Annotated in this window: 52 protein-coding genes, 1 tRNA gene, 1 pseudogene and 1 riboswitch (1 of these 55 running past the window's edge); of the genes and pseudogenes, 31 read left to right on the forward strand and 23 right to left on the reverse strand. The window is 63.5% G+C overall.

The features are described 5' to 3' along the window. A pseudogene (locus tag PCJ21_RS15440) lies at positions 1-139 on the forward strand (IS630 family transposase); the annotation flags it as partial. 48 nt (positions 140-187) lie between these two features. Here PCJ21_RS15440 and PCJ21_RS15445 read toward each other — a convergent pair. The 5 genes from PCJ21_RS15445 to rpsU form a co-directional block, all read right to left on the reverse strand. Beyond that, positions 188-820: a LysE family translocator gene (locus PCJ21_RS15445; protein ID WP_269932313.1), complete on the reverse strand. Its 633-nt coding sequence runs from the start codon at positions 818-820 to the stop codon at positions 188-190. Between the two features lie 285 nt (positions 821-1105). Continuing rightward, positions 1106-1582: a DUF992 domain-containing protein gene (locus PCJ21_RS15450; protein WP_269932314.1), complete on the reverse strand. Its 477-nt coding sequence runs from the start codon at positions 1580-1582 to the stop codon at positions 1106-1108. A gap of 73 nt (positions 1583-1655) precedes the next feature. Continuing rightward, positions 1656-2258, reverse strand: coding sequence for an NAD(P)H-dependent oxidoreductase (locus PCJ21_RS15455; protein WP_442866023.1), 603 nt, complete (start codon positions 2256-2258; stop codon positions 1656-1658). Positions 2259-2360: 102 nt separating this feature from the next. After that, positions 2361-3212, reverse strand: coding sequence for a tetratricopeptide repeat protein (locus PCJ21_RS15460; protein ID WP_269932316.1), 852 nt, complete (start codon positions 3210-3212; stop codon positions 2361-2363). Between the two features lie 138 nt (positions 3213-3350). Next, positions 3351-3611 (reverse strand): 30S ribosomal protein S21, encoded by a 261-nt coding sequence (gene rpsU, locus PCJ21_RS15465; protein ID WP_055979876.1) that lies wholly within the window; start codon positions 3609-3611, stop codon positions 3351-3353. Between the two features lie 240 nt (positions 3612-3851). On the opposite strand from rpsU, the gene PCJ21_RS15470 reads away from it, so the two are divergent. After that, on the forward strand, positions 3852-5039 hold the full coding sequence (locus PCJ21_RS15470) for a glycoside hydrolase family 5 protein (RefSeq protein WP_269932317.1): 1188 nt from the start codon (positions 3852-3854) through the stop codon (positions 5037-5039). Positions 5040-5095: 56 nt separating this feature from the next. Here the strand turns inward: PCJ21_RS15470 and PCJ21_RS15475 are convergent, their stop codons facing one another. Further along, positions 5096-5506 (reverse strand): DUF2000 domain-containing protein, encoded by a 411-nt coding sequence (locus PCJ21_RS15475; RefSeq protein ID WP_269932318.1) that lies wholly within the window; start codon positions 5504-5506, stop codon positions 5096-5098. A gap of 90 nt (positions 5507-5596) precedes the next feature. Here PCJ21_RS15475 and PCJ21_RS15480 point away from each other — a divergent pair, with 90 nt between their 5' ends. Together PCJ21_RS15480 and PCJ21_RS15485 are read left to right on the forward strand one after the other, a co-directional pair. Beyond that, a complete protein-coding gene (locus PCJ21_RS15480) occupies positions 5597-6409 on the forward strand; it encodes an AraC family transcriptional regulator (protein ID WP_269932319.1) in 813 nt (270 codons plus the stop codon). 111 nt (positions 6410-6520) lie between these two features. After that, the gene (locus PCJ21_RS15485; RefSeq protein ID WP_269932536.1) at positions 6521-7720 is read left to right on the forward strand and encodes an MFS transporter; all 1200 of its coding nucleotides are present in this window, start codon (positions 6521-6523) and stop codon (positions 7718-7720) included. Between the two features lie 16 nt (positions 7721-7736). Here the strand turns inward: PCJ21_RS15485 and PCJ21_RS15490 are convergent, their stop codons facing one another. After that, a complete protein-coding gene (locus PCJ21_RS15490; RefSeq protein WP_269932320.1) occupies positions 7737-8495 on the reverse strand; it encodes an SDR family oxidoreductase in 759 nt (252 codons plus the stop codon). A gap of 221 nt (positions 8496-8716) precedes the next feature. On the opposite strand from PCJ21_RS15490, the gene PCJ21_RS15495 reads away from it, so the two are divergent. The 5 genes from PCJ21_RS15495 to PCJ21_RS15515 all read left to right on the forward strand — a co-directional run bounded on the left by PCJ21_RS15495 (position 8717) and on the right by PCJ21_RS15515 (position 14584). Next, positions 8717-9970, forward strand: coding sequence for a sarcosine oxidase subunit beta (locus tag PCJ21_RS15495; RefSeq protein WP_269932321.1), 1254 nt, complete (start codon positions 8717-8719; stop codon positions 9968-9970). 440 nt (positions 9971-10410) lie between these two features. Then, positions 10411-10791 carry a sarcosine oxidase subunit delta gene (locus PCJ21_RS15500; protein ID WP_269932322.1) on the forward strand — a complete coding sequence of 127 codons (381 nt, stop codon included), beginning with the start codon at positions 10411-10413 and terminating at the stop codon, positions 10789-10791. Next, positions 10791-13784 carry a sarcosine oxidase subunit alpha gene (locus PCJ21_RS15505; protein WP_269932323.1) on the forward strand — a complete coding sequence of 998 codons (2994 nt, stop codon included), beginning with the start codon at positions 10791-10793 and terminating at the stop codon, positions 13782-13784. Before PCJ21_RS15500 ends, PCJ21_RS15505 begins: the two co-directional genes overlap by 1 nt. Then, positions 13777-14322 (forward strand): sarcosine oxidase subunit gamma, encoded by a 546-nt coding sequence (locus tag PCJ21_RS15510; RefSeq protein ID WP_269932324.1) that lies wholly within the window; start codon positions 13777-13779, stop codon positions 14320-14322. Before PCJ21_RS15505 ends, PCJ21_RS15510 begins: the two co-directional genes overlap by 8 nt. Positions 14323-14383: 61 nt before the next feature. Further along, on the forward strand, positions 14384-14584 hold the full coding sequence (locus PCJ21_RS15515; protein WP_269932554.1) for a hypothetical protein: 201 nt from the start codon (positions 14384-14386) through the stop codon (positions 14582-14584). Positions 14585-14760: 176 nt separating this feature from the next. On the opposite strand, the gene PCJ21_RS15520 is transcribed toward PCJ21_RS15515, so the two are convergent. The 6 genes from PCJ21_RS15520 to PCJ21_RS15545 form a co-directional block, all read right to left on the reverse strand. Then, positions 14761-15009 (reverse strand): DUF680 domain-containing protein, encoded by a 249-nt coding sequence (locus PCJ21_RS15520; RefSeq protein WP_269932325.1) that lies wholly within the window; start codon positions 15007-15009, stop codon positions 14761-14763. A gap of 148 nt (positions 15010-15157) precedes the next feature. Beyond that, positions 15158-15802 carry a TetR/AcrR family transcriptional regulator gene (locus tag PCJ21_RS15525; protein ID WP_269932326.1) on the reverse strand — a complete coding sequence of 215 codons (645 nt, stop codon included), beginning with the start codon at positions 15800-15802 and terminating at the stop codon, positions 15158-15160. Between the two features lie 124 nt (positions 15803-15926). Next, positions 15927-16412 (reverse strand): MaoC family dehydratase, encoded by a 486-nt coding sequence (locus PCJ21_RS15530; RefSeq protein WP_269932327.1) that lies wholly within the window; start codon positions 16410-16412, stop codon positions 15927-15929. A gap of 119 nt (positions 16413-16531) precedes the next feature. After that, positions 16532-19660 (reverse strand): efflux RND transporter permease subunit, encoded by a 3129-nt coding sequence (locus PCJ21_RS15535; protein ID WP_269932328.1) that lies wholly within the window; start codon positions 19658-19660, stop codon positions 16532-16534. Positions 19661-19674: 14 nt separating this feature from the next. Continuing rightward, positions 19675-20838: an efflux RND transporter periplasmic adaptor subunit gene (locus PCJ21_RS15540; RefSeq protein WP_269932329.1), complete on the reverse strand. Its 1164-nt coding sequence runs from the start codon at positions 20836-20838 to the stop codon at positions 19675-19677. Positions 20839-21048: 210 nt separating this feature from the next. After that, a complete protein-coding gene (locus tag PCJ21_RS15545; RefSeq protein WP_269932330.1) occupies positions 21049-21876 on the reverse strand; it encodes a MurR/RpiR family transcriptional regulator in 828 nt (275 codons plus the stop codon). A 171-nt stretch (positions 21877-22047) separates the two neighbouring features. Between PCJ21_RS15545 and PCJ21_RS15550 the strand changes: the two genes are divergently transcribed. The 16 genes from PCJ21_RS15550 to PCJ21_RS15625 all read left to right on the forward strand — a co-directional run bounded on the left by PCJ21_RS15550 (position 22048) and on the right by PCJ21_RS15625 (position 40510). Next, complete coding sequence (locus PCJ21_RS15550) at positions 22048-22869, forward strand: N-formylglutamate amidohydrolase (RefSeq protein ID WP_442866024.1); 822 nt, start codon at positions 22048-22050, stop codon at positions 22867-22869. Positions 22870-22887: 18 nt separating this feature from the next. Beyond that, on the forward strand, positions 22888-24444 hold the full coding sequence (locus tag PCJ21_RS15555; protein WP_269932331.1) for an amino acid permease: 1557 nt from the start codon (positions 22888-22890) through the stop codon (positions 24442-24444). A 108-nt stretch (positions 24445-24552) separates the two neighbouring features. Continuing rightward, on the forward strand, positions 24553-25923 hold the full coding sequence (locus tag PCJ21_RS15560; RefSeq protein WP_269932332.1) for a glutamine synthetase family protein: 1371 nt from the start codon (positions 24553-24555) through the stop codon (positions 25921-25923). Between the two features lie 174 nt (positions 25924-26097). Then, complete coding sequence (locus PCJ21_RS15565) at positions 26098-27486, forward strand: aldehyde dehydrogenase family protein (RefSeq protein WP_269932333.1); 1389 nt, start codon at positions 26098-26100, stop codon at positions 27484-27486. 20 nt (positions 27487-27506) lie between these two features. After that, positions 27507-27992: a DUF2569 family protein gene (locus tag PCJ21_RS15570; protein WP_269932334.1), complete on the forward strand. Its 486-nt coding sequence runs from the start codon at positions 27507-27509 to the stop codon at positions 27990-27992. A 28-nt stretch (positions 27993-28020) separates the two neighbouring features. Next, entirely contained in the window at positions 28021-29193 is a 1173-nt protein-coding gene (locus tag PCJ21_RS15575) for an iron-containing alcohol dehydrogenase (RefSeq protein WP_269932335.1), read from the forward strand. A gap of 239 nt (positions 29194-29432) precedes the next feature. Then, positions 29433-30539 (forward strand): ABC transporter substrate-binding protein, encoded by a 1107-nt coding sequence (locus PCJ21_RS15580; protein WP_269932336.1) that lies wholly within the window; start codon positions 29433-29435, stop codon positions 30537-30539. 63 nt (positions 30540-30602) lie between these two features. Beyond that, on the forward strand, positions 30603-31520 hold the full coding sequence (locus PCJ21_RS15585) for an ABC transporter permease (RefSeq protein WP_442866025.1): 918 nt from the start codon (positions 30603-30605) through the stop codon (positions 31518-31520). Continuing rightward, on the forward strand, positions 31517-32308 hold the full coding sequence (locus tag PCJ21_RS15590; protein ID WP_269932337.1) for an ABC transporter permease: 792 nt from the start codon (positions 31517-31519) through the stop codon (positions 32306-32308). The genes PCJ21_RS15585 and PCJ21_RS15590 overlap by 4 nt, the downstream gene beginning before the upstream one ends. Before the next feature lie 16 nt (positions 32309-32324). Continuing rightward, positions 32325-33389, forward strand: a complete 1065-nt coding sequence (locus PCJ21_RS15595) for an ABC transporter ATP-binding protein (RefSeq protein WP_269932338.1) — start codon at positions 32325-32327, stop codon at positions 33387-33389. Positions 33390-33590: 201 nt separating this feature from the next. Then, on the forward strand, positions 33591-34502 hold the full coding sequence (locus PCJ21_RS15600) for a LysR substrate-binding domain-containing protein (RefSeq protein ID WP_269932339.1): 912 nt from the start codon (positions 33591-33593) through the stop codon (positions 34500-34502). A 134-nt stretch (positions 34503-34636) separates the two neighbouring features. Continuing rightward, on the forward strand, positions 34637-35791 hold the full coding sequence (locus PCJ21_RS15605) for an ABC transporter substrate-binding protein (protein ID WP_269932340.1): 1155 nt from the start codon (positions 34637-34639) through the stop codon (positions 35789-35791). Positions 35792-35994: 203 nt separating this feature from the next. Continuing rightward, positions 35995-36993, forward strand: coding sequence for an ABC transporter ATP-binding protein (locus tag PCJ21_RS15610; protein WP_269932341.1), 999 nt, complete (start codon positions 35995-35997; stop codon positions 36991-36993). Then, positions 36990-37961 (forward strand): ABC transporter permease, encoded by a 972-nt coding sequence (locus PCJ21_RS15615; protein WP_269932342.1) that lies wholly within the window; start codon positions 36990-36992, stop codon positions 37959-37961. Before PCJ21_RS15610 ends, PCJ21_RS15615 begins: the two co-directional genes overlap by 4 nt. 161 nt (positions 37962-38122) lie before the next feature. Beyond that, complete coding sequence (locus PCJ21_RS15620; protein ID WP_115730872.1) at positions 38123-38938, forward strand: ABC transporter permease; 816 nt, start codon at positions 38123-38125, stop codon at positions 38936-38938. Positions 38939-39082: 144 nt separating this feature from the next. Continuing rightward, on the forward strand, positions 39083-40510 hold the full coding sequence (locus PCJ21_RS15625) for a gamma-aminobutyraldehyde dehydrogenase (protein ID WP_269932343.1): 1428 nt from the start codon (positions 39083-39085) through the stop codon (positions 40508-40510). A 133-nt stretch (positions 40511-40643) separates the two neighbouring features. On the opposite strand, the gene PCJ21_RS15630 is transcribed toward PCJ21_RS15625, so the two are convergent. The 5 genes from PCJ21_RS15630 to PCJ21_RS15650 all read right to left on the reverse strand — a co-directional run bounded on the left by PCJ21_RS15630 (position 40644) and on the right by PCJ21_RS15650 (position 45059). Beyond that, positions 40644-40886, reverse strand: a complete 243-nt coding sequence (locus PCJ21_RS15630) for a DUF1344 domain-containing protein (protein ID WP_269932344.1) — start codon at positions 40884-40886, stop codon at positions 40644-40646. Between the two features lie 125 nt (positions 40887-41011). After that, complete coding sequence (locus PCJ21_RS15635) at positions 41012-41812, reverse strand: ABC transporter permease (RefSeq protein ID WP_269932345.1); 801 nt, start codon at positions 41810-41812, stop codon at positions 41012-41014. After that, the gene (locus PCJ21_RS15640) at positions 41809-42729 is read right to left on the reverse strand and encodes an ABC transporter permease (protein WP_269932346.1); all 921 of its coding nucleotides are present in this window, start codon (positions 42727-42729) and stop codon (positions 41809-41811) included. Before PCJ21_RS15640 ends, PCJ21_RS15635 begins: the two co-directional genes overlap by 4 nt. A gap of 9 nt (positions 42730-42738) precedes the next feature. Then, positions 42739-44232: an ABC transporter substrate-binding protein gene (locus PCJ21_RS15645; RefSeq protein WP_269932347.1), complete on the reverse strand. Its 1494-nt coding sequence runs from the start codon at positions 44230-44232 to the stop codon at positions 42739-42741. After that, positions 44232-45059 (reverse strand): (2Fe-2S) ferredoxin domain-containing protein, encoded by an 828-nt coding sequence (locus PCJ21_RS15650; RefSeq protein WP_269932348.1) that lies wholly within the window; start codon positions 45057-45059, stop codon positions 44232-44234. Before PCJ21_RS15650 ends, PCJ21_RS15645 begins: the two co-directional genes overlap by 1 nt. Before the next feature lie 109 nt (positions 45060-45168). After that, positions 45169-45366: riboswitch (cobalamin riboswitch) on the reverse strand. A gap of 126 nt (positions 45367-45492) precedes the next feature. On the opposite strand from PCJ21_RS15650, the gene metH reads away from it, so the two are divergent. The 3 genes from metH (at position 45493) to PCJ21_RS15665 (ending at position 51737) form a co-directional block, all read left to right on the forward strand. Further along, positions 45493-49287: a methionine synthase gene (gene metH / locus PCJ21_RS15655; RefSeq protein ID WP_269932349.1), complete on the forward strand. Its 3795-nt coding sequence runs from the start codon at positions 45493-45495 to the stop codon at positions 49285-49287. A 470-nt stretch (positions 49288-49757) separates the two neighbouring features. Further along, positions 49758-51452, forward strand: a complete 1695-nt coding sequence (locus tag PCJ21_RS15660) for a GNAT family N-acetyltransferase (protein ID WP_269932350.1) — start codon at positions 49758-49760, stop codon at positions 51450-51452. A gap of 51 nt (positions 51453-51503) precedes the next feature. After that, positions 51504-51737, forward strand: coding sequence for a hypothetical protein (locus PCJ21_RS15665; RefSeq protein WP_269932351.1), 234 nt, complete (start codon positions 51504-51506; stop codon positions 51735-51737). Positions 51738-51841: 104 nt separating this feature from the next. On the opposite strand, the gene PCJ21_RS15670 is transcribed toward PCJ21_RS15665, so the two are convergent. Beyond that, a tRNA-Val gene (locus PCJ21_RS15670) sits at positions 51842-51916 on the reverse strand. Positions 51917-52020: 104 nt separating this feature from the next. After that, on the reverse strand, positions 52021-52383 hold the full coding sequence (gene cpdR / locus PCJ21_RS15675) for a cell cycle two-component system response regulator CpdR (RefSeq protein ID WP_018429348.1): 363 nt from the start codon (positions 52381-52383) through the stop codon (positions 52021-52023). A gap of 204 nt (positions 52384-52587) precedes the next feature. On the opposite strand from cpdR, the gene PCJ21_RS15680 reads away from it, so the two are divergent. Together PCJ21_RS15680 and hisN are read left to right on the forward strand one after the other, a co-directional pair. After that, positions 52588-53478 (forward strand): N-formylglutamate amidohydrolase, encoded by an 891-nt coding sequence (locus PCJ21_RS15680; RefSeq protein ID WP_269932352.1) that lies wholly within the window; start codon positions 52588-52590, stop codon positions 53476-53478. Positions 53479-53702: 224 nt separating this feature from the next. Continuing rightward, the gene (hisN, locus tag PCJ21_RS15685) at positions 53703-54476 is read left to right on the forward strand and encodes a histidinol-phosphatase (protein WP_269932353.1); all 774 of its coding nucleotides are present in this window, start codon (positions 53703-53705) and stop codon (positions 54474-54476) included. A gap of 128 nt (positions 54477-54604) precedes the next feature. On the opposite strand, the gene PCJ21_RS15690 is transcribed toward hisN, so the two are convergent. Together PCJ21_RS15690 and PCJ21_RS15695 are read right to left on the reverse strand one after the other, a co-directional pair. Next, complete coding sequence (locus PCJ21_RS15690; protein WP_269932539.1) at positions 54605-55564, reverse strand: alpha/beta fold hydrolase; 960 nt, start codon at positions 55562-55564, stop codon at positions 54605-54607. Between the two features lie 290 nt (positions 55565-55854). Continuing rightward, positions 55855-56046 carry a hypothetical protein gene (locus tag PCJ21_RS15695; RefSeq protein ID WP_269932354.1) on the reverse strand — a complete coding sequence of 64 codons (192 nt, stop codon included), beginning with the start codon at positions 56044-56046 and terminating at the stop codon, positions 55855-55857. Here PCJ21_RS15695 and PCJ21_RS15700 point away from each other — a divergent pair. Continuing rightward, entirely contained in the window at positions 56045-56512 is a 468-nt protein-coding gene (locus tag PCJ21_RS15700) for an Hsp20 family protein (RefSeq protein WP_269932355.1), read from the forward strand. The genes PCJ21_RS15695 and PCJ21_RS15700 overlap by 2 nt on opposite strands. Before the next feature lie 66 nt (positions 56513-56578). Here PCJ21_RS15700 and PCJ21_RS15705 read toward each other — a convergent pair whose 3' ends face one another. Then, positions 56579-56960, reverse strand: the 3' end of a protein-coding gene (locus PCJ21_RS15705; RefSeq protein WP_269932540.1) for a threonine aldolase family protein. Its footprint extends 671 nt past the window's final position; the window shows 382 of its 1053 coding nt (coding positions 672-1053); its start codon lies beyond the right edge, outside the window — the gene reads right to left on this strand; the stop codon is at positions 56579-56581.

Genomic DNA, 56960 nt, shown 5'->3' on the forward strand with positions numbered 1-56960 from the left:
CTTCTCCAAGTTGAAGTCCCAGCTCAGGGCACGCGCCATTCGAACCATCGACGGCCTTTGGCAGGCGATCGGCGACATCTGCACACTCTACCCGCCAACCGAATGCCAGAACTACTTCAAAGCCGCCGGATATGTCTGAATGTCCACCGCTCTAGGCGCTACGCGCGCCCGAAGGGGGAGCGGACTGTTACCGTTGCGCTTCTGTCGCCATCTTCACGGCGAGCCCGGCCAAAACCGTTCCCATCAGCCAGCGTTGTACCGCTACCCAGCCAGGGTTGTCGGCGAGGAAGCTTGAGATCGAGCCCGCCGAGATGGCGATAATGGCGTTGACGGTGATGCTGATCGATATCTGGATCGTGCCGAGGATGAGAAGCTGGGTCAGCACGCTGCCGTCGGCCGGGTCGATGAATTGCGGCAGCAGCGACAGATAGAGCACGGCGACCTTCGGGTTCAAAAGGTTGGTCAGGAAGCCCATGGCAAACAGCTTGCGCGGCGTGTCGCGCGGCAGCTGGCGCAGCTGGAACGGCGAGCGGCCGCCCGGGCGCAGCGCCTGCCAGGCGAGCCAGAGCAGGTAGGCGGCACCAGCGAAGCGGATCGCGTCATAGGCGTAGGGCACGGCGAGCACGAGTGCCGTGATGCCGAAGGCAGCGCAAAGCATGTAGACGATGAAGCCGAGCGCCACGCCGCCGAGAGAGATCAGTCCGGCCTTGGGCCCCTGGCTGAGCGAACGCGACACGAGGTAGATCATGTTCGGCCCCGGCGTCAGCACCATGCCGAGTGCGATGGCCGCAAATGCGATGAGGCTGGCGGTTTCTGGCATGCGCGTCCCTCCGAGTTGGCCATCCAGCCGGCGCAGGGATGCCCGGAATCTGGTCGTCGCGAAAGGTACAGCCGCCTGCTGTCGATTGCGGCAGCCGGCCTCGATGTTGTTGCCGTCAGGGTCAAGGACATACGCGCCGTAGCAGTTCATTGCAGAGCGCGAGGTCCCGGAGTGCCAACGCGAAAGCCGACGTGGTCGAACAAAGGCGCTGTCCCGCAATTCCAGAAATAGTGTTGTGGCGAAACCTCCGCTCCCGGGCGATGGCCGGGCGCGGAGGAGCGCTGGTTATTTCAGCGGCGCGGCCAGTTGCAGCGCGCCGATGGCAAGGGCGGCGTTGAGGCCGGTCTGGGTCTGCAGGCTGACCGGCTGAAGGGCGATGGATCGCTGGGATCCTCCGACCAGGACATTGGCGCCAAGGCCGACCGCAACGGTCGCTTCCGCGCTCGCACCAAGATAGTTGCCGGCGAGCGCGCCGGTATCGTAGACGTCGCGGGTCGGGGCGAATACCAGCCACTCAAGCGCGCCGCCTGTGGTGGTGCCGATGTCGACGCCGTACTTGTTGATCCGGCCGGAATAGACTTCCTGCGAGCGTTTGCCGAAGGCCGGCGTAAAGGTGCACTGCATGTCCTTGGTCGAGCCGATGACGAAGCCGGTTCCGCCATTGACTGTGCAACTGAGCATGCCGAGCTTGGCGCCGAACTGGGCATATGCGGGAGCCGAAATCGGCAGGATCGCAAGAGCCGCGACGAGGAGCTTTTTCATGGGAGGTTCCTTTCAGTCATGAAGCGATATCAACCGGATAGCCGCTGAAAGGTTCCGCTGGAGACGGGCGCGGCTACGCGGAGTTGCGCAAAATCCGGCGAATCTCGCCGACGAAGCGCATAACGCGCACGGGCTGCGGCTTTTCTGCGGCATAAAAGGACAGCATGGCGAAGCGCGCCTTGGGCGCGCAGGCGCCGAACACGCCCCATTTGAGGATGCGGCGCACGGGACGGCGCATCACCAGCCGGTCGACCCACCAGGGGCTGCCCAGTGTGGTGATGGCGACGACATGGTGAAGCTTGTAGAGCAGCGGCCTGATCGGGCCGTAATCCTTGCCGTGGTCGAAGGCGATGCCGGGCGAAAAGACGCGGTCGATCCACCCCTTCAGCATCGCCGGCAAGCCAAACCACCAGGTTGGGAAAACCAGCACCAGAACTTCCGCCTCGCGCAGCGCCGCGGCCTGGGCGTTGAGCGCGGCGGCGTCGAATCGTTCGCTGTAGTAGGAGTTGCGTTCGGCTGACGTCAGGCGGGGATCGAATTCGCTCTGGTAGAGATCAAGCAACGTCACCTTGTGACCCGCTGCCGTCAATTCGGCGGCCGCGACCTCGGCAAAATGCCGGTTCAGCGATTCAGCCAGCGGGTGGGCCAGGACAACCAGGCAGTTCAAGGCTCGCATTGCCTGCGCTTGCACGCAGCCTCTCCGGATAGCTTCCCGGGGAGGGGCCTGCGCGGGTTCAAGGTCAAGCTGCGTTGCCGGCGGCGGCGCGGCGAAGAGGTGTCACGCGCCGGCTCTCGTGCGGGCAAGTCCGTCGACCGCGGGCTTGTAGTTGGGGTCGAGGCGCACCGCCTCCGAATACGACTTTGCTGCCTTTGCCTTATCACCGCGGCGCTCATAGATCAGCGCCTGGTTGGCCCAGCTTTCGGCGATCTTGCCGTCGAGCTTGATCGCCATGTTGAAGTCGGCGAAGGCGTTTTCCTCGTCATTGGTGGCGAGGTACGACAGGCCGCGGCCGTTGTAGGGTTCGGCGGCGTCGGGCGAGAGCGAGATCGACTTCGAGAAGTCCTCGATGGCGAAGGCATGCTGGCCCTGCTGCTGGTAGATCAGGCCGCGATTGTGGTAGGCGCGGGGATCGGTGGTGTCGAGCTCGATCGCCTTCTGGAAATCGTTGAAGGCGTCCTGCGTGCGGCCTGCCTTGCGGTAGAGATTGCCGCGACCGATGTAGGCGGCGTCATAGGAGGCGTTGAGCTGGATGGCCTTGTTGTAGTCGGCCAGCGCCGCCGGCTGGTTGCCCATGAAGCGGTGGATCAGCGCACGGTTGGAATAGGCCTGGTAGTAGCTCGGGTTGAGCTGCAGGGCGCGGTCGAAATCCTCCAGCGCCTCGCGATACTTGCCGCCCCGGCCATAGGCCGAGCCGCGCACATTGTAGGCTTCGGGGTCGTTCGGGTTGCTCGAGATGACGGCGCTAAGCGAGGAGATGTTCTCGCTCGAACCCTGCATGGTGTCGATGCGGGTCAGCTCGCCGGCCGGGCCGCCGGACTGGCAGCCGGCTGCGGCCAGGGCGATCAGCATGAGAGCCGTCACGGCGCCTCCGCGGACCGATGGCTTGCGGGTGCTCATGACTGCGTTCATCGCTGCTTGTCCCTCGCTTGCGCCCCGGGCAGGTGGCGCGACGTCCGGCTGGCGCCCGGACCAAAACAAAAAGGTGGTGGCGATAAAGAATCGCCCCACCTCGTCGTTATCCTTCGAAAAGGACCAAAGATTGGCAGATCAACGTGCCGGACGCGCACCAGCGCCAGCAGCAGCAGCCGGACGCGGCGTGCTGGGCAGCAGGCCTTCGCGCTGGGCACGCTTGCGAGCCAGCTTGCGAGCGCGGCGAACGGCTTCAGCCTTTTCGCGGGCGCGCTTCTCGGAAGGCTTCTCGTAGTGACCGCGCATCTTCATTTCACGGAAGATGCCTTCGCGCTGCATTTTCTTCTTCAGCGCGCGAAGCGCCTGGTCAACATTGTTATCGCGGACGAGTACCTGCACGTGTGATCCTGTCTTTCGGGTTCGAAATCCTAAGGCTAATGGCAATAGCCACGATGCCTCCGCGATGGTTTCCACCGCGAATTGTGGGCGGCTGATAGCAGAATCATGCCTGCTTGTCCACTGCCAAGGCCTTATTTCATGGGCTGTGGAGAAAGCCGGGTCGGCGCGACGCGCCTACTTCCGCCGCATTCATCGCCGAGCAAGCGTTTCCCACCTTCTCGCCAGACATGCAAGGCCTTCATGATGCGCACCATTTTCCTAGCCCTCGCGCTTGCCGCCGCGGCGCCTGCAGCGCATGCCGCTGATCTGATCGACTTCTGGGACACCGCCCAGCATGGCGGCAACAGCTTCAACCGGCTGCCGCCTGACCAAGCCTATTTCGACGCGCTGCGCGGTTATGGCGCCACCTGGGTGCGGCTGTCCTACGACAAGTGGAAGCCTGGCAAGCGCGACTTCCTCATCGGCACCGCCGACAAATATGAAGGCCTGGTCGCTTCGGACGTGAAGACGCTGAGGGACGTGCTCGACCGCGCCGACAAGGCCGGGCTCAAGGTGGTGATCGCGCCGCTGTCGCTGCCCGGCATGCGCTGGGCCCAGAACAACGACAACAAGTTCGACGGCCGTATCTGGCAGGACAAGGCCTGGTGGGAGCAGGCGGCCGCCTTCTGGCGCGACCTGGCGAGCGAACTCAAGGACCATCCGGCGGTCGCCGCCTACAACATCGTCAACGAGCCCGCGCCGGAAAAGAAGGGCGGTCTCGCCGAGCATGCCACTATCGCCGAGATGCGGTCATGGTACACGCAGAATGCCGGCAGCGCGCGCGACCTGAGGGCGTTCTACGAGACGGTCATTGCCGCCATTCGCGAGGTCGATCCCTTGACGCCGGTCATGGCCGATGCGGGCTGGTATGCGGCGGCGGATGCGTTTTCCTATTGGCCGGCGGGACTTGCCGACAAGCGCGTGCTCTACTCCTTCCATATGTACGAGCCCTACGCCGCCACCAGCGCGCCGAACATGAAGCGCGACAAGCCCTATGCCTATCCGGGCAATGTGCCCTTTGGCGAAGGCGAGGAAAAATGGGATGCCGAGCGCGTCAAGGCCTATCTCGACCAGCCGGTCGACTGGGCCGACAGCCGCGGCATCGCCCGCAACCGCGTCGTTGCCGGCGAGTTCGGCTGCATGCGCCGCCTGCCGTTCTGCACGCAATATCTCGAGGACGTGCTGACCAGGCTCGACGAGGACAAGCTGCACTGGGCCTTCTACAGCTTCCGCGAGGACGCCTGGGACGGCATGGACTACGAGCTCGGCGCCGGCAAGGTGAACTGGAAATACTGGGAGGCCATGGACAACAACGAGCCGGACCCGGTCAAGCGCAAGCCGACGCCGGAGTTCGCGCCGATCTCCAAGCGGCTGGCGGCCGGCAAATAACCGTCCTTTGGCGCAATCCGGACGGAAAACCGCGTCACACTTTTCCTGGAATTGCGCTAGGCCAAAAACTTCAGGCCGTTGACGATCTTGTCCAGAAGCTTGCGGTCGCCGTGCAGGCCGAGCCCGACTATGTCGAGCTCGGCGGCCGGCGTCGCTGCCACCGAGGCGCGGTTGTCGGCGTCGTTGCTGGTTGCAAACAGCGGCCGCGTGTAGATCGAAAACGCCAGCCCGCGCGAACGCGCCCGCTCGAAGGTCCGCCTTATCGTCTGGCTGTCCGCGCCATAGACGAAAACCGGTTCGCGGATCATCGCGAGATAGAAGTTGTCGTCATTGTCCTTGTAGGGTTCGCCGGCCATCTCGGGATAGCCATGCATCAGCCCGCCGGCCAGGAAGGCTGAGACGTTCACCTTCTGCCAGGCGGCAAGTTCGTCGAGGAGGATGAGGGCGGTCTTGGTCGGGTACATCATGGCCCAAGGCTAGCCGCGCCAGGCACCGGGATCTTGAACGTTTGTGCAAGGGCCACGACATTGCGGTCTCAGCCAGCACGGACCCGCCTGATGATCAGAGATTTCATCGCCACCGACGAACCGGTCCACGGGCTGCAGCGGCTGGTCGCGCGCTTCGGCGGCCACGCCTACGATCTTCACCGCCATGAGACCTATGCCGTCGGCCACACGCTGTCGGGCGCGCAGGCCTTCCGCTATCGCGGCAGCGACAGGATGAGCGTCCAGGACGAGTGCATGGTCATCCATCCCGACGAGGTGCATGACGGCCATGCCGGAGCGCCCGAAGGTTTTTCCTACCGCATGCTCTACATCGAACCCTGGCTCGTCTGCCGGGCGCTCGGCCGCGACAGGCTCTTGCCTTTCGTGCCTGGAGTGGTCGAGCGCGACACCGAGCTTGCCGCCCTGATCGACGATGCCTTCACCGATTTCCCCAATCCGATGGAGCCGCTGCAGGCCGACGCCTTCATATCAGATGTCGCCGCCCACCTCGCGCGCCGCAGCGACGATGCCAGGCCGCATCGCGCGAGTTCGCTCCCCGTCGACGAGGTCGCGGCAGCCCGCTCGTTCCTGGCCGAGGAGTTCGACCGACAGGCAACCTCAGGCGATCTCGAGCGCATCACTGGTCTCGACCGCTTCGAGCTTTCCCGTGCCTTCCGCCGGTTGATCGGTACCTCGCCGCACCGCTATCTCGTCGGGCGCCGGCTGGCTTATGCGCGCTCGCTCATGGCCGCGGGCGAGGGGTTGGCCGAGGCTGCGGCGGCTTCCGGCTTCGCCGACCAGAGCCATATGACGCGTCACTTCCGCGCCCGCTTCGGCATCACGCCAGGCCGCTTTGCTGCCCTTGCGGGTGCTGCCAGAGACTGACAGCTGGACCGTACAGTACCGCAGCGTGCACCATGAAAGGCGTGGCCTCCGGGTCTATGTCAGCCCTGTCCCTTGAAATGCGCCCGGAGTTACGCCGTGACCGATACAGCCATGCCCGCCCGCTCGTCGTCCGCCGATGGCACGGTGCTGGCGATCCTGCTTGCGGTCAGCTTCAGCCATTTCCTCAACGATGTCATGCAGTCGCTGATCTCGTCGCTCTATCCGATGCTGAAGAACGACTACAAACTCGACTTCTGGCAGATCGGCCTTTTGACCACGACCTTCCAGGTCACCGCGTCGCTGCTGCAGCCGGTCATCGGCATGTACACCGACAAGAAGCCGCTGCCGTTCTCGCTGCCCGTCGGCATGTGCTTGACGCTCATCGGCCTCCTGACGCTGGCCTTCGCGCACAGCTATGAGATGCTGTTGGTCGGATCGGCCTTCGTCGGCCTGGGCTCGGCGATCTTCCACCCCGAGTCGTCGCGTGTCGCACGCCTTGCTTCCGGCGGCCGCTTCGGGTTTGCCCAGTCGCTGTTTCAGGTCGGCGGCAATTTCGGCTCGGCGCTCGGGCCGCTGCTCGCCGCCTTCATCGTCGTGCCTTTGGGGCAGGGCGGCATCGCCTGGTTCTCGATAGCCGCGATGGTAGGCATCATCGTGCTCATCCGTGTCAGCATCTGGTACAGCCGCCACATCGTCAGTGCCGCCAAGCGCGCCGCGCCGACGCTGTTCAACCCGTTGCCGCGCCGCAAGGTGATGTCGGCGCTGGTGGTGCTTGCCATCCTGGTATGCTCCAAGCAGGCCTATACGGCGAGCCTGTCGAGCTTCTACACCTTCTATGTCATCGAGCGCTTCGGCGTATCGGTGCAGGAATCGCAGTATCTGCTGTTCCTGTTCCTCGGTGCGGCGGCGCTCGGCACCTTCCTCGGCGGTCCGATCGGCGACCGTTTCGGCGCCAAGACGGTGATCTGGTTTTCGATCCTCGGCGTGCTGCCGTTCACGCTCGTGCTGCCTTATGCCGACCTGTTCTGGACCAAGGTGCTGACGGTGCTGATCGGGCTGATCCTGGCGTCGGCCTTCTCGGCCATCGTCGTCTTCGCCCAGGAGCTGGTGCCGGGGCGCGTCGGCCTCATCGCCGGCATCTTCTTCGGCTTCGCCTTCGGCATCGGCGGCATAGCTGCCGCCGTGCTGGGCGTGGTGGCCGACGCACGCGGCATCGAGTTTGTCTTCAAGATCTGCTCGTTCCTGCCGCTGCTCGGCCTGCTGACCATCTTCCTGCCGAACATGAAGGCCGCGCGCTTGGGCGCGGCCTGATCGGAGGGCAAGCCGCTCAAAGCCGGTTGATCGACACCCCGCCATCGGCAAGCAGGGCAGCACCCGTGGTGAAGCTCGAGGCTTCCGAGGCGAGGTAGAGCGCCGATTGCGCGATCTCCTCGGGCCGGGCAATGCGCTTCAATGCGTGCAGTCCTTCGACGAAGACACGTTCTTCCGGGGTGTTGGCCGTCAGTGCCGGAGTGTCGGCAGCTCCTGGAAGCAAGGCGTTGACGCGAATGCCGCGCGGGCCGAACTCCGCTGCCAGTGCCTTGGTCAGGCCGATGACCCCTGCCTTTGACGCGGCATAGGCGGCCATGCCGGGCATGCCGACCGTGTAGCCGACGAAGGTCGAGGTGAAGATCAGCGAGCCTGCGCCGCGTTCCAGCATCGCAGGGATCTGGTATTTGGCACCGAGATAGGCGCTGGTCAGGTTGGTGTCGAGCGTGTCACGCCAGCCCTGTGTGGACAGGCCGGTCGTGTCGCCCATCTCGCCCACTGAACCAGCATTGTTGAAGGCGATGTCGAGGCCGCCGAACTCGGTCGTGGCAAGCTCGACGAGGGCGTGCGCAAAACCTTCATCCTTGACGTCGCCGGCCAGCGCCAGCGCTTCGCCACCTTCGGCCCGGATTTCCCTGGCCAGCGCTTCCAGACCCGCCGCCCCGCGCGCTGCGAGCACGACGCTCGCGCCTTGGTCGGCGAACAGTCTAGCCGTTGCCCGGCCTATGCCCGAGCTTGCTCCCGTCACGATTGCGACTTTTCCATTCAGTTCAAACATGTTTGCCTCCTGTGGCATTCCGGCCGGAAGCGTCCGGCTCTGATGGACAGGTCGCAATTCGGGGATCGAAGGGCCACCCGATACATGCGCCCTGATGGGCGGTATCGATGGCGGCGCAAAGCGGCAGACGCCGTCGCAAACAGGGCAAGGGTGACAGCGCCTTTTCGCTAGTGCTACACCTCGCGCTCACAAGCTTCCGGCACCTGCGAGGCCCTGAAAAAATGCGGAAATATTCGGTTTTTGCCATAGCCAGAGAGGCCATGCGCGGACACAAGGGCTGGGAGGAACAGTGGTCCTCGCCCGAGCCGAAGAGCGAATACGACGTCATCATCGTCGGCGCCGGCGGCCATGGCCTTGCCACCGCCTATTATCTGGCCAAGGAGCACGGCATCACCAATGTGGCGGTGCTCGAAAAGGGCTGGCTCGGCGGCGGCAACACCGGCCGCAACACCACCATCATCCGCTCCAACTACCTCTACGACGAATCGGCCGGGATCTACGATCACGCGCTCAAGCTTTGGGACGGGCTGTCGCAGGACCTGAACTACAACGTCATGTATTCGCCGCGCGGCGTCATGATGCTGGCCCACAACGTCCACGACGTGCAGGTGCTCAAGCGCCATATCCATGCCAACCGGCTGAACGGTATCGACAACGAGTGGCTGACGCCGGAAGAAGCCAAGGCGTACTGCCCGCCGCTGAATATTTCCGCCGACGCGCGCTACCCGGTCGTCGGGGCGTCGCTGCAGCGGCGCGGCGGCACCGCCCGCCATGATGCGGTTGCCTGGGGCTATGCCCGCGGCGCTTCCGATCGCGGCGTCCACATCATCCAGAACTGCGAAGTGACCGGCGTGCGCCGCACGGCGGACGGCCGCGTCTCGGGCGTCGAGACCTCGAAGGGCTTCATCGGCGCCAAGAAGGTCGGCGTCGTTGCCGCCGGCCACACCTCTGTGATCATGAACATGGCCGGCGTGCGCATGCCGCTCGAAAGCTATCCGCTGCAGGCGCTGGTGTCGGAGCCGGTCAAGCCGGTGTTCCCCTGCGTGGTCATGTCGAACACAGTGCACGCCTACATCTCGCAGTCCGACAAGGGCGAACTGGTGATAGGTGCGGGCACCGACCAGTACATTTCCTATTCGCAGACCGGCGGCCTGCACATCATCAACCACACGCTCGACGCCATCTGCGAGATGTTCCCGATGTTCACACGCATGAAGATGCTGCGCTCGTGGGGCGGCATCGTCGACGTCACGCCGGATCGCTCGCCGATCCTGGCCAAGACGCCGGTGCCGGGGCTCTACGTCAATTGCGGCTGGGGCACGGGCGGCTTCAAGGCGACGCCTGGATCGGGCAACGTCTTTGCCCACACCATCGCGCGCGACGAGCCGCACCCGATCAACGCGCCCTTCACCATCGAGCGCTTCCGCACCGGCCGCCTGATCGACGAAGCGGCAGCCGCCGCCGTGGCGCACTGAGGGTGTAGCGTTCGTGACCCGGAAGCAGAACATATCCTTTGCTAAAGTCGGATTCGCCGCTCTGGCTGGAATGGGTCTCGTTGCCGTCGTCGGTCCGCTTGCCTTGCACTTCGGCCTAGCAAGTTCAGAAGATCGGGCTGTTCTCAGCGGTCTATTTTCTTTGCTAGGGGTGTTTACATTTATTTTCCTCGGGTGGTTTGGGGTAATGCCTCGGGCGGGCACGACGATGTATCTCCGTGGATATTTTGACTCTCCGCGCTACGCGTACATGCACACTTGGCCATTTTACCGTTTTGTTTTCCTAATCACGGACGACCCAAGGGTTCTTTCAAGAAAGCAGGGCCGTAATTGATGTTGTCCGTCTTTACTCTTGCTGATGTTTTGCAACTGAGCTCGCAGTTTATGCCACGCCCTTTCTACAACGCTTCTTTGAGGTCGAGATGCTGCTGATCCATTGCCCCTATTGCGAGGAAGAGCGCCCCGAGCTCGAATTCCGCAACGCCGGCGAGGCGCATATCGCGCGCTCGACTAACATCGCCGCCGAGAGCGACGAGGATTTTGAAAAATTCTTCTTCATCCGCTCGAACCCGAAAGGCGTGATCTTCGAACGCTGGCGCCACATCCACGGCTGCGCGCGTTTCTTCAACGTTGCGCGCGACACCATCACCGACCGCTTCCTGTTGACCTACAAGGCCGGCGAGCCGAAGCCCGACATTGCGACCTTGTCGAGCGAGGCCGGACCCGCCGCCTGGGCCAACCGCCCACCGGACCAGCTCAACGAGAAGCCCAGGGCAAAACGCTCGACCAAGGGAGAGGCATGATGGCCGGTTCCTACCGCATTTCCGGCCAGGGCCGCCTGACGCCTGCCAAGACAGCGCGCTTCACCTTCGACGGCAAGGCGATGACTGGTCTTGCCGGCGACACCGTCGCCTCCGCGCTGCTCGCCAATGGCGTGCATCTCGTCGGCCGCTCGTTCAAGTATCATCGTCCGCGCGGCATCCTGTCCGCCGGGGCCGAGGAGCCGAACGCGTTGGTGACGGTCGAGCGCGACGCCGCCCGCAAGACGCCCAACGTCCGCGCCACCGTGCAGGAACTCTATGACGGACTGACGGTCAACTCGCAGAACCGCTGGCCCTCGCTCTCCTTCGATGTCGGCGCGGTCAACGACCTCGCCTCGCCGTTCTTCTCGGCCGGCTTCTACTACAAGACCTTCATGTGGCCGAAGGCGGCCTGGCACAAGTTCTACGAGCCCAACATCCGGGCGGCTGCCGGCCTCGGCGTTGCGCCCGATCAGCCCGATCCCGATCATTACGCGGCGCATTACGCGCATTGCGAGGTGCTGGTTCTCGGCGGCGGCGCTGCCGGTATCGCCGCGGCGCTGGCCGCCGCCGAGACCGGTGTGCGCGTCATCCTCTGCGACGAGCAGGCCGAATTCGGCGGTGCGCTGCGCTTCGAAAAGGGTGCCGTGATCGACGGCCAGGACGGCTGGAGCTGGGCGCAAGGTGCGGTGGCGACACTCGCGGCGATGGACAATGTGACGGTGCTGTCGCGCACCACCGCCTTCGGCTACTACGCCCAGAACTTCGTCGGTCTCGTCGAGCGCGTCACCGACCATCTGGCGCGTCCCGGCCGCGACGAGCCGCGCGAGCGGCTTTGGCAGGTCCGCGCCAAGCGCGTGGTCATCGCCACCGGCGCGATCGAGCGCCACATGGTGTTCGCCAACAACGACCGGCCGGGTGTCATGCTGGCCTCCGCCGCGCGCACCTTCCTCAATCACTACGGCGTCGTCGTCGGCAAGAACGTTGGCGTCTACACCGCCAACGACAGCGCTTATGCCGCCGCAATCGACCTCAAGAAGGCGGGCGTCGGCGTCGCCGCCATCGTCGACCTGCGCGATAACCCGGCCGGCCCACTCGTCGACGAGGCACGCGCGCTCGGCATCGAGGTCAATCATGGCCGCGCCGTCACCAGCGCCAATGGCAGCCAGCGCATCAAGTCGATGACCGTGCAGGCCAAGGGCGGCGGTGCCGAACGCACCATCGCCGTCGACGCGCTCCTGATGTCGGCAGGCTGGACGCCGTCGGTGCACATGTTCTCGCAGTCGCGCGGCAAGGTCGCCTTCGACGACGCCACCAAGCGCTTCCTGCCCGGCACCTACGCCCAGGATTGCGTCTCGATCGGTGCGTGCAACGGCTCCGACTCGCTTGAGGATACCGTCGCGCAGGCGCTCGAGGCGGGTGCCAATGCCGCCCGCGACGCTGGTGCCAAGTCGTCCAAGGGCGTGGCGCTGAAGGTCGAGGCCTCCGAAGGCTGGACCGGCGGCATGCTCGGCGCCGGGCCGGGTGCCGGTGCCGGCACCACGGTCAAGGCCTTCGTCGACTTCCAGAACGACGTCACCGCCAAGGACATCCGCCAGGCGGTTCATGAAGGCATGCGCTCGATCGAGCACATCAAGCGCTTCACCACCAATGGCATGGCCACCGACCAGGGCAAGACCTCCAACATGCACGGTCTCGCCATCGCGGCCGAAGCACTGGACAAGCAGATTCCGCAGGTCGGCCTCACCACGTTCCGCGCGCCCTACACGCCGGTCACCTTCGGTGCCATCGTCAATCACGCCCGCCACGGCCTGTTCGACCCGACGCGCAAGACCCCGACCCACAGCTGGGCCGAGAGCCATGGTGCGGTGTTCGAGGATGTCGGCCAGTGGAAGCGCGCCTGGTATTTTCCGCGCGCGGGCGAAGACATGCACGCCGCCGTCGACCGTGAATGCGTCACCGTGCGCAAATCGGCCGGCCTGTTCGATGCCTCCACCCTCGGCAAGATCGAGGTCGTCGGCCCGGACGCCGCGAAGTTCATGGAACTGCTCTACACCAATCCGTGGGAGAAGCTCGAAGTCGGCCGCTGCCGCTATGGCATCATGCTGCGCGAGGACGGTTTTATCTATGACGACGGTGTGGTCGGCCGGCTGGCGGCGGATCGCTTTCACGTCACCACCACGACCGGTGGTGCAGCCCGCGTGATGAACCACATGGAGGACTATCTCCAGACCGAGTTCCCCAATCTCGACGTCTGGCTGACCTCGATCTCCGAGCACTGGGCGGTCATCGCCGTCCAAGGCCCCAACTCGCGAAAAATCATCGAGCCGCTGGTCGAGGGCATCGACATGTCCGACGAGGCCATGCCGCATATGTCGGTGCGTGAGGGCAAAATCTGCGGCGTACCGACCCGGCTGTTCCGCATGTCGTTCACCGGCGACCGCGGCTTCGAGGTCAACGTGCCTGCCGACTACGGGCGCGCCGTCTGGGAAGCTTTGTGGGCCGAGGGCCAGAAGCATGGCGCCTGTGCCTATGGCACCGAGGCGATGCACGTGCTGCGCGCCGAGAAGGGCTACATCATCGTCGGCCAGGATACCGACGGCACAGTCACGCCCAATGACGCCGGCCTCGACTGGGCCGTCGGCAAGAAGAAGACCGACTTCGTCGGCATTCGCGGCATGATGCGCCCCGACCTACTGGCCAAGGGCCGCAAGCAGCTTGTCGGCCTCAAGACCAAGGATCCGCGCACTGTGCTCGAAGAGGGCGCGCAGATCGTCGAGAACCCCAAGCAGGCAATCCCGATGAAGATGATCGGCCATGTCACGTCGAGCTACTGGTCGGCCAATTGCGACCGTTCGATCGCCTTGGCGCTGGTGGCAGGCGGGCGCGACCGGCTCGGCGAGACGCTCTATGTGCCGATGCCGGATGGCGTCATCGAAGTGGAAGTCACCGGTGCCGTGTTCTTCGACGAAAAGGGAGACCGCCTCAATGGCTAAGCTTGCAACGGCCACCAGAAGCCCGGCCCTTGCCGGCAAGAGCATTGGCGGGCAGGGCGTTTCGCTGAAAGTTCTGGAGCCGGCTGGCCGCATGTCGCTGCGCGCCCGGCCAGCCGCTGTCGCTGCCCTGTCCAGGGCGCTCGGCGTGACCTTGCCGCAGAAGTCCAAGACTTCGGCTGCGAAGCACGGCCGTTTCGCGCTCTGGCTCGGCCCGGACGAATGGCTGGTGATAGACGAGGCCGGCGCCGACCTCCTTGCCGATTGCAGCTCGGTCAAGGGCCTGCACTCGGCGGTCGATGTCTCCCATCGCAACGTCGGCATAGCTGTCGCCGGTCCGAATGCCGCCCTGGTGATCAATGCCGGCTGCCCGCAGGACCTGTCGCTGCAGGCCTTCCCGGTCGGCGCATGTTCGCGCACGGTGCTCGGCAAGGTCGAGATCGTGCTGCTCAGGACCGGCGAGGATGCTTTCCGCGTCGAGTGCTGGCGCTCGTTCTCCGACTACGTCTACGGCTTCTTGTCGGAAGCGGCGCGCGGTTGAAGTTCGGAACTTCGGAGCAGGGTGGACGTTAGTTCCTCGACGATCAATCGAGGATCAAGACATGTCTCTGAATTCCGAGCCAGACAGCCGGATGCTGCCAAAGCGACAGAGGCGCGCCCGGCGCAGCGACGACCGCCCGAAGGACCAGCAGGTGTTGCAGCAGGAACTGGACGAAGGCCTTGAAGACAGCTTTCCAGCGAGTGACCCGGTTTCGGTGACGGTGTCTTCCATTCCCGGCTCGCCGGCCAGGCAGACGAGCTAGAGTAATTCCACGAAACGTGTGATGCGGTTTTCCGTTCGGACTGGCGTCAGGACAAGAAGATAGAGCGTTTTTGCGATTCGCAGGAAAGCGAAACCTCAGCTCGGGAAACAAGGCAGGCCGCCCCGAAAGGGCGGCCTGCCTTGTTTGAAGCGCGCGGCCGGGTGATCCGGTGCGGTTCAGTTGAATGTCGGCATGATCCAGGGATCGATGCCGATGCCCAGGCGCGGCTTCTGGTCGCCAATCGAGTTGGTGGTCGCAGGGGGCTTGTCCTGGCTGATCGATCCCGTTGGCGTGCAGTCGAGCTTCTGCTTCATTGTCTGCGTGCAGGCGGCAGGGGCGCGCGGCTTGGCCCCCTGAGCGTCTTTTGCCATTGCAAAACCGGTCGCGGCGATCACGGTCGCCAGTGCCAAAACTGTCCGTTTCATCATCATCTCCGTAAGGTTTTGCCGTACACGTACGGACCGCCTTACAAATACGGCCGCACCATGCGCTCTGCAAGATGATTTCGTACGCGTACGGAGTTTTCGTTTTTGTCAGGCACTGAGAGGCACTAAAGATGCCCGTGGGCAGTTGCTAGCAGCTGCCGGGTTGGTCGGTGAGCGGGGCGGTCTCGCCGTTGGCCAGTCCGGCCAGGGCAAGGTCGCCGACCCGCATCACATAGGCTTTCGGATCGCCGAACGGATAGAACGGGAAGGTGATGAGCAGCGAGATTGCGCCGTGCGCAACGGTCCAGAGCGCCGTCGCGATGGCGCGCGCGTCGCCCTTCAACCTGCCTGCCGCGATGCAGGCTTCCACACGTTCGACGATGATCCGGAACGCCGGGTTCTCGCGTTCCATCTGTGCAAAGGTTTCTTTTGCCGGGTGCTTCGGTTTTTCGGTCATGAACACCGTCCGGTATTCATTCGGGTTGCCGAGGCCGAATTCGGCATATTCCGACAGCGCCGCCCGGACCGCGTCGAGGGGATCGGCGGGCTGGTTCTGCCGCATGCGCCTGGCCAGATCGACAAAGGCGTCCTCGGCGAGCGCCATCAGGATCTCGTGCTTGTCGGCGAAGTAGGAGTAAACCGACATCGGCGCGTAGCCGACCCTGGTGGCGAGCTTGCGGATGGTCAGCCCGTCATAGCCTTCCTCGCGCACCAGCGCATGGGCTGCTGCCACCAGTTCGGCCCGGAGTTCGGCCTTCTGGAGTTCACGTCGGCTTGCAGCGCTGCTCGGCAATTTTTCCGCCTGCTTGACTTTCTCTCACTCGAAGCCGGCGACTTTATACGCGGCCCCAAGATGCGGCAAGGCGAGCGTCCTAGTCCATCAGGGCTAGGCCGCGGGATGGCTGTCGCCGAGTTGTTCAGGCAGTTTCGCGCTTGGGCTCTACGAAGGTCATCGTCAGCCAGCGTGCCGTCAGGGCCGGCTTCTTGGAGTTCTCGATCTCGATCGTCACCTCGTGCGTCGCCTGAATCCAGCCCGACGGGCGGATCTTGAGGCTGGACAGCACAAAGCGGGTGCGGATGCGCGAGCCGGTCTTCACCGGAGCCACGAATTTGAGCTCCTCGAAGCCTTGGTTGATGCCCATGCTGCCGCCGTCGACCGACGGCAAGGTGTCGAAGGTCATCGCCGACAGCAGCGACAGGGTGAGGAAACCGTGCGCGATGGTGCCGCCGAAAGGCGTTTCGGCAGCGGCGCGTTTGGGATCGCAATGGATGAACTGATGATCGTCGGTGGCGTCCGCAAACTGGTCGATCATCGTCTGCGTGACTGTACGCCACGGCGAAACGCCGATCTCCTTGCCGATGCTGGCCTGAAGTTCGTCGAGCGTGATCGAATTCACGGCCATGCTTGCCCGTCCTGAATTAGAAAAATTGCCAATCGGGACGACTGATACAGAAACCCGTTGCCGATGTCATCGTTTGCGGCGGCAAAACCGGCGCAGATCGACCACTAATAGACCGGAAGCTACTCGGCAGGTTCCACGCCAGCATAGGCGGCTTCTTCGAGCTCGCGCTTCAGGCGGCTTTCTTCCGCGATCTTGGGCGTGATGAAGCGACCGAGCAGCAGGTAGGCGACGGGCGTCAGGAACAGCGTCGAGACCGTCGCGAGGCCCAGGCCGCCGACGATCACCCAACCGAGAGCGATGCGCGCTTCGGCGCCGGCGCCCTGCGCCAGAACCAGGGGCACGCCGCCCAGCACCGTACAGATCATCGTCATCATCACGGGCCGAAGGCGGATCGTCGCCGCATCCTCGATCGCCTGGCGCACGCCGAGGCCGCGGTCACGCAACTGGTTGGCGAATTCGACGACCAGGATGCCGTTCTTGGCCATCACGCCGACCAGCAGCACCAGGCCGATCTGGCTGTAGGCGTTGAGCGAGGTGCCGGTCAGGATCAGCGCGAAGACGGCGCAGGCGAGGCCCAGCGGCACGGTCGCCATGATGATGATGGCGCTGACGAAGCTTTCGAACTGCGCGGCAAGGACAAGCAGGATGATGACGATGGCGAAGCCGAAGATGGTCAGCATGCTGCTGCCGGTTTCGTTGAGCGTCGCAGCTTCCGCCAGCGGCAACAGGCGGCTGCCGGCCGGCAGCACAGGGGCTGCGATCTCCTCGACCCTGGTCAGGGCGTCGCCCAGCGCGAAGTCGTCGGCAAGGTTTGCGGTGATCGCCACCGAGCGCTGCTGCTGCTCGCGCGACAGCGACGGCGGCACGGCGCGTTCGCTGAGCGATGCGATCGTCGAAACCGGCACGAAGCGGCCGTCGCCGGTGCGGATGAAGACGTTTTCGAGATCGGTGGAATCGTTGATCGGACTGGTGGTCGAGACGAGCTTCACGTCGTAGCTGCGGTCCTCGATGAAGACGCTGGCGATCTTGCGGCCGTCGAGCATCGCCTGCAGCGCCGGCGACAGGCCGGTGATGTCGATGCCGAGATCGGAGGCGCGGTCGCGGTCGACGGTCACGAAAAGCTGCGGCTGGTTGGCGTCGGTGCTGAGGCGCGGCTGCCGGAAGCGCGGGTCCTTCTCCATCTCGGCCAGCACCTTGGCGGCGGCGACGCCGAGATCGGCATAGCTGTTGCCCACGAGCGCGAACTGCAGGCCGTTGCCGGCGCCGCGAATGCCCAGGCTATTGGCCTGGCCGACGGTGGTGCGGACGCCGGGCACCTGGCTGGTGCGAGAGGTGATGTCGGCGGCGATCTGCTGCTGGGTGCGTGTGCGTTCGCTCCACGGCGCCAGCGACAGAACCATGAAGCCGCTGTTGTTGTTGTTGCCGATGCCGGCGCTGACGAAGGTGCTCTCGATTTCTCCCGACTTGCGCAGCGGTTCGATCAAGCCCTCGATCAGGCGTAACTGAGAGGCGGTGTAGTCGAGACTGACACCTTGCGGCGCCGAGACACGCAGCATCACCATCGCGCGGTCTTCGGTCGGCGTCAGTTCCTGGCGCACCGAACCGAAGGCGACATAAGCAGCGCCGGCAAACAGCACCGACACCAGGATCACGATCAGCGGGGCGTTGAGGCAGGCAATCAGGCAGCGCTTGTAGATTGCGGCGAGCCTGGTTCCGAGCTTGCCGAGAATGCCGGAATGCGAGTGCTCGATGGCCTTTTCGGTCAGCATGCGCGAGGCAAGCATCGGGCACAGCGACAAGGCGACGATCGACGACAGGAGCACCGCCATTGCCAGCACGAAACCGAACTCGCGGAACAGGCCGCCGGTTTGGCCGGGCAGGAAGGAAATCGGGATGAAGACCGCAGCAAGAGTGGCTGTCGTCGCGACCACCGCGAAGAATACTTCCTGCGTGCCAAGCACCGCTGCGGCGCGCGGCCCCATGCCCTCGTTGCGGCGGCGCACGATGTTTTCGAGCACGACGATGGCGTCGTCGACGACGAGGCCCGTCGCCAGCACCAGCGCCAGCAGGGTCAGGATGTTGATGGAGAAGCCGGCGAGATAAATGCCGGCGATGGTGCCGATCAGCGCCACAGGCATGGCGAAACCGGGAATCAGCGTGGCGCGCCAATCCTGCAGGAACACGTAGATGACCAGAAGCACGATCGTCACCGACAGGACGAGCGCGATTTCGACTTCGTGGATTGCACCCTGGACGAAGGTGGCGTCGTCGGAAGTCACGCGAATGGTCATGCCCTCGGGCAGCGTGGGCTGGATCTTCTCGACGGCGGCGCGAACGCCCTTGGAGATGTCGAGGGTGCTCGACTGCGCCTGGCGCACGATCCCGATGCCGATGCCGGTCTTGCCGTCGGAGCGCAGCGAGGTCGAGCCGGGGTCGCCGCCCAGCGTCACTTTGGCAACGTCGCCGAGCCGGGTCTTGCCGTTGATGATGATGCTCTCGAAGGCTTCGGGCGTTGTCACCGCCGCGCTGGCCCGGACGATCAGGTCCTGGCTGCCGGCTGTCAGCGAACCTGCCGGCGCGTCGAAGGAGACGCTCGCCAGCGCATTGGAAAGGTCGGCGAGGGTCAGGCCCAGACTGGCGACCCGTGCCTGGTCGATGTCGACGCGGAAGACCTTGGCGCGGTCGCCATAGGTCTGGACGTCGGCGACGCCATCGACTGCGGCCAGCGTATCCACGACCTGATCCTCGACCAGGATGGTCATGTCCTCGACCGGCATCGTGTCCGAGGTGACCGCCAGCCGCATCACCGCGTCGGCATTGGCGTCGGCCTTGACGATGCGCGGCGCATCGGCGTCGTCGGGCAGGGAGTTGGTCACGCGTCCGACGGCATCGCGCATGTCGGATGCGGCGACGTTGAGGTCGACGCCGTCGTTGAATTCGACGGTCACGCGGCTGTTGCCGTAGGACGAGCTCGACGAAATCGACTTGACGCCGGTGACGCGCGCGACGGCGCCCTCGACGACGGCCGTTACCTCGCGGTCGACGATTTCGGCGGCAGCGTCGGAATATCTGGTGGATACCGTGATGACCGGCCGGTCGACGTCAGGCAGTTCGCGCACCTCGACGCCGTACCATGCGGCAAGGCCGGCAACGACGATCAGCGTGTTGATGACCAAGGCGAGTACCGGACGGCGTACGAAGAGTGCCGTGATGCCTTTTTCGGCGTTGTCGTTCTGGACGGTGCTCATCGTCGGGTTCCCGCTCACGAACCGCTGGCGGCCGGCTCGCGGCCGGCAATCAGCAGGTCGGCGCCCTCGCGGACGGTGTGGATGCCTTCGGTGACGACCTCGTCGCCGGGGGTGAGGGCTGCCTGGACGAGAACCGAGTCGGTGTTGCGCTGGATGATGCGGACCGGCACGCGCTTGGCCTTGCCGTTGGCCAGCGCCCAGACGAAGGCGCCGTCGCCGCCCCACTGGATGGCCAGCGGGTCGACCGAGGGAAAGGTGTCGCCGGGGAAGTGCATCTCGACCTGGAATGACATGCCGGCGCGCAGCATGTCGTCTTCATTGTCGAGGCGAGCCTGAACGCGCAGCGTCCGGCTTTGCTCGTCGAGCCTGTTGTCGATGGCGCTGACTTCGCCGTCGAAGGCCTGGCCGGGGCGGGCCACCGAGCTTGCCGAAAGCGGCGCGCCGACCGCAATCATGCCGGTAAAGCGCTCCGGCACCCAGAAATCGACAATAATGCGCGAGCGGTCGTCGATGGTGGCCATGGTGCTCTGGCTGGTCACGTAGTTGCCGGCCTCGACCGGCATGATGCCGACGACGCCTGAAATCGGCGCGGTGATGGTGCGGCGCGCCAGCGCCAGCGCCGCATCGCGGACGGCGAGCCGCGCATTGTCGGCCGCGAGTTCGGCCTCCCGCTGCTGTACTGCGGTGGCCGTGTTCGATGTCCGCAACGCCTTAATGCGTTCAAGCGAGGCTTCTGCATCGCCCTGGGCGATGCGGGCGCGTTCGAGCGCAATCTCCTCGGAGTCGGAGTCGAGCTTGGCGATGACCGCGCCGGTCTCGACCTTGTCGCCCGAATTGACCGCGACTTCGGTCAAGCGCCCGGTCGAGTACGGGTTGACCGCCACCGATGTCAGGGCGCGTCCGGTGCCAATCGCAGCAAGCCGGTCGTTGATGGTGCCTGTGGTGACGGGCTGTGTGACAACAGGGGTCTGGGGCTGGCCAGGGCGGCCATCCTGTCGCCTGGCGCCGTTGCCGTTCGTGGCTTGCGCCTGGTCGGCTGCGGCGCCTGTCGATGCCTGTGCCCAATCGATGCCCCAGCGTGCCAGAACGTCACCCGAGCCGGGCACGAACAGCACCCAGCCGGTCGCTGCGGCGAGTACGATGACAAGTGCCAAGACAATCTGCTTCCAGGCGGTCATCCAAACTCCAGTCCTGCTCAAATTCCCCCGCCCGACCATTGTTTTGGGCGGCTGCACCATCAAAATTGGTGCGCGTCATCAGGCGATGACTTGCCGCGCCCAGGCCAGGCAGCAAGGTTCACTACATTGTAGCGCAATTTCGATGGTCGAGCCTTATGGCAATTCGCTGCCAGCCGCACATTAAATCTGTGTAATCTTCGGGCCGTTGGCTCAGCGAAGATCCTCGATTTCACGGATCCTGCTTGCGCCTTGCGCCTCGAGATTCCTGGTCAGCGCGGCGATGATCGCCTCGGCGGCGACGAACAGCGAGGCCGAGGAGTCCCAGGCCGAGGGAACCGCCGTTCGCCCGGCGATGACGTGGCGGGCGAAGCGGGCGATCGGCGACAGCCACTGGTCGGTGAACAGCACGATGGTGGTGCCGCGCTGGTGGGCTTTTTCGGCGAAGCGGATAAGGCTGTCCTGATAGCGCCTGATGTCGAAGATCAGCAGCGTGTCGCGCTTGCCCATGTCGATCAGCTTGTCGCGCCACAGGCTTTCCTGGCCGACGAGATGGCTGACTTTCGGACGGATCAGGTTGAGGTGGGCTGCCATGTAGCGCGCCAGCGGATCGGTGAAGCGGCCGCCGACGAGATAAACATGCGAGCGCTGGTTGGCCAACTGGTCGACAATGTCGGAGAGCTGGCGGTCGGATATGTGGCGGAACGTCTCGCGGATGTTTTCGAGCACGGCTTCGAGTATCGGCGAGGTCGAGGCGGGCAAGGGGGATCGGGTAGTGACGGTGCGCGAGGCCGGCGACTGAAGCTGCGCGGCGAGCTCGTCCTGCAATGCCGACTGGAATTCGGGATAGTTCTGGAAGCCGAGCCGCGACACGAAACGCAGGATCGTGGGCGAAGAGACTCCGGCCTGCTGGGAAAATTCGGCAACCGTCTTCAGGCCGATCAGCGGATAGGACGCGATCAGCGTTTGCGCGGCGCGGCGCTCGCCCGCCGGCATGGTGTCGATCTTTTCGGTAATCAGCTCGGCAACGCTCGAAACCATTTGGAATCCCTCTTGCGCCCCAGCTTAGCCGCCTTCGGCGCTGGCCCAGCGCCAAGTCGGTGCATGTCGCCAAATGACATTTGACAAACTCTCCTGATGTGTATGAAATCATCCGCAGAGGCGCAATGAACAAGAATACGTAACATACGATACGGCCTCGGGGATGAGTGAATGGGTATGGGCCAGGCTGCGACGCACGCCATGTCGAATGCCGTCCGGGTGACAAACCGGGACGGGCGCAGCCCTTATGTCATCCTTTGCGATCATGCCTCCAACCATCTGCCCGCCGGGTTTGGAACGCTCGGCCTCGAGGCTTCGGACATGCAGCGCCACATCGCCTGGGATCCGGGCGCGCTGCCGGTTGCGCAGCGCCTCGCCGAAGGGCTCGATGCGACGCTGGTCGAATCCTGCGTGTCGCGCCTGGCGATCGACTGCAATCGTCCGCTGGGCGTCCACGACCTGATCCCGGAAATCAGCGAAACCACCGTCATACCCGGAAATGCCGGACTTTCGGCAGCCCAGCGCGAGGCGCGTGTCGCCTTGTCCTGGAAGCCGTTCCACGACGCCATCGACGAAGTCGTCTCGGAGCGGCTCGGCGAAGGACGGCAAACACGACTGGTGTCGATCCATTCGTTCACGCCGGTCTACAAGGGCGTTTCGCGGCCATGGCATATCGGCATCATCCATGACGAGGATGCCCGGCTCGCCGCGCCGATGATTGCGGCGCTGCAGCGGTTGGGCGGTCCGACTGTCGGGGTCAACGAGCCCTATTCACCCGCCGATCGTGTCTATTTCACCTTGGAACACCACGGCAGGTCGCGCGGGCTGCCATGCGCGATGATCGAAATCCGCAACGACGAAATTTCGGCGCAGGCCGGGCAGCGGAAATGGGCGGATCTGCTCACGGGCATCTTTGCCGAACTCGAACCGGTAGCCGGCGAGGCCGCGGCCTTCCCGCCGGGCACCGGCCGCACAGCTCAATCGAAGGCATAACAACAAGGGGACACTCGCATGACATCGCCTGGTTATTCCGAACACGACAAGAGCGAGGACGTAAAAGTCCTCCACAGTATGGGCTACGCCCAGGAACTCGAACGGAGAATGAGCCAGTTCTCCAACTTCGCCGTTTCGTTCTCGATCATCTGCATCCTGTCGGGCGGCATCAACTCGCTGGCCCAGGCAACGTCGGGCGCCGGCGGTGCCGCCATCGGCATCGGCTGGCCGCTGGGCTGTTTCATAAGCCTCGTCTTTGCCGTCGCCATGGCGCAGATCAGCTCGGCCTATCCTACAGCCGGCGGCCTCTATCACTGGGGCTCGATCCTCGGCAACCGCTTCACGGGCTGGCTGACCGCATGGTTCAACCTGCTCGGCCTGGTCACGGTGCTCGGGGCAATCAATGTCGGCACCTACTACTTCTTCATGGGCGCCTTCGGCACGAGCTATCTCGGGCTCGAGGACACCACCACCACCCGCATCATCTTCCTGGCCATCATTACCGGCCTGCAGGCGCTGGTGAACCACATGGGTATCGGCCTGACAGCAAAGCTCACCGACTTCTCCGGCTACCTGATCTTTGCCACCGCAATTGCGCTGGCGGTCGTCTGCCTGGCTGCAGCCGATACCTACGAGATCAGCCGCCTGTTCACCTTCGCCAACTATTCGGGCGAGGCGGGCGGCAATGTCTGGCCAACCAATTCGGCGATGTGGGTGTTCCTGCTCGGCCTGCTGCTGCCGATCTACACCATCACCGGCTATGACGCTTCGGCGCACACGTCGGAAGAGACGCTGAAGGCTGCCCATTCGGTGCCGCGCGCGATGATCGGCTCGGTGCTGTGGTCGGCTCTGTTCGGCTACATCATGCTGTGCTCGTTCGTGCTGATGCTGCCGAGCATGGATGCGGCGGCGGCCCAGGGCTGGAACGTATTCTTCTGGGCGATGACCGAACAGGTCCATCCTGTCGTCAAGGACCTGCTCTACCTTGCCATCTTCGTGGCCCAATGGTTGTGCGGCCTGGCGACCGTGACGTCTGTCTCGCGCATGATCTTTGCGTTTTCGCGTGACGGCGGCCTGCCGGCCTCGAAGGCGCTGGCTAAGGTCAGCCCGACCTACCGCACGCCCGTGGCTGCGATCTGGACCGGCTCGATCCTGGCCGTCCTGTTCGTCTGGGGCTCGTCGCTGGTCTCCATCGGCGACACGCCGGTTTACACCATCGTCGTGGCCTGCACGGTCATCTTCCTGTTCTTCTCCTTCACCATCCCGATCGCTCTCGGCCTGTTTGCCTGGGGCACCTCGAAGTGGGACAAAATGGGTCCGTTCGATCTCGGTGAGGGCACCTTCAAGCTGTTTGCCGTGCTCTCGATCATCGCCATGGTGCTGATCTTCGTGCTCGGCATCCAGCCGCCGAACGACTGGGCGCTGTACATCACCGTCGGCTTCCTGGTCGTCACCGGCATCGTCTGGTTCGGCTTCGAGGCCCGGCGCTTCCAGGGACCGCCGATCGGCGACGACGTGGCCAAGCGTGCCGCCGAGATCGCGGCCGCCGAGCGCGCCGTCGGCGAGCGCCACTGACCTGTGCACAACCAAGGCAGTGGCCGGTCGAGCGCCGGCCACTGCCTCCCAACTCTCAAGCATCAATCCTGAAGACCTGAAGTGGCATTGCCCGGAGCGGAAAACAAAATGGCTGGAACTCTGACATTCGATCAGTTGAAAAAGACGGTGGCCTCGGGCGAGATCGACACGGTCCTCGCTTGCGCCGTCGACATGCAGGGGCGACTGGTCGGAAAGCGGTTTTTGGCCAAGTACTTCGTTGAATCCGCCTATGACGAGACGCATGGCTGCAACTATTTGCTGGCCAACGACATCGATATGGAACCGGTGCCCGGCTACAAGGCGGCGAGCTGGTCGAAGGGCTACGGCGACTTCGTCATGAAGCCGGACCTCGCGACCATCCGCACCGTGCCGTGGCTGGAAAAGACGGCCCTGCTCTTGTGCGACCTGCAGGACCACCACACCCATGAGGACCTGGCGCATTCGCCGCGCGGCATCCTGCGCAAGCAGGTCAAGCGGTTGCAAGAGCGCGGCTACCTGGCCTATTTCGCATCCGAGCTCGAATTCTACCTGTTTTCCGAGACCTACGATTCCGCCCGCGCCAAGCACTGGCAGAACCTCGATACCGCATCGCCCTATATCGGCGACTATCTGATCGGCATCACCACCAAGGAAGAAGGCGTCATGCGCCGGCTGCGCAACGAGATGGAAGCCGCCGGCATTCCGATCGAGAACTCGAAGGGCGAATGGGGGCCGGGCCAGGAAGAGATCAACGTTCGCTACGCCGAAGTGCTGGAGATGGCTGACCGCCATGTCATCCTGAAGAACGGGGCCAAGGAAATCGCTGCCTCCGAAGGCAAGGCGATCAGCTTCATGGCCAAGTACAACTATGGCCTGGCCGGCAATTCCAGCCACATCCACAACTCGCTGTGGAGCGCCGACGGCAAGACGCCGCTGTTTTTCGACAGGGGCGCGGAATGGACGCTGTCGAAGCTTGGCCAGCAATGGTCGGCCGGGCAGCTCAAATACGCCAAGGAATTCACCTGGTTCCTGGCGCCCTACATCAACTCCTACAAGCGTTTCCAGTCGGGCACCTTCGCCCCGACCAAGATCATGTGGAGCGAGGACAACCGCACCGCCGGCTTCCGCCTGTGCGGCGAGGGCACCAAGGGTATCCGCATGGAGTGCCGCATCGGCGGCGCTGACCTCAACCCATATCTCGCCTTCGCCGCGCTGATCGCCGCCGGCCTCGCGGGCATCGATGAAAAGTTGGAACTGCAAAAGCCGTTCTTCGGTGACGCCTATCAGGCCGCCAGCCTGCCCGAGATCCCGAAAACGCTACGCGATGCCACCGAAACGCTGGCCAATTCGACGATGTTGAAGGAAGCTTTCGGCGAGGAAGTCGTCGACCACTACGTCCACACCGCGCGCTGGGAGCAGTTCGAATACGACCGCCGTATCACCGACTGGGAGCTGCACAGAGGCTTCGAGCGGTACTAACCATGGCAGAGAGGCGTTGGAGCTTGCCCCTCATCCACCTGCCGGCACCTTCTCCCCGTGAACGGGGAGAAGAAGGACTGCCGCGACGCTGACGCCCCCCTCGCCCCGTTTACGGGGAGAGGGTAAGGGTGAGGGGCAGCGCGGCGCGCCCACTTTTCAGGAAGGACAAAAAACATGACCGAAACGGTCAAACTCAAATCCCCCGTCGATGGATCGATCTATGTCGAGCGCCCCATTGCCACCGACCAGGCCATCAATGCAGCGGTCGAGCGCGCCCGCGCGGCGCAGGCCGACTGGGCGCGCGTACCGGTGGCCGAGCGGGCCGCCTACATGCTCAAGATGCTCGAGGCCCTGGTCGCCATGAGCGACGAGATCGTGCCGGAACTGGCCTGGCAGATGGGCCGGCCGAGCCGCTATGGCGGCGAGTTCGGCGGTGTCAGGGAACGCACCCAGTACATGGTCGAGATCGCCGAGCGCGCGCTCGCGCCGGTGCCGGCGTCCAACCCCAAGGACGGGTTCCGCCGCTACGTGAAGAAGGACCCGCTCGGCGTGGTCATGGTCATCGCGCCGTGGAACTATCCCTATCTCACCGCGGTCAACACCATCGTTCCGGCGCTGATCGCCGGCTCGAGCGTCATCCTCAAGCATGCCGCGCAGACGCTGCTCGTCGGCGAGCGCTTCGCCAAGGCTTTCGAGGTTGCTGGCCTGCCGAAATACGTCTTCCAGAATCTGGTGCTGAACCACGCTCAGACCGAGAAGCTGCTCGGTTCTGGCAAGATCGACCACGTCAACTTCACCGGTTCGGTCGCCGGCGGCCGCGCCATCGAGAAGGCGGCGGCAGGCACCTTCATGACGCTCGGTCTCGAACTCGGCGGCAAGGATCCGGCCTATGTGCTGCCGGACGCCAAGCTCGACCATGCTGTCGCCAACCTCGTCGAGGGCGCGTTCTTCAATTCGGGCCAGTGCTGCTGCGGCATCGAGCGCGTCTACGTCCATGAGAAAATCTACGACCAGTTCGTCGAGGGCTTCATCGCCGAAACGAAGAGCTATGTGCTCGGCAATCCGCTCGAACAGGCAACGACAATGGGCCCGATGGCCCAGGCGCGCTTCGCCGACTTCATTCGCGAGCAGAAGGCCGAAGCCCTGCGCAAGGGTGCGGTCGCGCACATGAACACCAGGGACGCCCTGGACAAGGAAGGCTCGCCCTATTTGCCGGCCGAGGTGCTGACCAATGTCGACCACCAGATGTCGGTCATGCGCGATGAAAGCTTCGGCCCGATCGTCGGCATCATGAAGGTGCGCAACGACGAGGAAGCCATCGCGCTGATGAACGATAGCCCCTACGGCCTGACCGCCTCGATCTGGACCGCCGACACCGAGCACGCCATTTCGGTCGGCGACCGCGTCGAGACGGGCACCGTGTTCATGAACCGCTGCGACTATCTCGATCCGGCACTCGTCTGGACCGGCGTCAAGGACACCGGCAAGGGCGCGGCCCTGTCGCAGATCGGCTACGACAATTTGACCCGGCCGAAGAGCTATCACCTGCGCGAGAAGATCTAGGGAGCACGGCTGACAACAGGATGACCATCGCCGAGCCCCCTGTAGCCGAAGACGAACCCAAAGGTTTGGGGGGCTGGCTCTTGGTCATCATGGCCATTCTGGCAATTGCCCCGATCAACGGAGTGTTTGCCCTGGCTGAATATGGGCAGGTCTTTCAGAGTTTTCCGAATCTGACTTACCCGCAGATATTTCTCATGTTGCTAGAGGTGGTCTTCCTAGTCGTGCTGGATCTCGTTGCACCAGTCGTCCTCCTCTATCTTATGGTGAAGAAGCTCGATATTTTCCCTGGGGCATTTATGCTCTGGCTGCTGGCTGCAATTGCGTCGCTCTGCGTCGATGCCGCTCTGGGCTATCTCTTCTTTTCCGACTTCATTGAGGCGAATGGGACGCCGTTCTTTAGCAGCGATTTCAAGCGCAGGTTTATGAGGTCCGTTGCTTATGCCGTGGTCTGTATCCCTTACATGTACAACTCGAACCGGGTTCTAAACACCTTCGTTAACAAGTAGCCGGTCTGACGGCATAGAGAGCAGAATAATGACAAAACTCGTTTCCAAGTGGAACTACCCGACCACCGTCCGTTTCGGCGCCGGCCGCATTGCCGAGCTGCCTGAGGTGCTCGCCGTCACCGGCATCAAGCGTCCGCTGTTCGTCACCGATCCGGGCCTGGCGAAACTGCCGGTCGTCGCCAGCACGCTGAAGATCCTCGATGACGCGAAGGTGCCATATGGTGTGTTCTCCGATGTGAAGCCGAATCCGGTGGAATCGAACCTCGTTGCAGGTATCGAGGTGTTCAAGGCGGGCAAGCATGACGGCGTCATCGCTTTCGGCGGCGGCTCGGCGCTCGACCTTGGCAAGCTGATCGCCTTCCAGGCCGGCCAGACACTTCCGGTGTGGGACTTCGAGGACATCGGCGACTGGTGGACCCGTGCAGATTCCGACGCCATCGCGCCGATCATCGCCGTGCCGACCACCGCCGGCACCGGCTCCGAAGTCGGCCGCGCCGGCGTCATCACGCATGAGGCGTCGCACACCAAGAAGGTCATCTTCCACCCCAAGATGCTGCCGGCAATCGTCATCGCCGATCCGGAGCTGACCACCGGCATGCCGGCCTTCATCACCGCCGGCACCGGCATGGATGCACTGGCGCACTGCCTCGAAGCCTATTGCGCGCCGGGCTACCACCCGATGGCCGACGGCATCGCGGTCGAAGGCATCCGGCTGGTGTTCGAGAACCTGCCCAAGGCCTATGCCAACGGCAACGACCTGGTCGCGCGCGCGCACATGATGAGCGCCGCGGCCATGGGCGCCACCGCCTTCCAGAAGGGGCTAGGCGCAATCCACTCGCTGTCGCATCCGATCGGCGCGCTCTACGACACGCATCACGGCATGACCAACGCGGTGTTCATGCCCTATGTGCTCGCCTTCAACCGTGCGGCCATCGAGGAACGCATCGTCCGTCTGGCTGCCTATTGCGGCATCGCCGGCGGCTTCGACGGTTTTGCGGCGGCAATCATCAAGCTGCGCCAGGAGCTGAACGTTCCGCATGCGCTGCCGGGGCTGATCAAGGGCCTTGATATGGACCAGGCGCGCAAAGAACTCGTTGCGGACATGGCAATCGTCGATCCGACAGCCGGCGGCAACCCTGTCGAACTGACCAAGAAGGCGGCGCTCGACTTGCTTGAAAACGCCATGCAAGGGGCGGTCTGAGACAAGTGCGGTGAAGCAAACTGCCATCCTATCAACATCAAAAAATGGGGAGGAGTAGGGCTGGGGAACTCCTAATTAATTAGCCGGAAAACAACGGCAACGATTGCGACAACCGATTAAAAGTAGTTAACTTTTTTCCACTGCGGGTGGCGGCTTCATCGAACCTTCATGCGACTGTCACATGAAGCCGATACCGCATCGCAGGCGTCTTGTGGCGTCAGTTCAACAGAGAGGACAACATGTTCAAGTTTGCAGGGAAAGTGCTTTCCCTAAGCGCGGCGGCGCTGATGGTGACGACGGCTATCGCCTCGGCTCAGGATTTGGCCGCGCTTGAGGCCGCCGCGAAGGCGGAAGGCCAGCTGACCACCATCGCTCTGCCGCATGACTGGTGCGGTTACGGCGCCGTGATCGAGGGCTTCAAGAAGAAGTATCCGGAAATCACCGTCAACGAACTGAACCCCGACGCCGGTTCCAGCGACGAAGTCGAGGCGATCAAGGCCAACAAGGACAACAAGGGCCCGCAGGCTCCTGACGTCATCGACGTCGGCCTGTCCTATGGCCCGCAGGCAAAGGCCGACGGCCTGATTCAGCCCTACAAGGTGTCGACCTGGGATTCGATCCCCGACACCGCAAAGGACGCTGACGGCTTCTGGTACGGCGATTATTACGGCGTGCTGTCGTTCGAAGTGAACAAGGACCTCGTCAAGAACGTGCCGGCCGATTGGGCCGACCTGCTCAAGGACGAGTACAAGAACTCGGTTGCGCTCGCCGGCGATCCGCGCGCGTCCAACCAGGCAATCCAGGGCGTCTACGCTGCCGGTCTCGGCGCGGGTGCCACCGACGCGGCTTCGGCTGCCGAAAAGGGCCTCGCCTTCTTCAAGGAGCTGAACGCCAAGGGCAACTTCGTGCCGGTCATCGGCAAGGCAGCGACGCTTGCTCAGGGCCAGACGCCGATCCTGATCACCTGGGACTACAATGCCCTTTCGGGCCGCGATACGCTCAACGGCAACCCGCCGGTTGAAGTCGTCGTTCCGGCATCGGGCGTTGTCGCCGGCGTCTACGTTCAGGCGATCAGCGCTTATGCGCCGCATCCGAACGCAGCCAAGCTGTGGATGGAATACCTCTATTCCGACGAAGGTCAGCTCGGCTGGCTGAAGGGCTATTGCCACCCGATCCGCTTCAACGATCTCGCCAAGAACGGCAAGATCCCGCAGGAAATGCTCGACAAGCTGCCGCCGGCGGCCGCCTATGAAAAGGCCGTGTTCCCGACGCTGGAAGATCAGGCAACCTCCAAGGAAGCCATCACCAAGCAGTGGGACTCGGTGGTCGGCGCCAACGTCCAGTAATTCTGTTTCGGCTAGCGCGGGCGGCCCTGAGGCCGCCCGCATTTTCTCAAGCAACGGGGCCATATGACCCAAGCCAGCATTTCCGACCCGGCAGTCGCCGCGCATTCCGCTCCACCGGATGCGAACCGCGGTTTCCGATTGCCTACTCATTGGCTCGGCGTTGCGCCGTTCTTCATTTTCGCGCTGATGTTCCTGATCCTGCCGACGCTCTATCTCGTCGTCGGCGCCTTCCAGAACAATGAAGGCCAGTTCACGCTGGACAACATCACGCAGCTTTTCCGTGACGCGTCGATCCGCGACGCATACCGCGCATCGATCAAGATCAGTTTCTGGTCGGCGATCCTCGGCGCTCTTGCAGGCCTTGCCATCGCCATCGCAATCGTGCGCGGCGGGCTGCCAGGCTGGGTCCGTTCGGCAACGATGACCTTTTCGGGCGTTGCCTCCAATTTTGCCGGCGTCCCGCTGGCCTTCGCCTATCTGGCGACGCTCGGCCGGCTCGGGCTCGTCACCGTTCTCCTGCGTGACGTCTTTGACATCAACATCTACGCGATGGGGTTCAATTTCCTGACCACCTGGGGGCTGGTCGCGGTCTATCTGTTCTTCCAGATTCCGCTGATGGTCGTCATCATCACGCCGGCTATCGATGGACTGAAGCGTGAGTGGGGCGAGGCCGCCGCCACGCTCGGCGCCACCCAGGTGCAATACTGGCGCATGGTGGTGATCCCGGTGCTGTGGCCGAGCTTTCTCGGCACTGTCATCTTGTTGTTTGCCAATTCCTTCGGAGCCATCGCAACAGCCTATGCATTTGCCGGCCCATCGCTCAACATCGTGCCGATCAAGCTCTATGCGCAGATCCGCGGCGACGTGCTGCACAATCCGCATCTCGGCTACGCGCTGGCCTTCGGCATGATCTTCATCACCGGTCTCGCCAACATCTTCTACATCTGGTTTCGGACCCGCAGCGAGAGGTGGCTCAAATGAAGGGTTCCCGGTTCTGGGCCTGGCTCATTTTCGCAGTCGGCACGGCCTATTTCTTCATTCCGCTGATCGCGACGTTCGAATTCTCCCTGCGCATGCGGCGCGGCGAATATTCCTTCGACGCCTATCGCGTGGTGTTTGGCGATCCGCGTTTCCAGGAGACATTTGCCTATTCGGTGACGGTGGCGATCTTCACCATCATCCTTGGCGTCGCCCTGGTCGTGCCCACCGCCTACTGGATCAGGCTGCGCATGCCGCATCTGCGCCCGATCGTCGAGTTCGCAACGCTCCTGCCGCTGATCATCCCGGCGATCGTCATCGTGTTCGGCTACATCCGCATGTATGGCTCGAGTTCGCCGTTGCCGTTCCTCGCCACGGCGCGCGGCACCGACGCGCTGCTGGTCATCGGCTATGCGACGCTGGCGCTGCCCTACATGTACCGCGCCGTCGACACGGGCTTGCGGACGATCGACGTGCGAACGCTGACCGAAGCTGCCCAGATATTGGGTGCCGGCTGGATCACCATCATCGCGCGGATCATCCTGCCCAACGTGCTGATTGCCGTGCTGTCCGGGGCCTTCCTGACCTTCGCCATCGTCATCGGCGAATTCACCATGGCCAGCCTGCTCAACCGCCCGGCTTTTGGGCCCTACCTGCAGAACATTGGCGCCAACCGCGCCTATGAGCCGGCAGCGCTGGCGATCATCGCCTTTGCCATCACCTGGGGCTGCATGTCGGTGATCCAGATCCTCGCCCGTTTCGCGCCGAAGTCGGCAAACCGTCCGAACTGAAAAGAGCACAAAGCCAATGGCCGATCCCTTCCTTTCCATCCAGAACGTCAAGAAGTCTTTCGGCAATGTCTCTGTCGTCAAGGACTTCAATCTCGACGTCGGTGCTGGCGAATTCGTCTCCTTTCTCGGACCATCCGGCTGCGGCAAGACGACGATGCTGCGCATCGTTGCCGGCTTCGAGGAGCCTTCGGCGGGCAAGGTCCTGATCGGCGGCAAGGATGTCACCGGCCTCAAGCCGAACCAGCGCAACATCGGCATGGTGTTCCAGGCCTACGCGCTGTTTCCCAACTTGACGGTTGCGCAGAACATTGGCTTCGGCCTCAAGGTCGCCGGCATGCCCAAGGCGGAGGCGCAGCAGCGCATCGACGAGATGCTGAACATCATCAAGCTGCCCGAGTTCGGCGACCGCTATCCCTACCAGCTCTCCGGCGGCCAGCAGCAGCGCATCGCCTTGGCGCGCGCTCTTGCGCCCAAGCCTAAATTGTTGCTGCTCGACGAACCGCTGTCGGCGCTCGATGCCAAGGTGCGCATCTCGCTGCGCGAGGAAATCCGCTCGATCCAGAAGAAGCTCGGCATCACCACCATCTTCGTCACCCACGACCAGGAAGAGGCGCTGTCGATGTCCGACCGCATCGTGGTGATGAACGAGGGCCGGGCCGACCAGACCGGCACGCCGTTCGAGATCTACAACCGTCCGTCGACCAAGTTTGTCGCCAATTTCGTCGGCACGCTCAACGTGCTCGAAGGCACGATCAGCGACGCCGCGTCCGGCACGGTCAAGATCAATGCCGAGGAGATCGGCCTCAAGGGCAAACTCAACGGCTCCAAGTCGGGCGACACCCTGTCGCTCGCGCTGCGCCCCGAGGCGATTTCACTCGGTCGCAAGGCCGGCAACGACTCCAACCTGACCGGCCAGATCGCCGACGTGCATTTCCTCGGCTCGGTCATCCGCGTCCGCGTCGGCGTCGGCCAGAACGTCGTGTCGCTCGACACCTTCAACAGCCCGAGCAGCCCGCCGCCGGTCGTCGGTCAGAAGACCGAAATCAGCTTCTCCTCCGGCGACGTGCTGGTGCTGCATTAGGGGGAGGGCGCCCGGCGCGCTCCGATCATTGGCTTTCCAACGAGGCGGGATTTTCCCGGCTCGTTGCGTTTCGGGGCTGCATTGCACGAACTGATGAAAAGATGGTTCTGCCGCTCAGCCGACGCTTCGGCCATCCTCTCCCCGCAAATGGGGCGAGGGTGAGGGCTTCCCAAACACTGCGCCGCCCTGTTTAGTCCTGATATGGCCTTCACGCTTCGACAGCTCCAGTTTTTCGTCGCAGTTGCCGAGCAGGGAACCATCTCCCGGGCCGCGCAGAACCTGTCGATCTCGCAATCGTCGGTCACCGAGGCGATCAAGGAGCTCGAAGGCGATCTCGGCGTCGAGCTGTTCGAGCGCCATCCGCGCGGCCTCAACATCACCCACAAGGGCCACCAGTTCCTGCGCCACGCGACCAAGATCCTGGCTGACGTGTCGGATGCGCGGCGGACCTTCTTCTCCGGCCAGGCAACGACGACGGGCCAACTCAAGCTTGGCGTCACCTCGCTGGTTGCAGGCTATGTGCTGTCCGATCTTCTGGCGCGATATCGTCGCGCCCATCCTGCCGTCGAGATATCGGCCATCGAGGACAATGGCGACTATCTCGAACACCTGCTGGTCGGCGGCAAGCTCGACCTTGCCGTGATGGTGACGTCCAACCTGCGTGATCGCATGGCGCTGCAATCGGAAATTCTCGAGGTATCGGCCTACCGGCTGTGGCTCCCGCTTGGCCACCCGCTGGCATCCGCCGAAATTATCGGCGTCGGCGACATCGCCTCCGAACCGCTGATCATGCTGACGGTCGACGAAATCGAAGAGAATACAGGCAAGCTGTTGTCGGCCATCGGCGCCAAGCCGCATGTCGCATTCAGGACCCGCTCCGTGGAGGCTGTGCGTTCGCTGGTGGCGACCGGCGCCGGCGTCGCCCTGCTGCCCGACCTTGTCTACCGGCCGTGGTCGCTGGAAGGCGACCGCATCGAATCCCGCGACGTCTCCGGTTCGCTGCCGGTGGTGCAAGTCGGCATGGTCTGGCGACGCGGCTCGTCCTTGCCTGCTGCCGCGCGCGACTTCATCGGCATCGCCCAGGCCCAGCGCACCGTCCGCCAGAAGCTCTGAGCATCCTAGATATCGGAAAAACCGATATCAGCCTTCTTTCGAATGAATTTGCGAAACCGGCGCTTTCGCAGCACCTTTCGTTTCAGGGCAACACCGCCGATGGGAGAGCGGTTCCTGCACAAGGGAGGATCGAGATGAAGGCATTTCTGAAATCCTGCACGGCAATCGCCTTGGCTTGCAGCTTTTCCGGCCAGGCGGTGGCGCAGGTCAAGGAAATCGGCAAGGCCGAGGGGCAGGTCAACATCATCGCCTGGCCAGGCTACATCGAGCGCGGCGAGACCGACAAAAATTACGACTGGGTCAGCGATTTCGAGAAGGCGTCGGGCTGCAAGGTCAACGTCAAGACCGCGGCCACCTCTGACGAAATGGTGGCGCTGATGAACGAGGGCGGCTTCGACCTCGTAACCGCCTCTGGCGACGCCTCGCTGCGCCTTGTCGCCGGCAAGCGCGTCCAGCCGATCAATACCGACCTCGTCAAGAGCTGGTCGACGGTCGATGACCGCCTCAAGGATGCGCCGTGGTTCACCGTCGACGGCCAGCATTATGGCGTGCCCTATCAGTGGGGCCCCAATGTCCTGATGTACAACACCAGCGTCTTCAAGGAAGCGCCCAAGAGCTGGAACGTGGTGTTCGAGCCGATGGACCTGCCCGACGGCAAGCCCAACAAGGGCCGCGTCCAGGCCTATGACGGCGCGATCCACATCGCGGATGCCGCCAACTACCTGATGGCGCACAAGCCGGAACTCGGCATCAAGGACCCCTACGAACTGAACGAGGATCAGTACAAGGCAGCCCTCGACCTTCTGCGCCAGCAGCGCACGCTGGTCGGCCGCTATTGGCACGACGCCATGATCCAGATCGACGACTTCAAGAACGAAGGCGTGGTGGCCTCCGGCTCGTGGCCGTTCCAGGTCAACCTGCTCGGCTCCGAGAAGCAGCCGGTCGCCTCGACGATCCCGGAAGAGGGTGCGACGGGCTGGGCGGATACCACGATGATGCATGTCGACGCCGCCAATCCGAACTGCGCCTACATGTGGCTCGAACACTCGCTGAACCCCAAGTTGCAGGGCGATCTCGCGGCCTGGTTCGGTTCCAATCCGTCAGTTCCGGCAGCCTGCAAGGGCAATGCCCTGCTGACCGATGCGGGCTGCAAGGCCAACGGCTTCGAGGACTTCGCCAGGATCAAGTTCTGGAAGACGCCGGTGTCCAAATGCGCCAGCCAGAACGACCAGTGCGTGCCCTACTACCGCTGGGTGTCGGACTATATCGGCGTGATCGGCGGACGCTGAATTCGTCAACGATGCCCCTCCCAGGGCCGCGACGCGGCCGCCCCTCTCCCCGCGGGGAGAGGGGCGGAGGGCATCAACCGATCTGAAACGACCGCCTGACAGCGGCAGACAAGCATCGGCGGCCGTGGGGCTGCCGGATGCGCAGCCATGGCCAGGGCATATCATCCGATTGCACATGGCCCAGACATCGGAAGCTAAAGACGATGACCCCTGCAGTCGCCTTTCAAAAGACCTCCCGCCATTTCGGCGCGGTGCGCGCGGTCGATGCCGTCGACCTCGAAATCAAGCCCGGCGAGTTCTTTGCCATGCTGGGGCCGTCGGGCTCGGGAAAGACCACTTGCCTCAGGCTTATCGCCGGCTTCGAGCAGCCGACATCGGGCAGCATCTCGATCTTCGGCGAACGCGCCGAGGGCGTGCCGCCCTACCGGCGCAACGTCAACACGGTGTTCCAGGACTATGCACTGTTCCCGCATCTCAACGTGCTCGACAACGTCGCCTACGGGCTGATGGTCAAGGGCGTCAGCCGGGACGAACGCCACCGTGCCGCCGAAGACGCGCTCAGGCTTGTGCAACTGCCGGGCTATGGCAGCCGCAAGCCGGGCCAGCTGTCCGGCGGCCAGCGGCAGCGCGTGGCGCTGGCGCGTGCGCTGGTCAATAAGCCCAAGGTGCTGCTGCTCGACGAGCCGCTCGGCGCACTCGACCTCAAATTGCGCGAGAGCATGCAGGAAGAGCTCAAGCAGCTGCAGAAGGCGCTCGGCATCACCTTCGTCTTCGTCACCCACGACCAGGGCGAGGCGCTGTCGATGGCTGACCGGGTCGCCGTATTCAACGACGGCCGGATCATGCAGGTCGGCGCACCCGAGGATATCTACCAGCGCCCGGCGTCGCGCTTCGTCGCCGATTTCGTCGGCTCGTCCAATGTGCTGCCGCCCGACTTCGTCCAGCGTTATGCCGGCCAGCACCGCTGGGGCAGCCTCAGGCCGGAACAGATCAGCGTCCGCCGCGATACATCGGGAGACGGCGTCGCGGCACGCGTGGTCTCGCGCCACTATCTCGGTGCGGCCACCAAGCTTTCGCTCGACGCCGACGGCCTCAGGCTGCATGCGACTGTGCCATCGGGCACGGCGGTGCCCGAGGATGGCGCCCACGTCATACTCACCTTCAACCGCGACCAGCTCCATCTGATGGAGGAGCAGGCATGAGCGTCCACGCCGTCCCCGGGACGACTGATGTCGCCGCGGCGATCCTGCCCAGGCGCGGCGGGCTGGCCGGGTCGCTGTCGGATCTGTTGTGGCGCAAGCCGGGCCTGCTGCTGTTTCTTATGCTGGCGCCGCCGCTGCTCTGGCTCGGTGTCGTCTATATCGGCTCGCTGATAGCACTTTTGGCGCAGAGTTTCTTTTCGATCGACGAGTTCTCCGGGCTGATCAGCCGCCAGTTCACGCTCAAGACCTATGGCGATCTGTTCCAGGCGGCCAATCTCGACATCATCGTCCGGACGGTGACGATGGCGGCAGTGGTGACGCTGGCCTCGGCCGTCATTGCCTTCCCCATCGCCTACTACGCGGCGCGCTATGCCCGCGGCACCTGGAAGGCACTGTTCTATCTCGGCGTCATGCTGCCCTTGTGGTCGAGCTACCTGGTCAAGGTCTATGCCTGGAAGCTGATCCTCGCCAAGGAAGGCATCCTGACCTGGCTGTTTGGCAAACTGCATCTGTCGTGGCTGCTCGACGGCTGGCTGTCGCTGCCTGTGGTCGGGGGCAACTCCTTGTCGGTCTCGTTCACCGGCACGTTCATCGTCTTCGTCTATGTCTGGCTGCCGTTCATGATCCTGCCAATCCAGGCAGCCCTCGAGCGCGTGCCCGGCAATCTGGTCGAGGCCTCGTCCGATCTCGGAGCTTCGCCTGGGCAGACGTTCCGCAACGTGCTGTTTCCACTGGCGCTGCCCGGCATCGTCGCCGGCTCGATCTTCACCTTCTCGCTGACGCTCGGCGACTACATCATCCCGCAGATCATCGGCACGTCGAGACTGTTCATCGGCCAGGCCGTCTATGCCCAGCAGGGAACCGCCGGCAACATCCCGCTCGCCGCAGCCTTCACCGTGGTGCCCATCGTCATCATGGGTTTCTATCTCTGGGGCGCCAAACGCATGGGAGCCTTCGATGCGCTGTGATGTCGTAGTTCAGCGTTGCCCCTCACCCTTACCCTCTCCACTTGAGGACGGGGAGAGGGGGGCTTGGACGTCGCGGCAGCGTCTCCTCTCCCCGTTGTTGCGGGGAGAGGATGCCGGCAGGCAGGTGAGGGGCGGCGCAAGCTTGGAAGAAGGAGGCGTCCATGCGCTCTGACCGCTCGCAATCAGCACCCCTCGGCATCAAGATCGCAGCCGCCGCGGGCCTCGCTTTCCTGCACCTGCCGATCCTGCTGATCTTCGTCTACGCCTTCACGACTGAAGAGAAGAGCTACCAGTGGCCGCCGCCCGGGCTGACGACGCAGTGGTTCGCAGCCACCTGGGCACGGCCCGATGTCTGGCAGGCGCTCGGCCTGTCGGTGCAGGTGGCGGCGATCTCGACGGCGATAGCGCTGGTGCTCGGCACGCTCTGCGCCGCAGCCGTCAGCCAGACACGCTTCTTCGGCCGCGAGGCGATCTCGCTGCTTGTCATCCTACCGATCGCGCTGCCCGGCATCATCACCGGCATCGCCTTGCGCTCGGCCTTCAGCCTGGCGGAAATCCCGTTCTCGTTCTGGACGATCGTGCTCGGCCACGCCACCTTCTGCGTCGTGGTCGTCTACAACAATGCGGTGGCGCGGTTCCGCCGCACCTCGGGCTCGCTGATCGAAGCCTCGATGGATCTCGGCGCCGACGGCTTCCAGACCTTCAGGCACGTCATCCTGCCCAATATAGGCACGGCACTTCTGGCCGGCGGCATGCTTGCCTTCGCGCTGTCGTTCGACGAGGTCATCGTCACCACCTTCACCGCCGGGCAGCAGCAGACGCTGCCGATCTGGATGCTCGAGGAGTTGGTGCGCCCGCGCCAGCGCCCGGTCACCAATGTCGTCGCCATGGTCGTGGTTCTCGCGACCCTGCTGCCCATCCTCGCCGCCTATTACCTGACCCGCGAAGGCGACCAGATCGCCGGGGCGGGCAAATGAAAACAGCGCATCAACATGGTGCGTCCTTCGAGGCTCGGCTGGGCCTCGCACCTCAGGGTGAGGACCTGGCACCAGCATCCCTCATCCTGAGGTGCCCGCGCAGCGGGCCTCGAAGGACGCACCGGAACATCTGAGGAGGAATACATGGACACCCAAATGCTCATCGGCTCGAAGTTCGAGCGGGGAACCGAGACGGAAGAGGCGATCCTCAACCCGCGCACCGGCGAGACGATTCTCAGCCTGCCGGAGGCATCGCCGGCCCAGATCGAGGCGGCGGTCGCGGCTGCCCAAAAGGCTTTCGTGACGTGGTCCAAGACCACGCCGGCGCAGCGCTCCGGCTATCTGCTCAAGATCGCCGACCGGATCGAGGCCGAGGCGGAAGGCTTTGCCAAGCTCGAAGCGCTCAACTGCGGCAAGCCGATCAACGCCGTGCTCAATGACGAGATTCCGGCGATCGTCGACTGCTACCGCTTCTTTGCCGGTGCGGTGCGCTCGATGCCCGGGCTGGTGGCGGGTGAATACCTGCCCGGCCACACCTCGATGATCCGCCGTGATCCCGTCGGCATCGTCGCCTCGATCGCGCCGTGGAATTATCCGCTGATGATGATGGCGTGGAAGCTGGCGCCGGCGATCGCTGGCGGCAACACTGTTGTCTTCAAGCCGTCGGAACAGACGCCGCTGACTGCGCTGAAGCTTGCAAGACTCCTCGCCGATGTGCTGCCCGAAGGCGTGGTCAATGTCGTGCTCGGCCGTGGCGAGAGCGTCGGCAACACGCTGATCAACCATGCCGCGGTCAGCATGATCTCGATCACCGGAGACGTCGCCACCGGCAAGAAGGTGCTGCAGGCGGCGGCCAAGTCGGTCAAGCGCACGCATCTGGAACTCGGCGGCAAGGCGCCGGTCATCGTCTTCGACGATGCCGACATCGACGCCGTGGTCAGCGGATTGCGCGCCTTCGGCTATTACAATGCCGGCCAGGACTGCACGGCGGCCTGCCGCATCTATGCCGGCAAGAAGGTCTACGACAAGCTCGTCGCCGACCTGTCGTCGGCGGTGTCGACAATTCGCTTCGGCCAGGCCGACGACACCGAAAACGAGATCGGGCCGCTCATCTCCAGGCGCCAGCGCGACCGCGTCGCCTCCTTCGTCGAGCGTGCCTCCGAGCTCAAGCACATCGAGATCACCACCGGCGGCAAGCCGGGCGAGGGCGGCGGTTTCTACTATGAGCCGACGGTGGTTGCCGGCGCGCTGCAGGAAGACGAGATCGTGCGCCGCGAGGTATTTGGCCCGGTGGTGTCGGTGACGCGGTTCTCCGACGTTGACGAGGCGGTCAACTGGGCCAATGACAGCGACTACGGCCTGGCGTCGTCGGTGTGGACCAAGGACATCTCGCGCGGCATGTCGACCGCTGCCCGGCTCCAATATGGCTGCACCTGGATCAACACGCATTTCATGCTGACCAACGAGATGCCGCATGGCGGCCTCAAGCAGTCCGGCTATGGCAAGGACATGTCGGTCTATGCGCTGGAGGACTACACCGCCGTCCGCCACGTCATGATCGCGCATGGGTGAACTCTCCGGCTCCGGAGGCGAGCGATCGGAGATGTCAGCCCAGGTCAATCCACCGTCGGGAAGTTCAGGACCGCACGGAACGCCATGGCCGCTGACGCGACCATGGCGTTCGACAAATCATTTGCAAGTTCGTTCAAGGATTCATCAGAACCGTGACCACCTTGGTGGCGTCGTTTTTGTCGGTCTGCACATCGACCTTGGCGCCGACTGCAACTTCCGGCGGAATGGCGACATCCTCAGGGACGGTGTAGCTGGTGCCGTCTTCAAGCGTGATGACGCGGGTTTCCTTGTTGTACTCCTTTACCACGCCGCTACCGGCGAAGGCGGGAAGCGACAGGGCGCCGGCGACTGCGAGTGCGAGAACGATCTTCTTCATCAAAGTGCTCCTTTGAGTGCATCAGCGTTTTCGATATTTTTGGGGTGCGGGGCTTTGCGAGGCCCGTGCTGAAATGCTTCAGCGCGAGCTAAACCCGCAAACCGCTGATTGGTTCCGATTGGTGTTCAGTTGTCCGTCACGTCGGGAAAATTGCGGCCCTGCGGCTCGACAGGGTCGAAAAGCCAGTTGAGCAAGCCTGCGGTCAACGCAATGGCAACACCCGGCCAGATCATCAGCCCGGGGTTGTCGAAGATGAAGATGCGGTATTCGAACAGCATCGAGCCCCAATCGGGCTTGGATGGGTCCGCGCCAAGCCCAATGAAAGCCAGCGAGGCATAGGCGACGACCGCAAGGCCGGACTGGCTGCCGACATAAGTGAATGTCAGCGGTATCGTGTTGGGCAGGACATGGCGCAGCATCAGCCTGGGCGTCGTTGCGCCCAGCGCCCGTGCAGCCTGCACATATGTGCGACCAAGGACGCGCCGGGTCAGCGAGTGCGACAACAGGGCCTGCGGCCCAACCCCGGCCAGCCCGAGCGCCAGGCCGGCCGTCAGCGGCGACAGCCCGAACAGCGCCGCGGTGGTCAGCGCCACGATCAGCGTTGGCACGACGATGAACATTTCGGCAAAACGCAGGATCAGGGCCTCGCGCCAGCCGCCGAGGATCGCCGCACCGGTTCCCAGGATCGATCCGCCGAAGAAGCCGATCAGGCCGACGGCGAGGATCACAAGCGCCGTCCGCCAGCCGCCGGCCATGATCCTCGATGCCAGATCCCGCCCGAGATGGTCCGTACCGAGCAGATGGTTCAGCGAAGTTGGCGCATGGCGAGCGGCCAGGTCGACAGCGTCTGGATCGTGCGGCTGCCACAGCCCGCCCAGCACGAGGCAAACGAAAAAACAGACTGCGATGGTCGTGCGCAAGGTCATGCGCTGATCGGATCGAGCCGGCGCATGGCCAACTCGAGGCAAGCGTTCATCAGCAGCATCCAGCAGGCAATCACCATGACATAGGCCTGCAGCACCATGTGATCGCGGGCGGCAATGCTCTGCACCAGGAATTGGCTGATGCCTGGCAAGCCAAACAGGATCTCCAGCGCGGCGGTGCTGCCGATCGCCCAGCCGGCTTCGGAACGTATCGCCGAGAGCAGCGCGTATGCGGCGCCGCGGTGACCATGGCGCCATAGTGCCTGGCGCCGCGACAGGCCCTTGGCAAGCGCGGTTCGAAAATGCGGCTTGTAGGTGAACTCGACGAGATCGCGGCGGTAGACGCGCGACAACGTTCCCAATGCATGCAACGCGACCAGAAATATAGGCAGCAACCATGAACTGGCGTCGCCGGAAAAGGGGCGGATCAGCCGCGCCTGCACGCCGAGTAGCCAGATGAGCAGCAGTCCGAGCCAGAAGGACGGCACGGCCTGGACACCGATCGACAACAGGCGGCTGGCCTTGTCGGCCATGCCGTTGGGCTTGAGTGCGGCGGCAAAGCCGAGGGGGACGGCAAGCAGCGCGGCAAGCGCGAGTCCGCTGATGCCGATGGCGAGCGAAAGCGGCAGGCGATGGAAAAACTCCGCGATCACCGGCTCGCCAGTGCGGAACGACCGTCCCCAGTCGCCCGCGACGAACTGCGACAGCCACAGGCCGTAGCGGGCGGGCACGGGTTGGTCGAGGCCCCACTGGCTGCGCATGGCTGCGACCGTTTCGTCGGTGGCGGGCAAATTCCAGGCGCGCAGGGCAATGTCCACCGGATCCGAAGGCATCGACGCGATGATGGCAAAGGCCAGGGCGGAAATGGCCAGCATGCTGGCGACCGAACGCAGTCCTATCCGGGTAGCGGTCGCCAGCACTTGCATAGCCTATTGCGTTTCGCCGATGTCGGCGCGCAGCACGTGGTAGTCCGAACCCCAGGGCTGGTAGTTCTCCAGGCGCCTGGATGTGCCGACATACCAATCCGGCGAGACCAGGAACGACACCGGCACGTCCTCGAACAGCTTCTGCTGGGCGTCGAGCGCAATTTCGGCGCGCTTTTCGCTGTCGCCTGCCACTGCGAAGCGGTCGAGGATCGCGTCGAATTGCGGCGAGGCGTAGCGGGCGTGGTTGAGCGACGCGCCGCTGCGCAGCATCGAGTTCAGGAAGAAGGCGGGATCGCCGCTCGGAGCGGTGTGCTGCGCCCACAGGAACATGTCGAAATCACCGGTCGCGGCAACCTCGTTGCTGTTTTCGACAACGCCGGTCTCAACCTCGAATCCGAGCTTGGACAGATCGGCCTTGACCACCGGCAGCATGGTAACGAGGTCGGGGCGCTGCGGATAGGCAAGTATCCTCAGCTTCAATTGTTGACCATCCCTGGCGCGCTTGCCGTCGCTGCCTGCGACCCATCCGGCTTCGTCGAGCAAAGCTGCCGCCTTGGCCGGGTCGGTCGGGCGCTGGTCGCGCGCGGCGAACGGGAAGTAAGGTGCATAGGCGCCAGTCGCCGGGGCGCCGCCATTGATGGCCGCGGCAAGCTGCACGCGGTCGATGGCCAGGTCGATCGCCTGGCGCATCCTGACGTCCTGCATGTGCTCGCGGGCGGTATTGATGAAGGCCAGGTACTGGTAGCCGACAGGAAAGGACTTGATGTGCGTGTCGGGGCTGGCTTGCAACCTCGGCACCACTTCCGACGGCAGGCCAAAGGCCAGATCGAGTTCACCAGCTTCGAATGCCAGCGCCATCGACTGGGCATCGCCGAAACGCTTGTAGGAGATCTCCGAGCGCTTGTCGGCGCCGGGATAATGGGCGTTGGGCTTGAGACCGAGCGCGGCATCGGGCGTAAAGCCGGCGATTTCATAAGGGCCGGTGAACACCGCAGCGCCATCGGCCTTGAGGTGGTAGACGACAAGCGGCCATTCGGCGAAAAGCGCCTGGATCAAGGCGACCGGCTTCTCGGTGGTTACCCTGAGCGTGAGCGGATCAAGCGCCTCGAACGAAAGCTTTCCGCCTGTCGCCAGGGCAATCTTGTTTTTCTCGAAGGTGTTCTTGAAGCCGCCTGCCACGGTTTCGGCAGTCACCGGCGTGCCGTCCGAGAAAAAGCGGTCGGGGGTCAGCGCGATCTTCCAGTTCAGGTCGTCCAGGCGCTCGGCACTTTGCGCCAGTTCAGGTGCCAGGCGGCCGTCCTTGTCGACGGTGAACAGGTTTTCGCCGACGCCGTGGCTGGTCAGGGCCCAACCGTTGGAGCCCTTGGCAGGGTCCAGCCCGCTGGTGATGTAGGTGGCGCCGATCTTGAGGGCGTCCGCCTTGGCAGGTAGCGCGCCCGTCAGGACAATTGCCACCAATGCGGTGGAGACAAAGCTCGATTTGAGGACATGTCGCATCAGACGGCGCCTTTCTCTTTGAGTTCGGTTTCGTTGGGTTTGGCGGGAGCATGTTGGCGCAATGTCTGTTTGCGGCCGGTGGCGGAATAGGCGAACTCCTCGACGACGACGCCGCCAAGCAGGTGGTGGGTGACGATGCTGTCGATGGCGGCCTCCGTAACCCCGCCATAGTAGGTGCCTTCGGGAAACACCTGGATCACGGGTGCGAGGTTGCAGGGGCCGAGACAGGTCGATTTGCAGGTCATTGTGCCGTCGCCAGCAAAGCGCAGTTTCTGCCGTTCCTGCTGGTTGCGCAGGTGCCCCCAGATCAGGTCGGCACCGGCTGCATTGCATGGGCCACCCTGGCAGACCAGCACGCGCCGCTTCTGCGCCGGCACAAGCGATCCCTCCGCAGTGGCCTTTGCCGCAGCAGCGATTTCGGGCGCGTGGACCGCATCCTGCACGAGTGACCCCATGAGATTTGCCAGCAGCGGACTGTCGGCGAGCCCCTGAGCAATGCGGATGCGCGGCCAGGCGGCAGAGTCTTCGGCCTGCCATCGGCGCAGCGACTTCGTCAGCCAGGTGGTGAAACTGGGCTCGATCGGCAGCATCAGCGGCAAGATCAGGATATCGCTGAAGCCCTCGGCACGAAGATCGCCGAGCGCGTCACGCAGTGACGGCGTGCCTTGTTCCGTGAAGCCGAAACGTGCCCCGGCGACACCGGGCAATGCCGCCACGATGGCGGCCAGTTGCTGCATCTGTTGGTGCGGCGCTGCGGCGAACGCCGATTTCGCCACGAGCAGGACCGCCCGTCGCGCAACATCGTTGAGGTCCTGATCGATCGACAAAACTTGCAATCCCTGACCAACCGCTGCGGGATTTGCAAAACGCGAACTGAAGGCGCTGGCCGGAGATGGCCACCGCATCGCTCGCGCTCCTGTGGTACACCCCGCCCACGGAACTACACTCGGTCAGGCAGGTCTCCTGGCTCACGGGTCTCAGCTACGATGCCTGTCTTCCCGGCTTCTCAATGCCAGTGACAATATCGGCAGCGCGGCTCGCCGCTTACAGTTGCGGGGCAGCTTCGGTCTTACACCGAATTCCCTCTTAGCTTCCGCTCACCGAACGGAAGAACCATAACCGAGCGGCAAGCTATCCGGCGACGGCGCCAAGTCAAGAGCTGAGTTGCACATTCAGGATAATGGCGGGATATTGGATGGACATATTGACATAAAGATGTCTTTATGTGACAGCGCATTGCTGTCGCCGAAAGGACGTAAAATGTCGCAAAATGCCTCTTCCCTCGACGCCCTGTTCGGGGCTGTCTCCGCCAGGTCCGATGGGTCGGAGGTAATGGCGGCGCTCAAGGCGGCGGCGCGCGAGCGCATCCTGGTGCTTGACGGCGCCATGGGCACGCAGATCCAGGGACTGGGGTTCAACGAGGATCATTTCCGCGGCGACCGCTTCGGCGGCTGCGCCTGCCACCAGCAGGGCAACAACGACCTCTTGATCCTGAGCCAGCCCAAGGCGATCGAGGAGATCCACTACAAATATGCCAAGGCCGGCGCCGATATCATCGAGACCAACACGTTCTCGTCGACCTCGATCGCCCAGGCCGATTACGGCATGGAGGATATGGTCTACGAGCTCAACCGTGATGGCGCCCGCCTGGTGCGCCGCGCGGCGATCCGTGCCCAGCAGGAGGACGGCAAGCGCCGCTTCGTCGCCGGCGCGCTCGGGCCGACCAACCGCACCGCCTCGATCTCGCCCGACGTCAACAATCCCGGCTATCGCGCCGTCAGCTTCGACGACCTGCGCATTGCCTATGGCGAGCAGCTGCGCGGCCTGATCGACGGTGGTTCCGACATCATCCTGATCGAGACGATCTTCGACACGCTGAACGCCAAGGCGGCGATCTTTGCCTGCGAGGAGATCTTCATCGAGAAGGGCGTGCGCCTTCCGGTCATGATCTCAGGCACCATCACCGACCTCTCCGGACGCACGCTGTCGGGCCAGACGCCGACCGCCTTCTGGAACTCGGTGCGCCACGCCAACCCTTTCACCATCGGCCTCAACTGCGCGCTCGGCGCCAACGCCATGCGGCCGCATTTGGCTGAACTCTCCGACGTGGCGGACACGTTTACCTGCGCCTATCCCAATGCCGGCCTGCCCAACGCCTTCGGCCAGTATGACGAGAGCCCGGAATTCATGGCCGCCCAGGTCGAGGCGTTCGCCAGGGAGGGCCTGATCAACGTCGCGGGCGGCTGCTGCGGCTCGACGCCGGAACACATCCGCGCGATTGCAGAAGCAGTCGCCAAGCACCCCCCGCGCCAGGTGCCCGAACATCGCGCGATCATGGCGCTGTCGGGCCTCGAAGCCTTCGCGCTGACCAAGGAGATCCCCTTTGTCAACGTCGGCGAACGTACCAACGTCACCGGCTCGGCCAAGTTCCGCAAGCTGATCACCGCGGGCGACTATGCCACCGCGCTCGACATCGCCCGCGACCAGGTCGCCAATGGCGCCCAGGTCATCGACGTCAACATGGACGAGGGCCTGATCGATTCGAAGCAGGCGATGGTCGAGTATCTCAACCTCATCGCCGCCGAGCCCGACATCGCGCGCGTGCCGGTCATGATCGACAGCTCCAAATGGGAGGTGATCGAAGCCGGCCTGAAATGCGTGCAGGGCAAGGCGATCGTCAATTCCATTTCGATGAAGGAAGGCGAGGAAGCCTTCCTGCATCATGCCCGTCTCTGCCGCGCCTACGGCGCGGCGGTCGTGGTCATGGCCTTCGACGAGCAGGGTCAGGCGGACACCAAGGCGCGGAAGGTCGAGATCTGCACGCGCGCCTATAGGCTGCTCACCGAGCAGGCCGGTTTCGCGCCCGAGGACATCATCTTCGACCCCAACATCTTCGCTGTCGCCACCGGCATCGAGGAGCACGACAATTACGGCGTCGACTTCATCGAAGCCGCGCGGGAAATCACGCAGATCCTCCCGCATGTCCATGTCTCAGGCGGCGTGTCGAACCTGTCCTTCTCCTTCCGCGGCAACGAGCCGGTGCGCGAGGCGATGCACGCCGTGTTCCTCTACCACGCCATCCAGGCGGGCATGGACATGGGCATCGTCAATGCCGGACAGCTGGCGGTGTTTGAATCGATCGACCCGGAACTGCGCGAAGCCTGCGAGGACGTCGTCCTGAACCGCAAGCCGAAGGGCGGCGGAACGGCGACCGAGCGGATGCTGGAGCTTGCCGAGCGCTTCAAGGGCACCGGCGCGAAGGAGGCCAAGGAGAAGGACCTCGCCTGGCGCGAATGGCCGGTCGAGAAGCGGCTGGAGCATGCGCTGGTCAATGGCATCACCGAGTTCATCGACGCCGACACAGAGGAGGCCCGGCAAAACGCGGAACGGCCGTTGCACGTCATCGAAGGGCCGCTGATGGCCGGCATGAACGTTGTCGGCGACCTGTTCGGTGCCGGCAAGATGTTCCTGCCGCAGGTGGTGAAGTCGGCCCGCGTGATGAAACAGGCTGTAGCGCTTCTGTTGCCCTACATGGAGGCCGAGAAGGCCGCCAACGGAGGCTCCGAACGCAGGAGCGCGGGAAAAATCCTGATGGCGACGGTGAAGGGCGATGTCCACGACATCGGCAAGAACATCGTCGGCGTCGTGCTTGCCTGCAACAACTACGAGATCATCGATCTCGGCGTGATGGTGCCGGCGGCGAAGATATTGCAGACGGCACGGGAGCAGGATGTCGACATCATCGGCCTGTCCGGGCTGATCACGCCGTCGCTCGACGAGATGGCGCATGTCGCGGCCGAAATGGAGCGCGACGGCTTCGACATTCCGCTGCTCATCGGCGGGGCGACGACCAGCCGCGTCCACACGGCGGTGAAGATCCACCCGCGTTACGAGCGTGGCCAGGCCGTCTATGTCACTGACGCCAGCCGCGCCGTGGGCGTGGTCTCCAGCCTGCTCTCGACCGACGCGAAGGGCGGCTATGTCGAGGGCATCCAGGCCGAATACGCCAAGGTCGCCGAGGCGCATGAGCGCTCCGAGCGCGAGAAGCAGCGCTTGCCGCTGGCCCGCGCCCGCGCCAATGCGCACAAGATCGACTGGGCAGGCTACACGCCACCCAAGCCGAGCTTCCTCGGCACCAGGGTGTTCGAGAGCTGGGATCTCGCCGAACTCGCCCGCTACATCGATTGGACGCCGTTCTTCCAGACCTGGGAACTCAAGGGCCGCTATCCCAAGATACTTGAAGACGAGAAGCAGGGGGCGGCGGCACGCCAGCTGTTCGAAGACGCGCAGGCGATGCTGAAGAAGATCATCGACGAGAAGTGGTTCGCACCGAAGGCGGTGATCGGCTTCTGGCCGGCCGACACCGTCGGTGACGACATCAGGCTGTTCGCCGACGACAGCCGCAACAAGGAACTCGCCACTTTCTTCACCTTGCGCCAGCAACTGACAAAGCGCGACGGCAGGGCAAATGTCGCGCTGTCCGACTTCGTTGCACCTTCAGGCAGCGGCAAGGCCGACTATGTCGGCGGCTTCGTGGTGACTGCGGGCATCGAGGAGGTGGCGATCGCCGAGCGCTTCGAGCGCGCCAACGACGACTACTCCTCGATCATGGTCAAGGCCCTGGCCGACCGCTTTGCCGAGGCCTTCGCCGAGCGCATGCACGAGCGCGTCCGCAAGGAATTCTGGGGCTATGCCGAGGACGAGAAACTCTCCGGCGACGAACTGATCGGCGAGGCCTATCACGGCATCCGCCCGGCGCCGGGCTATCCGGCCCAGCCCGACCACACCGAGAAGACGACCTTGTTCCGCCTTCTCGACGCCGAAAAGAACGCCGGCGTAACGCTGACCGAGAGCATGGCGATGTGGCCAGGCTCATCGGTGTCGGGCCTCTACCTGTCGCATCCCGAAAGCTACTATTTCGGCGTCGCCAAGGTCGAGCGCGACCAGGTCGAGGACTATGCGCAGCGCAAGGGCATGACCGTCGTGGAGGCCGAGCGCTGGCTCGCGCCGATCCTCAACTATGTGCCGGCACCAGTGGCTGTGGCGGCGGAGTGAAAACCACCGGCTCGGGGTGAGGGGGGATGCCCGTGTGGCCAAGGGCAGCAACCCGGCATTGACCGGTCGCGTGCGGGGCTCGCGGCATCAGGGCTTACGCAATTGCACCGGTCGTGCCTGATCTCGCGTGCGAATCTTCCGCGCCAGCGCGAGCAGGTAGCTGTTAAGCCCCACGTTGTTTGCTGCGTCTCGTTGCTACGGCCATGGGCGGATCTCGCGGGAGAATATTTCGACCGCTTCAACCAGAGGTCGCCGATGGACGTAAAAGCCTTCCAAAAAGTCAACATGGGCAAGGGATCGGGCTGACTCGCCGGCTGTCGCCAGCAAATCCATGCGGAACCTGTGAACTGCAGGAGTGCGGGGGGGGGCGATGTGCTGCAGGGTCCGCTGGCACGTCCGGCGGCTTGCGGATTTGGCTGAAATCGGTGACAAAGTTCTTGTTCGCAATTCCATTGGGCAGGAGTTTGCGCATGCAGATTGATGTCGTCGAAAGCATCGAGGATTTGCAACGCCTCAAAGAGGATTGGGACGCAGTCTACGCGGCCGATCCTGAAGCCCACCTGTTTCTTGGCTGGACATGGATCTCAAACTGGGTGCGCAAGGTCGGGCACCCCTGGGTCGTGCTTGCTGCAAAAGCGGACCCGTCCGGAAGCTACGTCGGGTTCTTGCCGCTCCAGCTTCGCGCCGAACTCGATGAAGCGTCGGGATTCTTCAATAGCTTGCGAATGGGAGGGTCCTATTTCGCCGTCTATACCGGGCTGCTCTGCCAGCCTGAGCATGAAGGCCAAGCCATTCCCGCCTTCGCGGAACAAATGAAGGCACTGCATTGGAAGCAAGTGCACCTGGACGATATTTTCATGTCGGCGCGACGGCGCCAATTACTTCTGGAGCCATTCGGCGCCGATGACTACGTTGTCGAAAAAATCATCCGACGACCACACATCACCGCTAGCGGCGACAATATCAATCACGACGTGTACATCTACGTGGATTTGCCTGGCGATTGGGAGGTGTACCTCAATTCGCAACTCGGTCCGAAGGCACGATATCATGCGCGAAACCGCCTACGCAAAGTCGACGCCGGGGACGAGTTTCGGATCACAATAGCCGACGCGTCGACGATTGAACGGGACCTCAGTACGCTTTTTCGCTTCTGGATGGGGCGATGGGAGCCGAAGAACCCAGGTTATGCCCGGGGCATACTTAACAACTGCCGTGCAATGTTGCCTGCCTGCTTTCGCGACGGAATGCTGTTCGTTCCAGTGTTTTGGCAGGGCGATGTTCCTGTCGGAGCGCATCTCAACTTTCTTGACCGGGACAAACGCACACTGATCAACCTTCTCGGCGGCCGCGACATGACGGCAAGCAAGGTGCCCGTCGGCTTCTCCTTGCATGTCTTCACAATGCGTTGGGCAATCGAAAACGGCTTTACCTCGTACGACCTCGGAACCGGAGATTTTGGCTACAAGTATGATTTTGGGTCCAAGGAGAGGCTGATTGAAGGCGTTCGGATCAGCACCAGGAGCGGGCGCAATCTCGGTGTTCAACTCGACCGAAGGACCTTGCCCGCGATCTTGTCATGGTCGCAGCGATTGCTGGATGACGGCAAGCTCGATCTCGCAGCAGTTGGATGCAGGCAAATATTGGATGCGGATGCAACCAATGCCGAGGCCGCGCAGATGCTGGAGAAGATCGATTCTGCAGAATCGAGGAGATTGGCCAGCGCAGTCCAATTGCATCGCGAAGGCAAGCTGGTGGACGCGGCCAGGATATACACAGCAATTCTAGCGGACAATCCTCGCCAATTCGATGCGAACTACATGTTCGGCGTTGCTTGCCTGCAGCGAAACGAGTTTCAGGCTGCCACGGTCTATTTGGGGCGCGCTGTCGAAACCAGGCCTGAACACGCCTCGGCCCACAACAACCTCGGCAACGCCATGCGCGCATTGAACCGATTCGAGGACGCGACGGCCGCATATCGGAGCGCCATCGCGTCGAATCCCAACTTCGCGGAAGCTTTCAACAACATGGGACTGGCGCTGCGGGAGCTCGGAAAGTCCGACGAGGCCGTCGAATGGTTCGACAAGGCGCTGCACATCAAGCCAGACTTTGAAAAGGCGACGCGCAACCGCGAGAATCTGCTGCGGGAGCTTGGACGCGCTTGAGTGGGTAGCGAACAGTCTTCAAGGGCGCCTCGCGTCGGCGGAGGTGCATTGTTGCCTGGCAACCCTTGGCGATCAGTGGCGTTTGCCGTGCATCTCTGCCGGCATTTCGGTGGCGCCAAGGCCGAGAGCGACCAGGTTGAGGGCTACGCCAGGCGCAAGGGCACGGCTGTCGCAGCCGCGGGCGCCCAGGCGGGCGAGGCGGAAGGCCGGGCACTTGTTGGTCTGCCTGTAGCGACCTGTGCCGTGCTCGCCTTCTACGGGCGAAGTGCGGCGCGCCTGCATTGAAGGAATGGCGGGCGCGACAGGGATCTAACCTGACGGAGAAGCCAAATCCAACGGACGTTCAGGAAGGGACAGAAAGAAATCTATTTTGTTTTCAGTCTGTTGGATGGTGGGCGTGACAGGGATTGAACCTGTGACCCCTGCAATGTCAATGCAGTGCTCTCCCGCTGAGCTACACGCCCATCCGATGGAGGCGGATACACCATTTTTGATCCGGCGCGTCAATAGCGGTTTTGGCGGAAAATGCGCCGGATCAAGTTTTCCCCTGGCGACGCAGGGGAAGCCGCTATGCGGCGTGCAGCATCTTCTCGACCTCGTTGACGAGATCGCGCAGATGGAAGGGCTTCGACAGCACCTTGGCGTCGCGTGGCGCCTTCGAATCAGGATTGAGAGCGACCGCCGCGAATCCGGTGATGAACATCACCTTGAGGTCGGGATCGATCTCGGTGGCGCGGCGCGCCAGTTCGATACCGTCCATTTCCGGCATGACGATATCAGTCAAGAGCAGCGAAAAAGGTTCCTCGCGCAGCCGCTCGTAAGCGCTCGCGCCATTGTCAAAGTCGCTTACCTGGTAGCCGGCGCGTTCCAGCGCCTTGACCAGGAAGCGGCGCATATCGTCGTCGTCTTCTGCCAGAAGAATGCGTGCCATCAGTTTCCCGTCCGAATCAGCGGTCGAAGCCGCCCCCCATCAGGGGCTTCGTTAACCATCTTGTATATGAGTTCGGGACGGTAAACATCAAGTGAACGTAGCCTCGGGGTGCGGCCCGATGCACCGCGAAATGCTGGACACAGGCGGCAGCCGGTGGCACTTTCGTGCCATGAGTGAGCGCAGTCCGCAGGTCCATCAGCCAAGATGACGCCAGCCGAAGATTTCTCGGTGTCGCCGCCGTTCGAAGTTCGAACGAGCGCCGAACAGCGTGTGCCGTTCGTGTTCAACTCGCCGCACAGCGGGCGTTGCTATCCAGACCGCTTCCTGGCCATGACCAGGCTCGACTCGACCTCCATCCGCCGGTCGGAAGACTGTTACGTCGACGAACTGTTCGGCGCGGCGGTGGCGCTTGGCGCGCCGATGCTGGCGGCGCATTTTCCGCGCGCCTATCTCGATGTGAATCGCGAGCCCTGGGAACTGGACCCCAGGATGTTTGCCGAGCCGGTGCCGCCTTTCGCCAACATCCGCTCGGCGCGCGTCGCTGGCGGGCTGGGCACGGTGCCGAAGCTGGTGGGCGAGGGCCTCGACATCTATCCAGGTCGGCTGCCCCTGGCGGAGGCGGTCGGGCGCATCGAGAGTGTCTACAAACCCTATCACGAGACGCTCAAGCGGCTGGTTACCCGCACCCATGCGCGGTTCGGCTATGCGGTGCTGATCGATTGCCACTCGATGCCGACGTCGATTCGAATCGGTGAGAATGGCGCGCGGCCCGATTTTATCGTCGGCGACCGGTTCGGGACTTCGGCGAACCCAGCCCTTTCCGAAAGGGCCATCGGGCTGCTGGCCGCCATGGGTTATGCTGTGGCGCACAATAGACCATACGCGGGCGGCTTCATCACCGAGCACTATGGCAGGCCGGCGCGCAATCTTCACGCGCTGCAGATCGAGATCAATCGCGGTCTGTACATGGACGAGCGGACGTTCAGGAAATCGGCGGGCTTCTATGCTCTGGCTGACGATCTGGCCCGGTTTTCCGCGGATTTGATGGCTATTCCAGACCATCATTTCATCGACCTGCCGCTCGCGGCGGAATAATCCAGGCGACCTTCCGGGCAAAAAAAGACCGCTCCGGAGAGCGGTCGAGTCTAGGGAGGAAACGCCCAAGAAGGGCATGAACAGGAGAACCTGTTCGAATTTGAAACTATTGTGCGCTGCACAAAAGTCAAGGCGCTGCAGCATTTTGTAAATCAGGTTGATGTGGTTATTGCCGAACGGCTATGCGGCGTGGCATCCACGCAACAGTTGAGATGGGGTGAGCGATGGTCAACGCCGAATTCCTGCGTCGGATTGCAGGCGCCGCAGCTGCTGAAACACTGCCGCGGTTTCGCCGGCAGGGCGCGGTTGCAAACAAGCTGGCCGGCGGTTTCGATCCGGTCACCGAGGCCGACCAGGAGGCCGAACGCGCCATCCGGGCTCTGATCAACGCCGAATACCCCGATCACGGCATCCTGGGCGAAGAGCATGGCAGCGAAAACACGTCCAACAGTCATGTCTGGGTCATCGATCCGATCGACGGTACCCGCGCCTTCATCTGTGGCCTGCCGGTTTGGGGCACGCTGGTCGGACTGACGGTGAACGCCGACGCGGTCGCCGGCCTGATGTCGCAGCCTTTCACCGGTGAGCTGTTTTATGCCGACGGCAACGGCGCGCATTACGAGGGGCCAGGCGGGCCGCGCAAGCTCAGCGTGCGAAACACCACCAGCCTTGCCGACGCGACCATTTTCACCACCACGCCGTCGCTGTTCAAGGGCGAGATGCGCAAGCGCTACGACCAGCTTGAGACCCAGGTCCAGCTGGCGCGCTACGGCACCGATTGCTACGCCTTCGCCATGGTGGCGGCCGGCCACGTCGACATCGTCGTCGATCCGGGCCTGAAACCCTACGACATCGTGGCGCTGATCCCGATCATCGAGCAGGCCGGCGGCATCGTGACCACGTTCGAAGGCGGACCTGCCGAAAACGGCGGCGACATCATAGCGGCGGCAACGCCCGAGTTGCATGCGGCGGCATTGGCGGTGCTGACCGGAAAGTAGACCGGGGCCGTTCGACGGTTAGAGCGCCGTGCGTCCGAATGGACGCACAGAGGACGCTCTAACTTACTGAGTTGGCGCATCGTGCTTTCCGAAAATCGGGTCCGATTTTCGGGCCGATGCGCTATGGTCTACGCGACAGTCTCGGCCGATCCCGGAACAAACGCCTCGAAGGCGGCAAGCAGCTGCTCGCGGTAGAGGTCTACTTCCTGCAGAATCTCGTGACGCGCCCCGTCGATAGTCAGCAACGAAGCAGCGCGCGTGCACGCCGCGAGCTGTTCGACGTCGCCGACCGACACGACCTGATCCGCGCCGGCGGTGACGATCAGCATCGGCACCTTGAGCGCCGCGGTGAAGGCCGGATCGCTGACGGTCTCGGAGGCTTTCGCGGCGGCACGCAGCCAGGCGATGGTCGGTCCGCCGACCGATAGCTCGGGGTAGGTTTCGTACAGCTGGATGTTGCGGCGATAGCGGCGTTCGTCGCTGGTCAGCTTGTTGGTTTCAAACGGGGTGCCTTCGCGCGGGCGCGGCCCCCAGGCGGCGTAGAACCGGCCGAAGCCGAGCCAGCACAGCAAGGTGGTGATACGCTTGATCGCCGTCATCGAGAGCGGCGAACCGAACACCGACAGGAATGGCGCAACCAGCACCATGCGCTGGATGCGGTTGGCCATCGCCGGGGCGGCGAGTAGCGCAATCAACGCGCCGCTCGAATGCGCCAGCATGAAGAATGGGCCGCGGCAGTCGGGCAACACGATCTGCTCGAAGAAAGCCTCGAGGTCGCGCACATATTGCTCGAAGCTCTTGACGTAGCCGCGATGGCCGTCGGGCAGCAGGCGCTCGGAAGCGCCCTGACCGCGCCAGTCGAAAGTGGCGACTGCGTGCCCGCGGGCTGTCAGGTCGCGGATGGTCTCGAAATATTTCTCGATGCACTCGTTGCGGCCGTTGAGAAGGATGACCGTGCCCTTGAACGGCTGCGACGTCGCCGGAAACAGGCCGTAGCGCAGGCGCTTGCCGTCATGGGCGGTGAAGTCGCCGCCAGTGCCGCGTTCGGGTGCCGGATTGCCGGGGATTTCGTGGAACAGGTCCGTCATCTGGCGCTTCGGCTCGAACTCGCTGCCCGGGATCAGGTCAAGCAAGGGTGATAGAAAGCCAGATCAGGAAAATCAAAGGAATTCCGCGTCGCGGTAGTTCGCGTTCGGCTCGATCCGGCAAAATACGAGGCCGGAAGCAGCTTGCGGGATGCTTCCGGCCTCTGTCGACCCGGGAGGAAGGGACGTTACACCCGGTTCGGCCTCGTCGGCGGCCATTTTGGCTGGCCGCCTGTCTGTGAACTTGCAGTCACATTACGAGGCACCTGCTGAACGGAGGCCGAAGGCGCGGTTCATCTTCGGTTCATCAAGGGCGTTGGAACAGGCTCGGCAAAGCTCCTCGCAAGACGTCTTGAAAAGCCTTCGGGCGGTTCCCAAATGTCTCCTGCGGCGCCCAGAATGGGGCCGCTGATCACCGCCGAAAGCGCCAGAAGGGCTTCGGCACAGATCAAACGCAAACCTTGTTGCTCAATGGAGAACACCATGCGTCAAGTCGATTTTTCTTCGCTTCACCGTTCGACCGTCGGTTTCGACCGCCTCTTCAACATGCTCGATTCGCTCGGGCAGCCGGATGGCGGACAGACCTATCCGCCCTACAACATCGAGCGTACCGGCGAGGACACCTACCGCATCAGCATGGCGGTTGCCGGCTTCTCGGAATCAGAGATTTCGATCGAAGCCCATCGCAATGTGCTGACCGTGAAAGGCGAGCGCGCCAATGAAGGCAATGGCGAAGGTTCGGAGCTGCTTTATCGCGGCATCGCTTCGCGCGCCTTCGAGCGCCGTTTCCAGCTCGCCGACCATGTCGAGGTCGTCGGTGCTGCCCTCAAGAACGGTCTGCTGCACATCGATCTGAAGCGCAACATCCCTGAGGAGATGAAGCCGCGCAAGATCGAGATCACGGCTGCTCCAGCCAAGGCCAAGCAGATCGAGACCAGCACGGTCAACTAAGCTGCAAGACAGCTCCTCCCAAGGAGAAAAGGCGGTGCCTCCAGGCGCCGCCTTTTTTGCATGCGATCAGCTCTGCAGCAGATCGCCGAAGCGGCTGATGTCGTCAGCTGTCGTGGCGAAGCTGGTGACGAAGCGGTAGAGCGTCTCGTCTTCGCCAAGCTGGCCGCCGAGGCCGGCCGGCACATTCCAGTTGTAAAACACCGCGCCGGCTGCCTGGGTGCGTTCCGCGACGCTGGTCTTGATGATGGCGAAAACCTCGTTGGCCTGCGGCTGCCAGGCCAGGCGAGCGACCGATGAGTTCTCGAACACCGCCGCCAGCTGCCGTGTCATGGCGTTGGCGTGACGCGCGGTGTCGAGCCACAGCCCGCCGTCGAAATAGGCGTCGAACTGGGCCGAGATGAAGCGCGACTTGGAGAACAGCTGGGCCGCGCGCTTGCGCAGGAAGGCC

This window comes from Aminobacter sp. HY435, assembly GCF_027568395.1.
Classification (GTDB): domain Bacteria; phylum Pseudomonadota; class Alphaproteobacteria; order Rhizobiales; family Rhizobiaceae; genus Aminobacter.

Bases quoted from the DNA above. Each gene is read 5' to 3' on its own strand.
- PCJ21_RS15445 (WP_269932313.1), bottom strand. From the start codon at position 820: ATGCCAGAAACCGCCAGCCTCATCGCATTTGCGGCCATCGCACTCGGC.
- PCJ21_RS15450 (WP_269932314.1), bottom strand. From the start codon at position 1,582: ATGAAAAAGCTCCTCGTCGCGGCTCTTGCGATCCTGCCGATTTCGGCT.
- PCJ21_RS15455 (WP_442866023.1), bottom strand. From the start codon at position 2,258: ATGCGAGCCTTGAACTGCCTGGTTGTCCTGGCCCACCCGCTGGCTGAA.
- PCJ21_RS15460 (WP_269932316.1), bottom strand. From the start codon at position 3,212: ATGAACGCAGTCATGAGCACCCGCAAGCCATCGGTCCGCGGAGGCGCC.
- PCJ21_RS15470 (WP_269932317.1), top strand. From the start codon at position 3,852: ATGATGCGCACCATTTTCCTAGCCCTCGCGCTTGCCGCCGCGGCGCCT.
- PCJ21_RS15475 (WP_269932318.1), bottom strand. From the start codon at position 5,506: ATGATGTACCCGACCAAGACCGCCCTCATCCTCCTCGACGAACTTGCC.
- PCJ21_RS15480 (WP_269932319.1), top strand. From the start codon at position 5,597: ATGATCAGAGATTTCATCGCCACCGACGAACCGGTCCACGGGCTGCAG.
- PCJ21_RS15485 (WP_269932536.1), top strand. From the start codon at position 6,521: ATGCCCGCCCGCTCGTCGTCCGCCGATGGCACGGTGCTGGCGATCCTG.
- PCJ21_RS15490 (WP_269932320.1), bottom strand. From the start codon at position 8,495: ATGTTTGAACTGAATGGAAAAGTCGCAATCGTGACGGGAGCAAGCTCG.
- PCJ21_RS15495 (WP_269932321.1), top strand. From the start codon at position 8,717: ATGCGGAAATATTCGGTTTTTGCCATAGCCAGAGAGGCCATGCGCGGA.
- PCJ21_RS15500 (WP_269932322.1), top strand. From the start codon at position 10,411: ATGCTGCTGATCCATTGCCCCTATTGCGAGGAAGAGCGCCCCGAGCTC.
- PCJ21_RS15505 (WP_269932323.1), top strand. From the start codon at position 10,791: ATGGCCGGTTCCTACCGCATTTCCGGCCAGGGCCGCCTGACGCCTGCC.
- PCJ21_RS15510 (WP_269932324.1), top strand. From the start codon at position 13,777: ATGGCTAAGCTTGCAACGGCCACCAGAAGCCCGGCCCTTGCCGGCAAG.
- PCJ21_RS15515 (WP_269932554.1), top strand. From the start codon at position 14,384: ATGTCTCTGAATTCCGAGCCAGACAGCCGGATGCTGCCAAAGCGACAG.
- PCJ21_RS15520 (WP_269932325.1), bottom strand. From the start codon at position 15,009: ATGAAACGGACAGTTTTGGCACTGGCGACCGTGATCGCCGCGACCGGT.
- PCJ21_RS15530 (WP_269932327.1), bottom strand. From the start codon at position 16,412: ATGGCCGTGAATTCGATCACGCTCGACGAACTTCAGGCCAGCATCGGC.
- PCJ21_RS15535 (WP_269932328.1), bottom strand. From the start codon at position 19,660: ATGAGCACCGTCCAGAACGACAACGCCGAAAAAGGCATCACGGCACTC.
- PCJ21_RS15540 (WP_269932329.1), bottom strand. From the start codon at position 20,838: ATGACCGCCTGGAAGCAGATTGTCTTGGCACTTGTCATCGTACTCGCC.
- PCJ21_RS15545 (WP_269932330.1), bottom strand. From the start codon at position 21,876: ATGGTTTCGAGCGTTGCCGAGCTGATTACCGAAAAGATCGACACCATG.
- PCJ21_RS15550 (WP_442866024.1), top strand. From the start codon at position 22,048: ATGGGTATGGGCCAGGCTGCGACGCACGCCATGTCGAATGCCGTCCGG.
- PCJ21_RS15555 (WP_269932331.1), top strand. From the start codon at position 22,888: ATGACATCGCCTGGTTATTCCGAACACGACAAGAGCGAGGACGTAAAA.
- PCJ21_RS15560 (WP_269932332.1), top strand. From the start codon at position 24,553: ATGGCTGGAACTCTGACATTCGATCAGTTGAAAAAGACGGTGGCCTCG.
- PCJ21_RS15565 (WP_269932333.1), top strand. From the start codon at position 26,098: ATGACCGAAACGGTCAAACTCAAATCCCCCGTCGATGGATCGATCTAT.
- PCJ21_RS15570 (WP_269932334.1), top strand. From the start codon at position 27,507: ATGACCATCGCCGAGCCCCCTGTAGCCGAAGACGAACCCAAAGGTTTG.
- PCJ21_RS15575 (WP_269932335.1), top strand. From the start codon at position 28,021: ATGACAAAACTCGTTTCCAAGTGGAACTACCCGACCACCGTCCGTTTC.
- PCJ21_RS15580 (WP_269932336.1), top strand. From the start codon at position 29,433: ATGTTCAAGTTTGCAGGGAAAGTGCTTTCCCTAAGCGCGGCGGCGCTG.
- PCJ21_RS15585 (WP_442866025.1), top strand. From the start codon at position 30,603: ATGACCCAAGCCAGCATTTCCGACCCGGCAGTCGCCGCGCATTCCGCT.
- PCJ21_RS15590 (WP_269932337.1), top strand. From the start codon at position 31,517: ATGAAGGGTTCCCGGTTCTGGGCCTGGCTCATTTTCGCAGTCGGCACG.
- PCJ21_RS15595 (WP_269932338.1), top strand. From the start codon at position 32,325: ATGGCCGATCCCTTCCTTTCCATCCAGAACGTCAAGAAGTCTTTCGGC.
- PCJ21_RS15600 (WP_269932339.1), top strand. From the start codon at position 33,591: ATGGCCTTCACGCTTCGACAGCTCCAGTTTTTCGTCGCAGTTGCCGAG.
- PCJ21_RS15605 (WP_269932340.1), top strand. From the start codon at position 34,637: ATGAAGGCATTTCTGAAATCCTGCACGGCAATCGCCTTGGCTTGCAGC.
- PCJ21_RS15610 (WP_269932341.1), top strand. From the start codon at position 35,995: ATGACCCCTGCAGTCGCCTTTCAAAAGACCTCCCGCCATTTCGGCGCG.
- PCJ21_RS15615 (WP_269932342.1), top strand. From the start codon at position 36,990: ATGAGCGTCCACGCCGTCCCCGGGACGACTGATGTCGCCGCGGCGATC.
- PCJ21_RS15620 (WP_115730872.1), top strand. From the start codon at position 38,123: ATGCGCTCTGACCGCTCGCAATCAGCACCCCTCGGCATCAAGATCGCA.
- PCJ21_RS15625 (WP_269932343.1), top strand. From the start codon at position 39,083: ATGGACACCCAAATGCTCATCGGCTCGAAGTTCGAGCGGGGAACCGAG.
- PCJ21_RS15630 (WP_269932344.1), bottom strand. From the start codon at position 40,886: ATGAAGAAGATCGTTCTCGCACTCGCAGTCGCCGGCGCCCTGTCGCTT.
- PCJ21_RS15635 (WP_269932345.1), bottom strand. From the start codon at position 41,812: ATGACCTTGCGCACGACCATCGCAGTCTGTTTTTTCGTTTGCCTCGTG.
- PCJ21_RS15645 (WP_269932347.1), bottom strand. From the start codon at position 44,232: ATGCGACATGTCCTCAAATCGAGCTTTGTCTCCACCGCATTGGTGGCA.
- metH (WP_269932349.1), top strand. From the start codon at position 45,493: ATGTCGCAAAATGCCTCTTCCCTCGACGCCCTGTTCGGGGCTGTCTCC.
- PCJ21_RS15660 (WP_269932350.1), top strand. From the start codon at position 49,758: ATGCAGATTGATGTCGTCGAAAGCATCGAGGATTTGCAACGCCTCAAA.
- cpdR (WP_018429348.1), bottom strand. From the start codon at position 52,383: ATGGCACGCATTCTTCTGGCAGAAGACGACGACGATATGCGCCGCTTC.
- PCJ21_RS15680 (WP_269932352.1), top strand. From the start codon at position 52,588: ATGACGCCAGCCGAAGATTTCTCGGTGTCGCCGCCGTTCGAAGTTCGA.
- hisN (WP_269932353.1), top strand. From the start codon at position 53,703: ATGGTCAACGCCGAATTCCTGCGTCGGATTGCAGGCGCCGCAGCTGCT.
- PCJ21_RS15690 (WP_269932539.1), bottom strand. From the start codon at position 55,564: ATGACGGACCTGTTCCACGAAATCCCCGGCAATCCGGCACCCGAACGC.
- PCJ21_RS15700 (WP_269932355.1), top strand. From the start codon at position 56,045: ATGCGTCAAGTCGATTTTTCTTCGCTTCACCGTTCGACCGTCGGTTTC.
- PCJ21_RS15695 (WP_269932354.1), bottom strand. From the start codon at position 56,046: ATGGTGTTCTCCATTGAGCAACAAGGTTTGCGTTTGATCTGTGCCGAA.